We start from the raw sequence: 57,671 nt of genomic DNA, 5'->3' as shown, positions 1-57,671 counted from the left end.
CAGGGCGCCGGAGATCGTGGCGCTCATGCGACGCGCGACTCGTTCTGGTCGTCGTCGTTGTTGTCGTCACCGGGGAGGTGCACGTCGTTGACGTCGACGTTCACTTCGACGACCTCGAGACCGGCGAGGCGCGTGATGGCGGACGAGACGGCGGTGCGCACGTTCGCGGCGACCTGGTGGATCGGCTGCGGGTACTCCACCACGATGGTGAGGTCTGCGGCGGCCTGGGTCTCGCCGACCTCGACCTTGACGCCCTGCGTCAGGTCGGTCTGGTTGATGGCGTCGCGGATGGCGCCGAAGGCGCGGGCTCCGCCGCCGCCGAGGGCGAACACTCCGGGCACCTCGCGCGCGGCGATGCCGGCGATCTTCGCGACGACGCTCTCGGCGATGTGGGTGGTGCCGCCCGATTCGCTCGTGGCCTCGCCCGGGGTGGTGCCGACGCGGTCGACGCGGCTCACCGTGGCGGGGGTGGCGGAGGGGGTGGTCTTCTCTTCAGTAGCCATGCGATTTTCTCCTAGCTGTTTCGAGTATTGGACGCAACCACTGCCAGCCGACTGCGCTGCGCGTTAGCGTCGCTCATGAATAGGAGGCAGGGCGGGCCTCATTCGTCACAAAAAAGTTCGGCGGATTTTTCATGGCACCACGTTCGGGGGGTTCGGCCTCGTCGCTGAGCGGGTTGTCCGACCGCATCCTCGTCGAACGCGCCGGCGACGGCGACGAGCTGGCGTTCGGCGAGATCGTGCGCCGGCACAGCGGGATCATGCGCGCCTACACCTCTCGCATCGTGGGCTCGCTGTCGGAGGCCGACGACGTCGTGCAGGAGGCGTTCTCGATCGCCTGGAAGCAGCTGCCCACGCTCCGCGACGGCTCGGCCGTCAAGGCGTGGCTGATGAAGATCGCCAGCCGGGAGGCGTTCGCGCTGATCCGCCGGAGGGGGACGGATGCTGCGCTCGACGACGGGATCGACGTGCCCACCCGGGAGTCGATCAACCCCGAGGCCATCGCGGTGCACAACGCTAGACTCGCGGCACTCTCGAAAGCGCTCGCGACTCTCCCGGAGGCCCAACGCACCTCCTGGCTGCTCCGAGAGGTCGGGGGTTTCAGCTACGACGAGATCGCTGAACAGACGTCTCTTCCTGTGAGCACCGTTCGAGGAAACCTGTCCCGTGCGCGGGCGAGCATCATGATCCAGATGGAGGGATGGCGATGAACGAAGCCCACCCCGTCGCACTGGAATGCGGCAAGACCGTCGATGAGTTGAGCGACTATCTCGCCGCTGACCGGCTGCCCTACGACCCCGAGATCGAGAACTGCCCGGAGTGCCTGAACGCGCTCGACGCGCTGGAGCGTGTCGGCATGCTCTCGCGCAGCCTTCTCGAGCGCGAGGCGCGGGAGCTGCCCCCTCCCCCGGCGAACTGGTTCGACCGGATCATGGATGTCGTGCGCTCGGAGATGCGCGTCGGTCGCAGCCTTCCCGTGCAGCACCCCGACCCCCGGGTGCGGATCACGATCACCGAGGGCGCGGTGCGCGCGCTGGTGCGATCGGTCGGAGACGAGATCGAGGGCCTCTACGTCGGACGGGTGGACCTCGACGGCGACGCCGAGGTGCCGGGTGCGCCCGTCGAGGTGAACATCACCGGAACGATCGGGTGGGATCGGTCGGTGCTCGACGCGACCTCGCTGCTGCGCACCGCCGTCTACGACGCACTCGCGCAGCACACCGACCTGAACGTCGTCGCGGTGAACGTGACGATCGAAGACGTGCACGGCTTCGCGAACACGGAGGACGGGTCATGAGCGCGCTAGAGAGCAGCCGGATCACCGAGGTCATCCTCGGCGTCGAGGGCGTGGTCGACGCCTTCCCGCCGCCCTCGATCCCCCGGCTGATCGCCGCGGCGACGGGAGACGTGGAACGGGCCATCGTTCCCACGAACGACGGGCTCCTCGTCGATGCCCGCATCGCGACGAAGCGCGACGGCCGCAGCGCCGACAGCGCGCGCGCGGTGGCCGACGCGCTCCTCGCCGCGCACCCCGCGCCCGACGGGGAGATCCGCATCCAGATCGCGCGCATCCGCTGAGCCCCCGGTGCGTGACGGACGAAGCTCCCCGTCACGGGATGGAAACACCCGGTGTGGCAGGATGATCCCGTACTGAACCCCGGAAAGGTGCCATGGAGCTCAGCGACTACATTCGCATCCTGCGTAAGAACTGGCTCGTGATCGTGGTCACCACCCTGGTGGGCGTCGCGGTTGCTGCCGGCTTCTCCCTTACGCGGACGCCCCAGTTCGAGGCGACGAGCGGCGTGTTCGTCTCGACCGAGGGCGGATCGACGATCACCGAGCTGCAGCAGGGCTCCAACTTCACCCAGGCGCGCATCGCGACCTACGTCGAGCTGGTGGAAGAGCCGTTCGTGCTCAACCCCGTCATCACCGACCTCGGCCTGAACATGAACGCCGACGCGCTCGCGGGCCGCGTCACAGCATCCGCCCAACTCGACTCGACGATCGTGCAGATCACGGTGACCGACGCCGACCCCGCCAAGGCGGCGCTGATCGCGAACGCCCTCGGGGCGAGCCTGGCGAACGCGGTCGAGACGCTCGAGACCCGCGACGGACAGGAGGTGAGCCCGGTCAAGCTCACCCGCGTGCGCGACGCGCAGGCCCCCCGCGTCCCGGTCAGCCCGAACGTGCCGCTGAACCTCGCGCTGGGCGGTCTCGTCGGCCTCGCGCTCGGGGTCGGCATCGCGGTGCTGCGCGCCGTGCTCGACAACAAGGTCCGCAACACCCGCGACATCGAGAACCTCACCGACCGGCCGCTCATCGGCGCGATCCCCTTCGACCCGAAGGCGAAGGAGCGGCCCCTCATCCTCGAGGCCGACCCGCACAACCAGCGGTCGGAGGCCTTCCGCGCGCTGCGCACCAACCTGCAGTTCCTCGAGATGGACGGCGGCAACATCTTCGTCGTCACCTCCAGCCTCCCGAGCGAGGGCAAGTCGACCACCACGATCAACCTCGCCGTCGCCCTCGCCGACGCCGGCAAGCGCGTGGCGCTCCTCGACACCGACCTGCGCAAGCCGAAGGTGGCCGAGTACCTCAACATCGAGGGCGGCGCGGGCCTGACCGACGTGCTGATCGGCCGCGCGCGCGTCGCCGACGTGATGCTCCCCTGGGGCAAGCGTCCGCTCTACGTGCTGCCGGCCGGCAAGGTGCCGCCGAACCCGAGCGAGCTGCTCGGGTCCAAGCAGATGGGGCAGCTGCTCGAGGCGCTCGGCAACGAGTTCGACGTCGTCCTGTGCGACGCGCCGCCGCTGCTTCCGGTGACGGATGCTGCGGTCCTGTCGAAGTTCACGGCCGGGGCCCTCCTCATCGTCGCGGCGGGCAAGACCACGACCCACCAGCTCAGCGGTGCGCTCGACGCGCTCGAAACGGTCGGATCGAAGGTCGGCGGCGTCGTGCTGACGATGCTGCCCACGCGCGGACCCGACTCCTACGGCTATGGCTACGGGTACGGATACGGCGGATACGGCACGTACGGCGCCCCCGCCGAGAAGCCCACCCGTCGCGGCCGGAAGACCTCCGCGTCAGACTCGTCCGACGACCAGCTGCTGCCCTGACGCGGGGCACGATGGCCCGCAGAAGATGGCTCGACCCCGTCCCCGCTCGATGGCTCGCGGGGACGCTCGTCGCCCTGCTCATCGTGGCGACGATCGTTCTGGTGGTCCTCGCGCTGCAGAGCGTGCAGCCCACGACGGCCACCGACGCGACGCCGGTCGATCAGTCCTCCTCCGTCGAGGTCGACCCCACCACCTCGGCGAGCCCGACCGCGGCCGCCCCCTCGCCGTCGCCGTCCGCGACCGCCGCCGAGGCGCGGTTCTTCTCCATCGGTTCGGAAGGGTGGTGGCGCGCCACCGCCGGTGACTGCGGCACGACCGCCCCGCTCGTGGAGCACTCCGCCGACGGGGGCCGCACGTGGCAGGACGTCACCCCCGCCTACCGCGGGATCGGTCAGGTCGCCTCGCTCGACGCCTTCGCGGGTTCGGAGGCCGAGATGGTCGCCGCCATGGGCGCCACCTGCGAGGTGCAGGCCCTCCGCACCTTCACCCAGGGTGAGTTCTGGCAGCCCTACCCCGAGGTGCTCACCGCCTCGCGCTACCTCGACCTCTCCGATCCGTCCGTCGTCGTGCTGCCGGGCGACGATGTCGCCGCGCCGTGCGCCGAGCCGCGGTCGTTCCGCGCTGCCGGCACCGTGGTCGCGGTGGAGTGCGACGGCACCGTGTCGGTTCTCGGCTCCGACCGCGCGTGGCAGCCGCTCGGAGCGACGGATGCGGTCGCCCTCTCGATCGACGGCGGCACCGTGGTGACCGCCTCCCCCGCCGCCGACTGCGCCGGCGTCGCCGTGACCCGGTGGTCGGGCGCCGGCTTCGGCACGGCGACCCCGCTGGGCTGCGCCGCCGGGGTCGACCCCGCCGGTCCGCTCGCCGTCGCCGTATCCGACGGACGCGCTCTCGTCTGGTCGGGCGACGCGGTCGCCGCCGCCGAGTAGCACCCCGCGACGCGCCACCGCTCTCGTCCGCGCAGACCGGCTCGTCCATAGGGACCGCCGATAGAGTCTCGGCGCAGAGATGGGTGACGAAAGGATTGTCGGATGCCGCGCACACCGACGGTGAATGCGAACCAGGCCGGAGTGCTCGTGCTCCGGTGGTGCCGGGGACGGCCCGTGACGCTGCTGATCACGGCGGCGATCGTGGTGCTCAGCCTCACCGGTTTCATCCTGACCCCGTCGGGGTGGGGGTGGCAGGTGCTCGATCTGGAGGAGCCCGGCGTGCAGTTCCAGCGCCACTGGTGGGGGACGGTGACATCGCTGTTCGCCGTCGCCGACGTCGCCGCGCTGATCGCGATCGTTCCCGTGCTCCTGATCGTGCTGGGTGCCGCAGAGAAGACGATGGGAAGCATCCGCACTCTCGTCGCGTATGTGGTGGGCGGGGTGGCCGCGTCGTTCGTGGGCTTGGGCGTCGGTGTCGTCGAGGACCAATACCTCGGCTTCCTCCCGCTGAACGCCCCCGCCGTCGACACCCTGTCGCCGCTGGCCGCGGTGATCTGCACCGCGATGGCGGCGAGTTCGTTCGCCGGTGCACTGTGGCGGCGCCGTACGCGCCTGCTGGCCTCGCTCACGGCGGTCACGCTCTTCCTCTACGAGGGAGCCGCGAACGACCTGTTCGCGATCATCGCCCTACCCATCGGGCTCGGGCTCGGTTTCGCCCTCGGCGGGCGTCGTTCCGGCTTCCGGATCGTGCGGAGCTCGCATCACGAGACGCGCGTGCTGTTGGCGGCGCTGACGTTCGTGACCTCCGTCGGTCCGGTGATCGCCACGTTCTCGCAGACGGGCGCCGGCCTCCTATCGATCTACGGCTTCCTCTCCGACGACCCGGTGACCCTCATCGACGGGCAGACGTGCGCCTACGGGTCGACGGCCGCACCGTGCCCCGACACGTACGACGTGTTCAGTGAACTTCAGCCCGCGTCGGGGTTCATCGCGCTCCTGCCGATCCTCGTCGCCGTGCTGGCCGCCTGGGGCATCTTGAAGGGCCGCCGCGCCGCCCTGTGGCTGGCGGTCGTGTTCAACGTCATCGTGTTCGCGGGCATGCTCTACGTCTTCTCGGTCATCCAGCCCGAGACCGTCGCGGCGATCGCGCAGTTGCGCGACACCGAATCGCAGGAGTACGTGGCGCAGACGCTCTCGAGCAGCCTCATCGGTGCGCTCGTGCCGTTGATCGTCGCGATCGTGCTCGTCGTGTTCCGCCGCGACGTGCGGGCGGCGTCGACGCCTGCGGCGCTGCGTACCTTCGGCGTCACCGTGGGCGTCGCCGCCGCCGTGAACCTGCTGCTGGCGTTCGTGGGCAGCCTGGCCGCCGCCGATGGGTACACGCCGAACCTCGACGTCGGCAAGGTGCTGGTGGGGCTGCCGCTGCGGTTGCTGCCGCCCACGCTGCTGCCCTCCGACATCCTCACGTTCGTGCCCTCGAGCGGGTGGGCGCAGGCCTTCTGGTACCTCCCGCCGCTGCTGTTCTGGCTGGCGGCGTTCATCGCGACGGCGCGGCTCGTGCTCGATCCGGGCACCGTCAGCGGCGCGTCCGATCGCTCGCGCGCCCGCCTGACGCTGGAACGCGGAGGCGGCGACACCCTGTCGTTCATGACCACCTGGGAGGGCAACGCCTACTGGTTCTCGCCCGACGTCGACGCCGGGATCGCCTACCGGGTGCACGGCCCGGTGGCGGTGACCCTCGGCGGGGCGTTCGGCCCCGATGCGCGCAGGCCGGAAGTCGTCACCGGGTTCGTGGAGTTCTGCGGCGACAACGGGTGGACGCCCGTCTTCTACAGCGTCGAGGACGGCGACGATTCGCCCTACGCCCACCTCGGATGGCAGCGCATGCCGGTCGCCGAAGAGGCGCTGCTCGACCCGGCGACGTGGAACACCGCGGGCAAGAAGCGGCAGGACATCCGCACCGCGACGAACCGCGCCGCCCGCGAGGGCGTCACCGCGACGTGGACGAGCTGGCACGACCTGACGATCGCCGAGCATGCGCAGATCCGCGAGATCTCGGAGGCCTGGGTCGCCGACAAGAGCCTCCCCGAGATGGAGTTCACCCTCGGCGGGGTGGATCAGCTGAACGATCCCGCGGTACGACTGATGCTCGCCATGAACGAGGAGGGCCGCATCCAGGCGGTCACGAGCTGGCTGCCCCTGTTCGACGGGGGCGCGGTCCACGGCTACACCCTGGACTTCATGCGTCGGCGCGCCGACTCGATGAACGGCATCATGGAGTTCGTCATCGGCGCGGCCGCCGACCACATGAAGGCGGAGGGCCTCGAACGACTGAGCCTGTCGGGGTCGCCGCTGGCGTCGCGCCCGGGAGACGACGGCGAGCGCGCGGCCATCACACGGGTGCTCGACCGGTTCGGCGAGCTGCTCGAGCCCGCCTACGGCTTCCGCTCGCTGCTGAACTTCAAACGCAAGTTCCAGCCCGAGTTCGTCACGCTCTGGGCGGTGTACCCCGAGGCCACCGTGCTCCCCTCGCTCGCCGTGGCCCTCGCCCGCTCCTACCTGCCGCACCTCACGCTCACGCAGGCGGCACGCATGGCCGGCACGCTGCGCGAGCCCCGCGAGGCCGCCGCCGTGAAGTAGCCGCCGCGCCGTCGCCGCCGGTCCCCGGGTCGCTCGAGGACCGGCGGCTAGCGGTTCAGGCCCCAGTGGTCGGCGATGAGCGGGAGCCCGACGGAGAACACGTAGCTCCAGGCCGCCGCGTCGTGGGCGTTGCCCTCCGACTCGACGTAGGTCGCGGTCATCCCCGCGGCCTGCGCGGCGGCGTACACGTTCTTCACCCCGGGGAGGAACGCCGAGTCGGCGCTGCCCACGCCGAACACCGCGAACATGTCGGTGTACGGCGCCTTCGACGCCATGATCGCGGCGGGGTAGGCGGCGGCGTACTTCGCAGCGTCGCCCCCGAAGCCCTTCTCGATGGTCGTGGCGGGGTCGCCCAGCGTGGGGAACTCCTCCCCCGAGGCGTCGAGGATCGCACTGAAGAGCTCCGGATGCTGCGCGCCGAGCTGGATCGAGCAGGTGCCGCCCTGCGACAGTCCCCCCACACCCCACCCGCCGGGTGAGGGGAGCACGGGCAGATGCGCGGTGATCCAGTTCGGCACGTCGACCGTGATGTACGTCGCGGAGTTGCCGAGGGGCGAGTCGACGCACATCGGATTCGCGTCGGGGTCGCCCAGCTGATCGGGTGAGACGACGATCGGGGCGAGCCCCTGGTGCGCGGCGGCGTAGGCATCGAGGGTGTCGCGCAATCGCCCGACGGTGAAGACCTCGTCGGTCGAGCCCGGCTGCCCCGACATCATGATGAGCACCGGCAGCAGGGGAGCGTTCTGGGTCAGCGCGGCGGGCGGCAGGTAGACCGACGCGTCGCGCGCGACGAAGCCCGACGCGGTCGCGGGGATGACCACCGACGCCATGCTCCCCTTCGCGGGCATGCCGGCGGGGGGCGTCCATTCGGCGATGGTCGGACGATCGCCCGAGCCGACGTGGAGGTCGGGCAGCACATCCCCCGCGTAGGCGCTCAGTCCGAGGGCGCTGCGGATCGTCGGGTACTTGCCGAACGCGATGTTCACGCCCATCCCCGCGGTGCCGACGAACAGCACGACGGCCAGGGGTACGGCCACGATCCGCTTCCAGCTCGCGCGCCAGAGCGAGGCCAGGGCGACCGCGCTCCCGGCGAACGCCAGCGCGATCCACGCGCGCGACGCGAAGGTGAGATCGACGCCGAAGGCGTTCATCTCGTCGGCGATCACCCAGGTCAGCGCGGCGCCGATGAGGGCTCCGGCGAGGGCCGAGCCGACCGCGGTCACGAACCAGGTGCCGCGTCTCCATCTCCTGCTCGGTCGAACGAGCACGAGGAGGGCGGCGGCGATGCCTGCGACGACGATGACGGCGATGACAGCCGGTCCGGAGAGGATTCCGATGTCGAGCAGTGCGTTCACGCGTACCTCGGTTCAGACGGGATCTTCCAGCATCCTCTCCTCGGCTATGAGGTCGCTGCAACGCCGGGGTGGGCGTGTCGCCGGTCGGCGATCGCCAGGCGTGCGGCGATCCGCACGACCCAGGCCCAGGCCGGTCCGTCGGACGCGCGGTACTCGGGCGCTGTGCGCCACACCGTCGTGAAGACGTCGAGCATGATCTCCTCGGCGGGGGCGCGTCCGCGACCGATCTGGGTGATGAGGCCGAGCACCCGGCTCGACGAGAGGTCGTAGACCTCCGCGAAGGCCTCGGTGTCGCCCTGCGCGACCCGTGCCATCAGCTCGTCGAGATCGGGCGGGAAGACCCCGTCGTCGACCGGGGCGGGGAGAAGCGTTGTCACGTGATGATCGTCACATTCGGCGGGTCTCGGCACCGGGCCGTTGCTGAGGGCGGGTGCGGGATGGTAGGTGAACGAGACGACGCCCGCACCCCGTGCGGGAGTGCGGGCGTCGTCGACGGCGCGAGGGCGGCTCAGCGGTTGAGGAAGCTCAGGAGCGCGGTGTTGAACTGCTCCTTGTGGCTGACGTTGAGGCCGTGGGGCGCGCCCTCGACGAGCACGAGCTCGCTGCCGACGATCGCCTCGTGGGTGCGCTTTCCCGATCCCTCGAAGGGCACGGTGCCGTCGCTGTCGCCGTGGATGATGAGCGCCGGCACAGTGACGTTGGGCAGGTCGTCGCGGAAGTCGGTGGTGGCGAACGCTTCCATCGACTTCAGGGCGGCGTGGTGGTCGGCCTGGTTGGCGAGGCGCTCGGCGTCGGCCTGCTGCGCGTCGCTCACCGTGAGCTTGCCGTCGACCGAGAAGAAGTCGGTCGTGAACTGGTGGTAGAAGCTCGTCTCGTCCTCGCGCAGCCCCTTCTCCATGCCGCCGGCGGTCTCGTCGTCGAGCGGGCCCTCGGGGTTGTCGTCGCTCTTCTTGAGGTACGGCGGGACGGCGGCGGCGAACACGACGCTCTTCAGGCGATCGGTGCCGTGCTTCGTGACGTAGCGTGCGACCTCGCCGCCGCCCATCGAGAAGCCGACGAGCGTGACGTCGCGCAGGTCGAGAGCCGCGAGAACGGCCGCGAGGTCATCGGCGAACGTGTCGTAGTCGTAGCCGGTGCGGGGCTTGTCGCTGCGCCCGAAGCCGCGGCGGTCGTAGGTGATGACGCGGTAGCCGGCCTTCTCGAGGGCCGGAACCTGCTCCGACCACGACTCGCCCGAGAGCGGCCAGCCGTGGATCAGCACGACCGGGCGGCCCGATCCGCCGGTGTCGTCGACGTGCAGGTTGATGTCGGTCAGCAATCCGTGGTGTGCGGTGATCTCTGTCATGCCCGACATCGTGCGCCGCGAACCTTGCCCCGAGCCAAGCGTTGACGAATGCGCCCCGACTCGCTAGTGCCCTCCTTCACGGGCCTCACCCCGTCGGAGAAACGCACCGTCATCGAAGGATCGCCGCCGCATCCTCCGACGCGGCGATGATCCTCCGACGGTCGAGCACGGTGGAGAGACGGATGCTACGCCGAGGCCAGCATCCGGTCTGCGGTGCGCAGCGACATCGCCATGATGGTGGGCGCCGGGTTCGCGGCCAGGGCGCTGGGGAACACGGAGTTGTCGCTGATCCAGAGGTTCGGGATGTCGTGCGACCGCCCGTCGGCGTCGACCACGCCGTCGGCCGGGTCGGCCGACATACGGCACGTGCCCACCGTGTGCGCGGTACGTGCCAGCACGATGGTGTCGCTCGCCCCGGCGGCGCGCATGATGTTCTCCATCGTGCGGGTGGCGTGCGCGTCGAGCGCTTTCTCGTTCGCGCCGGCGGTGAAGTCGATGCGAGCGCGCGGGATGCCCCATTCGTCGAGCTCGTCGACCAGCTCGAGCCGGTTGTCGTCCGAGGGCAGGCAATCGGCGTTGATGCCGATTCCGGCATACATGCGCGCGTCGAGCGTGCGTTCGACGAGCTCCCGGCCCCACAGCCCGCCGCCGCGCGCGAGGGTCGTGGCGTAGGTGAGGGGCATGACGCCGAGGCTCTGCATGAGGTAACCGCCCGCGAAGTCGGCGTCGGCGGGCCTCAGCATGTCCTCGCTGATGAGTGAGGACGGGTACCCGCGGTGGCCGCGCACGGACTCGTCGAAGCGCCCCCACACCTGGGTGGCGCCGTGCGCGAGGAAGTTGCGTCCGACCTGGCCGCTCGAGTTCGCCAGCCCCGTGTGCAGCAGCAGGCGTGGGGTCTCGATGCCGCCCGCCGCGAGAACGAGCGTGCGGCAGCGCTGTCGGCGGTCGACACCGTCTCGGCGATAGAGCACCGCCGCGACCCGGCCGCGAGCGTCGAGCTCGATGCCGTGCACCATCGACTCCGCGCGGATCTCGGCGCCGTACGACACCGCCGCCGGAAGGTACGTGGTGGCCGTCGTGGCCTTGGCGCCGAACCGGCAGCCCTGGTGGCAGGCGCCGCACGACTGGCAGGCGCCGCGTTCGCCGAAGGAGGGCTGCAAACGTGCGCGCGTGAGCACGGCGGCGGGGGCGTCGGCGGTGCGGATGCCCAGAGCGCTCGCCCCGCGCGCCACGATGTCGGCCGAGCCGTTGCGACCCGGCGCCTTGTAGGCGTAGGCGCGGTCGGGGTCCCACGGGTAGGGCACGGGACCCGAGACGCCGATGTCGCTCTCGACGCGGGCGACGTAGCGCAGCAGCTCCTCCGGGTCGAGGGGCCAGTCGCGCCCCTCACCCGTCTCGGTGCGCAGGCGCAGGTCGCGCCGGTCGGGGCGAGGCGAGAACGCGCCCCAGTGCAGGGTGGAGCCGCCGACCCCGATGCCGCTGTTGTTCGGACCGAACGCGGTGGGGTCTTCTCCCCCGCTGAGGCGCTCCGACATCCAGTTGATGCGCACCGCCTCGGTCTCGTCGGGGGTGAAGTCGGTCAGCTCGAAGTTGCGGCCGGCCTCGAGGGCGACCGCGCTCAGGCCGCGACGGGCCATCTCGGCCAGGAGCGGGGCGCCGCCGGCACCGGTTCCGACGACGACGACGTCGACGATCTCGTCGTCGGCGAAGGTGCGCATGCTGTCGAGGTTCACGCGTTCACCCCCGCCGGTTCCCATGCTTCTCGTGTTGCGCTGCCGAGCTCGGTGAACCCGCGCAGAGGCAGCACGGTGCCGCCCGTGGCGAAGCCGTCGAATCCCGCCTTGGCCGCGGTGGCGGGGTGGGCGAGCCACTGGCGCACGAGATCGACCCGCACGTCTTCCAGCCACGCCATCAGCTGTGCGGCCGAGAACGGTCCGCCCGTCTCGAGCTCGCCCTCGATCGCGGAGCGGAGGGTCTCCTCCCCGGCCCAGCGATCGGCGAGCGCCGTGAGCCCCGTGCGGTAGGCGTCGGGGTCGGGCGGTAGCGCCGCGTTGCGCCACCCGTCGCCCTCGCCGCGTGCGAGCTGGGCGTCGACGCGAGCGGCGAGGTCGATCGCCGGGCCGTCCTGCGGCACGACGAGGTCGGCGATCTCGCGCAGCAGCGTCAACTGCGCCGCATCCATCTCTCGCGGGGCATACTCGGCGTCGTCGGGCAGAGCGCGACGGGACAGGATGCTGCGCACCTCGACGTCGACGCGATCCGAGGCGATGAGGCGTGCCCAGTCTTCGGGCACCGCCGGTGCCGGCGCGATCTCGCGCGCGATGAATTCGGCGAGCTCGCCGGCGCGGGCTCGCGGAAAGGTGCGGCGCACCGCTTCGGAGGCTTCGTCTGCCATGTGCTGCGCGCCGTCGGAGGCCGCGGATCGCAGAAGTCGCGTCGCGGCGTCGGGTATCACCAGCGTCGGAAGGTCGAACGATTCGGTCCCGAGGTCGCCCTCGGGCTCCGCCAGCACCACCCCGACGAGCCCGAAGACCGGGGCCTCGCCGCTGAGCAGCCGCTCCACGACCGCGGCGACGACCGCGGCCTCCGCGCCCCCGCCGGCCACCACGAAGCGCCGGCCGTCGCAGGAGGCCAGCTGCGCGATGACGTGGTCGAGATCGGCGAGCTCGACATGTCGCACGTCGACCTCGCCGTCGATCGGCCCCACGCGCTCCGCGAACCCCGGCAGGGCGCAGACGATGACGGGAGCAGACGTGTTCGAAACGAGCATGACGACAACATTCGGGCACCGCGCGGATTTTCGGGGCGGCTTGCGCTGCGCCCCGAGAATCCTCTACGCGTTCCGCCCGGGCGCCGGGCCTGTGACGTTCCGCCCGGGCGCCGGGCCTGTGACACTGTGACGATGCGATTGCACACCACCACGGTCGGCGATGGTTCACGGCATGTGGGCCTGGTTCACGGACTCGGCGGCGACGGCGACACGTGGCGGCCCCTCGTCGATCGGATGCTGCGGGCCGGCGAATACACGGTCACCACCCTCGATCTGCGGGGCCACGGCAGGAGTGAACGCGCGACGTCGTACCGTCTCGACGACTTCGCCGACGACGTCTCGACCGCCCTGCCCGTCGGCCTCGATGCCGTGATCGGTCATTCGCTCGGCGGGTCGGTGCTGGTGCGGGCGGTCGACCGGCTCACGCCGCGCCGCGCGATCTACCTCGACCCGGGCTTCGCCCTCGCCCTGCCCACGACGGGCGTTGCGGGCAGGTTCTTCTGGGCCGTTCCCGCGCTGTCGATGGGAGTGGCCGGAGCGCTGCAGGCTCGGAAGGGCGCGAAGGTCCGGGCCGGTTACGACCCCGACATCCGCAACCTTCTCTCCCGGGCTCGCGAACGCTTCGACACCCGTATGGCCGTCGGGGTGTTTCGCGACGTCGCGTTCCATCCGGTCGCGGTGGCCGCACCCGCCGTGCCGTCTACGGTCGTGCTCTCCGACGACTCGCCGGCGGTGCTGCCCGACGCCTTCGCTGCGCGTCTGGAGCACGCGGGCTGGCAGATCCGCCGTCTTCCGGGCCTCCATCACGACATGCATCTCGAAGATCCCGACCTCACCTTCCACGCGATCGCCGACCTCCTCTAGCGCCGCATCCGGCCTGCCGCGCCGCATCCGTCGCCGCGCGCATCCATTCAGATGCCAAGACACCCGGACTCGCTCCCGCGCCCGTCCGAATGTCGTGGCATCTCACCGAGCGCAGCCCGCGCGCATCCGGGTGTCGTGACATCTCGACGAGCGCAACCCGCGCGCTACGGCGTGACCATGCCGCCGTTGACGTTCAGCGTCTCGCCCGAGACGTAGCTCGACTCGGCCGAGGCGAGGAACACGAACGCGGGTGCGATCTCGGCGGGCTGCCCGGCGCGCTGGTAGGTGCTCTCGTCGTCGAAGGCCTTCATCTGCTCGTCCGAGACGCCGCCGCTGACCTGCAGCGCCGACCAGGTCGGGCCGGGCGCGACGATGTTGACGCGGATCCCGCGGGGTGCCAGCTGCTGAGCGAGCCCCTTCGACAGGTTGTTCACGGCGGCCTTGGTCGCGGCGTAGTCCAGCCGGTCGGGCGCGGGCTTGTAGGCCTCCAGCGACGCGGTGTTGATGATGCTCGCGCCGGCCGGAAGGTGCGCGAGAGCGGCCTTCGTGATCCAGAAGTTCGCGAACACGTTCGTGCGGAAGGTCTCCTCGAACTGCTCGTCGCTGAGGTCTTCCACGCGGTCGACGGCCACCTGCTTGCCGGCGTTGTTCACGAGGATGTCGAGCCCGCCGAGCGCCTCGGCGGCCTCGGCGACGAGCGCGCGGCAGGCCGCAGCATCCGAGATGTCGGTCGCGATCGAGACGCCGGTGCGTCCGGCCTCGCGCACGAGCTCGAGCACGTGGTCGGCGTCGGCCTGCTCGTCGGGCAGGTGCACGATCGCCACGTCGGCGCCCTCGCGCGCGAAGGCGATCGCCACGGCGCCGCCGATGCCGGAGTCGCCGCCGGTGATGAGGGCCTTCCGGCCGGTGAGGCGACCGCTACCGCGGTACGTCTTCTCGCCGAGGTCGGGGACGGGGGTCATCTCGCCCTGCACGCCCGGCTCGCTCTGGTGCTGCACGGGAGGCTCGACGCGGGCGTAGCGGGTGACGGGGTTGTCGAAGGTGTACTGATCAGCCATGCCCGGAACGTTAGGCGCTCGTCCCGGGCTCGGGCCGACCCTTGCGCTCAGCGGCGCGTGGTGCCAGGAGGCGGGGTCTGCGGGCCGTTCTTGGCCTGACGCGAGCGCCAGAGCTTTCGTGCGATCGGGTAGAGCACGGGGGCGAAGCGGAGGAGGAAGCGGAACATGGGTGACTCGTCTCTCGGGGGAAGCCTCACCGTAGGTCGCGATGATCCGGGTGATCCCGGGCTTGCGCTCGACCCGTCCCCCGCGTATCCCGCGAGGCCGGATGCTGCGAGGCCGGATGCTGCGCAGCCGCGGCCGGCACGCCGCATCCGCTCCCGGCATTCCCGGCACAGGAGAAGACGCGCACACAGTATGCAGCGCCGCGGATCGTCCTACGCCGGCACCATCTCCTACGCCCGCCCCGTCCCGAGACGCCGAAGGGCCGACCCCGCCCGGCGGCAGGATCGGCCCGAAGGTGGTGACGTGTCAGCCGCGCGGAAGCGGCGGACGCTGGGGCTGGCTGCGGGTCGCGGCCTGCGCCTGGTGCGCGGCCTGCGAGGCCTGGTCGGCGACCGAGGGGGCCTTCTGCGCTTCCTGCTGGATCTTCGGCGCCTCTTCCTCCGCCTTGGTCAGCAGGGCTTCCCAGCGCTGCTGCATCGGCTTGATGAGGCCGCCACCGGCACCGACGATGATGACGCCGGCGATGATCGCGAGCACCGCGATGAGGATCGGCGTCGTGACGGTCGTGGCCACCTCGACCTGGTTCAGCGCGGCCGTGATGCCGAGGAACAGGATGAAGATCGCGACGATGTTGCCGAGGATCTTTCCGTACGACAGACCGCCGAGGGTGTTCTGGATGAGCGCCTTCGCGCCGGCGGCGATGGCCGCGGCGATCACGACGATCACGATCGCGACGATGATCTTCGGCAGGAAGGCGATGATGCCCTCGAGCAGATCGCTGACCGGGTTGGGCCCGAAGACTCCGAACGCGAACTGCAGCACGAACAGCACCAGCGCGTAATAGACGATTTTGGCGACGATGTCGGACGCGTCGAGCTTCGATTTCGCGAGGGCCTTCTTGATGCCGCCGCGTTCGACGAGACGGTCGAATCCGACCTTCTCCAACAGTTTCTCGAGGCCCTTGGAGATCAGCTTCGCGACGACGAGGCCGACGATGAGGATGAGCAGGAACAGCAGAGCGAGCGGCACGAACGCGATGACGGCCGCAAGCCCCCCTTCCAGCGCTTGGGGAAAGTTCATGATTGTCCCTTCAGGACGACGATGCGAAAACTTACAGCGTAAGTCTCTCCTTTCGGCGGCTGCCTCGGTCTCGGTAGACAGCACTGGGCAAACGCGATAATGGGGCGAGCGCGAAGGAGGCGACCCTGTGGCACGTCACACCAAGAAGCCGGGGCGCCCCGCGGAGCCGAAGCTGCGCCGCGATCTGATCCTCGCGACCGCGCTGGACCAGATCGATCGCACGGGCGCCCAGGGGCTGTCCATGAGATCTCTCGCCCAGGAGCTCGACGTCGAGGCGATGTCGTTGTACCGCTACGTGCACGGGCGAGAGGATCTGCTCGAGGGCGTCGTCGCGTTGCTGATGGCCGACCTCAACGAGAACCTCGTCGGCGAGGTGACCGACCACTGGCAGGGGTTCTTGCAGACGGTCGCGCACCAGGTGCGCCGCATCGCGATCGAGCACCCGATGGCGTTCCCGCTCGTGGCCACCCGCCACCCCGCGGCCCCTTGGCTGCGGCCGCCGCTGCGCAGCGTCGAGATCGTGAACTCGTTCCTCAGCACGCTGATCGGGCACGGTTTCTCCGACCAGCAGGCCGTTGACGCCTATCGATCGTTCAGCAGCTTCCTGCTCGGGCAGCTGCTTCTCGAATCGGCCGTTCGCGGGGCCGAGACGGGCCCCGTCGAAGAGCCGCTCGACGAGGGCGACGCGACGATCCCCGAGGGCGACGGCGAGATGAACCTGGCCCACGCCCCGGAGGTGAGCCGACTGCGGGTGCTGCTCAGCGAAGACCGCAGCGACGAGGAGTTCGAGGTGTCGCTCGAGAACCTGCTCGACCGTCTGAGTCGCGACCTCTCGCAGTGATGCACCGACGCGAAACGGGGCCCATCGCGATGATGAGCCCCGTTTCGCGGTCACGTGGCGCCGCCGTCAGTCGGCGGAGCGTCGGCGACGACGAACGACCAGCAGTACGCCGCCGCCGAGAAGCAGCAGCACGCCGACATCGAAGATCCAGGGGGCGATCTGCCCGCCGGTGACGGCGAGGGGCGTGAGAACGCGGTGCACCGTCTCGCTCGCGGGCGGGGTGATCGTCTCGCCGCCCGGGGGTGTAGCCGTAGACACCGCGACGTTCTTCAGCGTCTGACCGGCGGCGTCGGCCTTCACGGTGACCGAGTACGTCACCGTGACGGTCTCGCCCTCGGCGAGGGCGCCGGTCCACGCGAGCTCCGCGCCCGTCCGCACCGGTGCGGCGACCGTGCGGTCACCGACCGTGGCAACGACGTCGTCGTTGAACACGGCGTGCGGCAGCACCTGACCGAGGTCGTCGGTGATGACGACCTCGTCGAGCGCGGTCTCCCCCGTGTTCGTGCCGGTGAGGGTGTACGTCACGACGCTGCCGGCGGCGACGACCGCACCGGATCCCGGGTTCGACGACTTCTCGAACGCGAAACCGGGCGTGCCGACGGGGTGCTCGGTGGTCGTCGGCGGCGGCGTGATCACGGCCCCTCCCGGGGGCGTGGCGACACCGTCGACCACGTTCGTGATCGTCGCGCCGCCCGCGTCGCCGTTCACCGTCACCGAGTAGGTGATCGTGACCCGCTCTCCGATGGCCAGCGTCCCGCGCCACGAGAGCGTGTCGCCGTGGACCGCGGGAGCCTCGACCGGCGATCCTCCCACCGACGCGACCGCGTCGTCGTTGTAGACGGCGTTCGCACGCACGGCCGAGAGGTCGTCGCTGATCACCACCGGGTCGAGCACGGTCTCACCGGTGTTGATGCCCGTCACCGTGTAGGTGATGACGCTGCCGGGGTCGACGCGGGTGCCCGAGGCGGGGTCGGCGGTCTTGACGAGCGCGAAGCCGGGTTCGTTGACCGGATGCTGCGTGGTCGCCGGCGGCGTCTCGATCGGCGGCACCCCGCCCGGGGGCGTCGCCGAGCCGCTCGCGACGTTCTCGAGAACCGCTCCCCCGGCGTCGGCATCGACCGTGACCGAGTAGGTGACCGTCACGGTCTGCCCCACGGCGAGCGCACCCGTCCACGACAGGCGTCCCTCGGCGACCGTGGGAGCCGTGCTCGCCGAGCCGCCGATGGTCGCGGTCGCATCGTCGTTGTACTCCGCGTGGTCGAGCACGCCCGACAGGTCGTCGACGATCGTCACCGGGTCGAGCGCGGTCTCACCGGTGTTGACGCCGGTCACCGTGTAGGTGATGACGCTGGCGGGGTCGACGGCGGTGCCGGTCGCGGGGTCGGCGCTCTTCGACACCGAGAACCCGGGCAGGTTCACGGGCGTCTTCGTGGTCACGGGCGGCGGGGTGATCTCCGCGCCTCCCGGCGGCGTGGCCTCGGCGCGGGCCGAGTTCGCCAGAACGGTGCCCGCAGCATCCGGCCCCACCGTCACCGTGTAGCGCACGGTGACGGCCTGGCCGACCTCGAGAGAACCGGTCCACGTGAGCTCGTCGCCCGCGACCAGCGGCGCCGCTGCGGGCTCTCCGTCGATCGTCGCGACGGCGTCGCCGTTGTACGACGAGTGCTCGAGCACGCCCGAGAGGTCGTCGACGATGTCGACGGGATCGAGCGCCGTCTCACCGGTGTTGGTGCCGGTGAGGGTGTAGGTGAGCACCTGGCCGGGGTCGACCGCGGTACCGGATGCCGGGTCGACCGTCTTCGCGAACGTGAAGCCGGGCTCGTTGATCGGGTGCTCGGTGGTCACGATCGGCGGCACGACGGGTACGCCGGGCGTCGTCGGGCTGTCGGGGTCGCTCGGGTCTTCGGGCATCAGCGGGGTCGCTTCGCCCGACACCGCGTTGTCGATCGATTCGCCGCCCGCGCCGGGGGCGACGGTCACCGAGTAGGTGATCACCACGGCGGCGCCCGGTGCGAGCGTTCCGTTCCAGGTGAGAATGTCGCCCGTCACCACCGCGTCGCCGCGGTCGGCCGAGATGTCGCCGTTGTAGGCGGCGTTCGCGAGCACGCCCGACAGGTCGTCGGTGAGCTTGACGGGATCGAGCGCGGTGTCGCCCGTGTTCGTGCCGGTCACCGTGTACCGGATCACGCTGCCGGGGTCGACGCGCGTGCCGCTGGCGGGGTCGGCCGACTTGGCGATCTCGAACCCGGGGTTCACGACGGGGTGCTCGGTGGTCGCCGGAGGCGGCGTCACGGGCTCACCCGGGGTCGTCGGGCTGTCGGGATCGGTCGGGTCGTCGGGGATGAGCGGCGTGCCCCCTCCCTCGACGGTGTTGCGCAGCAGCACGCCGGTCGCATCGTCGTTCACGGTCACCGTGTAGGTGAGGACGACCGCGTCTCCTGGGGCGAGGGTGCCGCGCCAGGTGAGGGTGTTCCCGTCTGCGCGAACCTCGCCGACCGTCGCCGAGGCGTCGTCGTTGTACCGAGCGCCCGCCAGAACGGCCGACAGGTCGTCGCTGATCGATGCCGCGTCGAGCACGGTGTTGCCCGTGTTCGTGCCGGTCACGGTGTACGTGATCGTGTCGCCGGCGCGCACGGCGGTGCCCGAGGCGGGGTCGGCCGCCTTGACGATCTCGAAGCCGTTGTCGACGACGGGATGCTGCGTCTCGGCCGGCGGCGGAGTGAGGGGCGCACCCGGGGTGGTCGGGCTCTCGGGGTCGGTCGGATCGACGGGGATCCGCGGTGTCGCGTCGCCCGTCGCGGTGTTGCGCAGCAGCGCGCTGCGCACCCCCTCGTCGACCGTCACCGAGTACGTGATGGTCGCCGACGCACCCGTCGGGAGCGAGCCGTTCCAGGTCAGCTCGTCGCCCGAGACGCTCGCGGTACCGCGGTCGGCCGCGACGTCGTCGTTGTAACGGGCGTTGTCGAGCACCGCCGAGAGGTCGTCGGCGATCTCGACGGGGTCGAGCTGGGTGTCACCGGTGTTGGTCGCCACGATCGTGTAGACGATCGTGTCGCCGGCTTCCACGGCCGTTCCCGAGACCGGGTCGGCCGTCTTGCTGATCGTGAAGCCCGACCCGATGACCGGATGCTGCGTGGTGACCGTCGGGGGCACGATCGGCTCGCCGGGGATCGGCGGACCGCTCGGGTCGTCGGGGTCGGGGGTGGTGGGGGTGGCCGATCCTGTGGCCGAGTTGTCGAGCACCTGCCCGGAGGCATCGTCGGCGACGGTCACCGAGTAGGTGATGGTCACGATGTCGCCGGCCTGCAGCGCGCCGGTCCACGTCAGGTCGTCCTCTGCGATGGCGGCGGCGCCCGAGGCCACCTCGACGCCGTTGACCGCGGTGACGATGTCGTCGTTGTAGGCGGCGTGTGCGAAGACGCCCGACAGGTCGTCGGTGATCGTCGCCGGGTCGAGCGCGGTGGCGCCCGTGTTGGTACCGGTCACCGTGTACTGGATGGTCTGCCCGGGCTCGACGACGGTGCCGGATGCGGGGTCGGCCGTCTTGGCGATCTCGAAGCCGCCCACGGGGTTCTCGGTCGTCACGACGGGCGGGATGACCGGCGGGAACGGACCGGGAGGGGTGCCGGACGCCGTGACCCTGTTCGCGATCGTCTGACCCGCGACATCGTCGTCGACGATGACCGAGTAGGTGATGGTGACGATCTGGCCGGGCTCGAGCGCGCCGGTCCAGGCGAGGTCGTCGCCGGTGATCGTCGCGGCGCCCGACGACACGGGGGTGCCGTCGACCGCGGTCGTCACGTCGCCCTGGTACTCGGCGTGCGCTCGCACACCCGAGAGGTCGTCCGCGACGGCGACCGGGTCGAGCATGGTGTTGCCGGTGTTCTCCGCCTCCACGGTGTAGGTGATCCGCTGACCCGCGGCGACGGGCGTGCCGCCGACCGGGTCGGAGGTCTTGCGCAGCTCGAGGTCGGGCACCAGGCGGTCGTTGACGAAGGTGCACACCACATCGGTGCCGAGGTTGCCCGCGGGCTGCACGACCCGGTTGCCCGACAGCACCGTGACGGGAAACGTGGTGCCGTCGGAGTTCGGCTGCACGCAGCTCAGTGACGAGGCGTATCGGTCGGGATCCGTGGTGCCGGCGGCCGATTCGGACAGGGTGAACGTGTCGCCCTGGTTGGTGAAGATGGGTCCGGCGTACTCGGCCTGCACGCCCGTCGCGCCACCGGTCGTGGTGATGCTCGTCCGCGGCACGAGATAGCCGCTCGGCGCGTCGACGGCGAGGGCGAACTGGTCGGTGGACGCGTGTCGTCCTCCGGGGACGTCTTTCTTGAGCGTGAGCGTGTTCGGGAACGTGCAGCTCGCCATGTCCGTCGGTGCGAAGCCGCCGAGGCTCGTGGTGTTGACCGTCACCCCTCGCCCGAGATCGACCTCGATGATGCGATTTCCGCCTCCGCTGACCGAGACGAAGATGTGGCCCAGGTTGCCGAAGGCGATGCCGTTGCCCTGGATGCCCGCGCCCATGTCGTGCACCTGCTTGGCGCTGATCGTGGCCGTGCTCGGGGTGAGGGCGAGTGGGAGGTCGGCGGAGTAGATGTGGCGGTCGGCGACGATGACGAGCTGGCCCGAGGCGCTGAACGCCATGTCGCCGTTCAGACCGAAGGCGCTGCTGCCGGCAGAGGGGCGCAACGTACCGACCTGGACGAAGGTCTGCGGCGAGACGCTCTCGTTCCACGCGTAGATGTTGATGGCGTTGTCGATGGTGCCGCTGGCGAAGTAGTAGACGCCGGTGGCCGGGTGCACGGCGCCGCGCAGCACGGAGGAGTTCAGGGTGAAGTTCGTGCGCGTCGTCGTGTCGGTGGCGCGGTCGTGCTTCGCCAGGGTCTTGCTCGCCGACGTGTTCGTCACGGTGTAGGCGTACCGGCCTCCCGCCGACACCCCGAGGCCGTTGTCGGAGTGGCCGGAGCCGAAGCTCGTGCCGCCGAGGGTGCCGCCGTTCGCGGTGACGTCGAACTCGCGCACCTCCGTCGAGCTCTGCACGAACACCGAACCGGGGGTGCACGAGAACGGGTCGGCGGCGACGGCGGGTGCTGCCGTGACCGCTCCCGCGACGACGAGCGACGAGGCGACGACGGCGGCGCCGGCCAGCAGGCCGACGGCCTTCCGCCACGCGCTCGGTCGACGAGCATCGGTCGAGCGGTGCGGATTCGCGAGGACGCGATGGCGCTTTCGGGCGCGACGAAATGACACGTGGCTACTCCCCCAGATCGTCGACGAGGAGCACGCGGGCGCGCGAAATCGAGCTTCGCCGCGCGAGTGGCCTCAGTCGGAGTGACTCGACGCACGCCTCAGCGGCATGCGCGTCTACTTCGGCCACCGTACCTGTTTACATGCGGTGCGCGCAACGTGAACCCCACGAAGCCCGCGCGCCCGGCGCTCTACGCGTCACCGGCGTAGGCGAAGACGCGCAGGCAGGACGATCCTCCGCGAATCGTGCTCCGTCGGCGCCGTCTCCCTACGCTCGCGACGCCGCGCGCGCGCCCACGCATGGTCGAACGCCGGCGCCGCCGGGCTACTGCGCGCGTGCCGCGCGCACGCGGAACCAGAGGCTCAGTTCGCGCACGGCGCGCAGCGTGGCCGTGGCGTCGTCGCCGACCTCGAGGTCGTCGAAGGTGTCGCGGAACGCCGGCGGCTTCTGTTCGCGGGGCTCCGAGATCGGTTCGTACCCCATCGTCCACCCGGCGAACTGGCGCTCGGTGATGGGCTCTTCGAACAGCATCCGCATATTCGTGTGCCGCGGGTCGCGTCCGATCTTCTCGACCAGCTCACGCACCGTCGACTCGGGGCCCTCCAGCACCTGCACGAAGCGGCCGCCGCGATACAGCAGCATCCCGGTGAGATCGTGGCGCTCGTTGTTCGCCCGGCTCTGCTGGAGCAGGGCGAGCAGCCGGTCATCGTCGAAAGGTTCGACGGCGGTGCTCGAATAGAGGATCGACAGCATCTGCGCGGTCATCGTCGGCGCGACCGCTCGGAGGCCTCGACCTCGGTCAGGGCCTTCATGGCCGCCGTCAGGTCGGCGAACAGCCCGACCTCCCGCGAGAAGAGATCGCACGCCAGCCAGCGGCCGTCGCGCTGTCGATCGATGTAGCCGAGGAATTCTCCACCCCTGCTGCCCACGTGGAAGCCGTCTTCCACGCGCGCCCAGACGACCCCCGCTCCGGGACGATCGACCTCAACCGTGCTCACTCGCTTCTCCCATGCTCGCGACCCTCTGATGAGGAGTCGTATCCGAACATAACCGCGACCCCCGACACCGATCCGGGCATACCGATCGAAAGGGGGTTTGTGCTAGGCGGTGTCGCGAACGGATGCTGCGCTCCCCACCGCCTTGCGCCGCCCCATGAACCGACTGAGCCGCCCCGGGAACGCGTCCCGGGGCGGCCCGCTCGGCGGTCAGGCGATCAAGCGCGGCTCCGGCGTCGCACGGTCGCGACCGCGGCCGCTCCTAGCGCGATCGTCAGCATCGCGAACAGCGCGACGGATCCGAGGCGCTCGGCGGTGAAGCCGGTCGCGGCGAGCGCCGCGACGATCGTCACACGCACGTCGGCCTCGTCGATCACGCTCGAACCGGTCGGCGGCGTGCCCGTTGCCTGGGCGACGTTCACGACGGCTCCGGTGGCGCGGTCGGCGTCGGTCACGACGTAGACCGCCAACGCGGTCACCGACTGTCCGGGGGCGAGCACGCCCTCCTCGCCCGGCCAGGCGCCGAACGAGATTGCCGAGAGCCCGGCGAGTTCGTCAGAGAGCGCGACCCCGTGGAGGGTGACGTCGCCTGTGTTCGTGATCGCGAACGAGAAGCGCACGAGCGCGCCGTCCTGCGAACCAGTCTTCTCCAGATCGATCGAGGGGTTCTGCGGCACGGGAACCTCGACCGAGTCGTCGTCGGTCACGTCGGTGCCGCCGGGCGGGGTACCGGTGACTTCGGCGACGTTGACGACCGAGCCCGCGTCGCGGTCGGCCTGCGCCAGGACGTAGCCCGCCGTGGCGGTGACCGACTGTCCGGGGGCGAGCTCACCCTCGGTCGCCCCCCAGTCACCGAACACGAGGTCGGAGAGCCCGTCGAGCTCGTCCTCGATCGTCACACCGCGCAGCGTCACGTCGCCGACGTTCGTGACCTCGAACGAGTAGCGGATACTGCTGCCCTCGAGCTCGCCCGACTTCACCAGCTGGATGCCGGGGGCCTGCGGTACCGGAACCTCGGCATCGTCCTCGTCGGTGACGTCGTCGCCCTGCGGCGGGGTGCCGATGGCGGTGGCGGTATTGAGCACCTCTCCGCGGTCGCGGTCGGGCTGGGTGAGCTCGTACGACGCGGTGGCCGTCACCGACTGCCCGGGGGCGAGCGTTCCCGGTGTCGCCGGCCAGGCGCCGAACAGAATGTCGGAGAGACCCGCGAGTTCGTCGCTCAGCTCGACGCCGCGCAGCGTGACGGTGCCGGTGTTGGTGACGGTGAAGGTGTAGCCGATCGTGTCGCCGTCGAGGGCTCCGACCTTGACCAGCCCGATGCCGGGTGCCGTCGGCACGGGCTGGTCAAAGCCGTCCTGGTCCGTGACGCGCGGTCCCGTGGGAGGGGTGCCGCCGGTGGTCGCCGTGTTGACGACCTCTCCGTTGTCACGGTCGTTCTGGGTGAGCGTGTAGGCCGCCGTCGCGGTGACCTTCTGTCCGGGCGCGAGCACGCCCGCCTGATCGGGCCACGCGCCGAAGGTGACGGCCGACAGCCCCGGGAGCGGGTCGGTGACGGTCACGCCCGAGAGGGTCACGTCGCCCGTGTTGGTGACGACGAACGTGTAGGCGATGGTGTCCCCCTCGAGCACGCCGGTCTTGACGATGTCGATCCCGGGGTTCGTCGCGAGGGGCTGGGTGAATTCGTCGGTGTCGGTGACGTTCCCGCCCTTCGGCGGGGTGCCGGTGGTGGTCGCGGTGTTCTCGACCTCGCCGCGGTCGCGGTCGGCCTGCGTGAGCGCGTACGACGCGGTCGCGGTGACCTTCTGCCCCGGCGCCAGGGTGCCGGTGGCTCCCGGCCAGGTGCCGAAGGTGATCGCCGATAGGCCCGGCAGCGCGTCGGCGAGGGTCACGCCGGAGAGGGTGACGTTGCCGGTGTTCGTGACGACGAACGAGTAGCGGATGCCGTCGCTCTCGAGCACGCCGGTCTTGTCGAGCGAGATGCCCGGAGCCTGGGGAACGGGCAGCTCGACGTCGTCCTCGTCGGTGACGGCGGGTCCGGTCGGCGGGGTACCCGTCGCCGTGGCCGTGTTGGCGATGGCGCCCCGGTCGCGGTCTGCCTGGGTGAGCGTGAACGACGCGGTGGCGGTGACCTTCTGCCCCGGCGCCAGGGTGCCGGTGGCTCCCGGCCAGGTGCCGAAGGTGATCGCGGAGAGGCCCGGCAGTTCATCGGCCAGCGTCACGCCCGACAGTGGCACGGTGCCGGTGTTGCTGACGACGAAGGTATAGGCGACGGTGTCTCCGGTGAGGACTCCGGTCTTGTCGAGGCCGATCGCGGGCACGGGGTCGGGCAGCACGACGAGCGCGGGCGATTCGTCGCTGACGCGGGAGCCTGCCGGGGGCAGACCGGTCGCCGTCGCCGTGTTGCCGACCTCGCCGGCGGCTACGTCGGCCGCGGTGAGGGTGTAGGCGGCCGTCGCCCTGACCGACTGACCGGGATCGAGGGTGCCGGTCGCGCCCGGCCAGGTGCCGAACGTGACCGCCGACAGACCGGGCTTGGGGTCGGAGAGCTGCACGTCGCGCAGCTGCACGGCGCCCGTGTTGGTCACGGTGAAGTCGTAGTCGACCGTGTCACCGACGTTGCCGAGACTGCCGACCGCGAGCGTGCCGGTCTTCTCGAGGTCGATCGTGGCGCAGTTCGCGTTGACGATGTCGAGCAGCGTCGACCGCAGGCCGCTGAAGCCGGCGAGGTAGTAGTCACTCCCCTGGGTCGGGCCCGACACCTGCGCGACGTGCTGGCGGAATTCCGCCAGCGGCTGCCCGCTGAGGTTGTCCTGCACGCCGATCGGGATGACGCGGACGCCCTCGGCCTTGAGCGCGTTGGCGCTGGTGACGGCGGCGTCGATCGTGGCCTGGTTGGTGGAGCTCCCGGGCCCCTGAGCGGGGCTGCCGTACTGCGTGGGGTTGCCGTCGGTCACGAGCAGCAGGGCGTCGTACGACTCGGTCGAGGAGGTGACCGCGGCGAGCGCGCGGTCCCAGTTCGTGCCGCCCTGGGCCTGGGCGGGGCGCTGCACACCCTTGACGTAGGAGTCGAAGGCCTGCACGCCCGTGTCGGTGCTGAGCGAGGTGAGGGGCAGGGGCGCATTGGATGCGGCGGAGGTCGCCGGCGCGTTCGAGGCGAACGTGTGCATGGCGAGCTTGACCGGGTAGCCCTCGAGTGCGGCGGCGAGGCCCGCCAGCTCGGAGCGCGCCTGCGCGAGCTGCGGGTCGGTGACCGAGTTCGACAGGTCGAGACTGATGGCGAGGTTGAGGTCGCAGTGGTCGGCGAGCGCCGGGTTCGGGGCGACGGGCACCGACGACTCGACCGCGTGCGCGGCGACTCCGCCGGCGAGGGTGAGCGCCGAGGCGACGACGGCGGCGACGAGGGCGCGCCCGGTGGTGCGCGCGGATCTCCCGCGCGATGGACGGGGAAGACGTGATGACGTCACGATTTCGGACTCCTTGAAGGGGCACCTGACAGAGAGGGGCCGACGCGGCAGGCGGGTTCCTGCCGCGCATGAGTCTGGAATCCCAGTGTCCCCCGTTCGGAGGACACCGGCGCTTTTCACCCCCGGTTTCACCCCGGGTTTCTCCGAGCCGGGCGAGTTCTGGCAGGATGCCGCGAGTGCCTCGCCGCCTCTTCTGGTCTCTCCTCGTGGCGAGCCTCGCGCTGAACGCGATGTACGGCGCCGTCGCCGGCATCCTCGTTCCGGCGCAGATCGCGACCGCCGACCCGGCGGGTAAGGAAGCCGCTCTCGCGGTGACGATGACGGCCTCTTCGGCGCTGACCGTGGTGCTGCGTCCGGTGTTCGGCATGGTGTCCGACCGCACGCGCTCGCGGTTCGGACGCCGCACTCCCTTCATCGCGGGCGGAGCGATCGGCGCGGCCGTCGCCCTCGTCGCGCTCGGCCAGGCCACGTCGGTCGTCGCGATCGCGATCGGCTGGATCATCGTGCAGCCGCTGCTGAACCTCGTCGAGGGGCCGCTCGATGCGGTGATGGCCGATCGGGTGCCGCCGGCGTCCCTCCCCCGGGCGTCCGCGTTCTACGGGGCGGGGATCGCCATCGGGGTCGCCGGCGGCACGGTCGTGGCCGGCGCGACTGTCTCCACCGTCGGGGCGGCCTACGCCGGCCTCGCCGTCGTGCTGGTCGTCGCGATGGTGGGCTTCGTGCTCGTCGAGCGCGACCGCCCGCGCGACCGCGCAGCATCCGTCACGCTGCCCTGGCGGCGCGCTTGGGCGAGCCGCGACCTCCGGCTCGTCTTCGCCGCGCGGTTCGTGCTCGTGCTCGGCCACCAGCTCGTGCTCGGATATCTGCTGTACGTCGTGATGGCGTTCACCTCGGCCTCTGTCGACGAGGCCGGCGGCATCTCGAGCCGGGTGATCGGGCTGCACATCGTCTGTCTCGTGGCCGGCGCGGCCCTCGGCGGGGTGGTCGTGAAGGGGCACCGCGTGCGTTGGATCATCGCGGCGTCGGTCGTCATCGGCGCCGCTCTCATCGTCCCGATCTTCTGGACCGACCTCGCCGGCCTGACCGTCTACGCGGCGATCGCGGGCGTGGCGCGGGGCGTCTACCTGACCGCCGACCTCGCCCTCATGATCGACCTGCTCCCGTCGCGTGCCGACAGCGGACGCGATCTCGGGGTGCTCGGGCTCGCTACGACACTGCCCCAGACCCTCGCCCCCACGATCGCGGGCATCGTTCTCGTCGCGACCGCGAACGACTACGTGGTTCTGTTCGCGCTCGCCTCGGTGCTGGTGTTCGCGTCGGCCGCCGTGATCTCGCGCGTGCGATCGTCGGTGCCGTCGAGCAGCCGGTGAGCGACGGCGACCGCGAGGGCGTCTTCGCGGCGAGTTACGCCGAGTTTTCGATACAGGGTGCGCCGCTGCGATTTCACCGTGTTGGGTGAGACGTGCAGGCGCGCGGCGACCTCGTCGACGTGGGCGGTGCGGGCGAGTTCGGCGAGCACGACGGCCTCTCGCGGGGTGAGCCGAGGCGGGGCCGTCGGCACGGATGCGGCGGCCGCCGCCGCGTACGGATGCACGAAGAGCTCGCGCTCCCCCGCCGCGACGAGAAGCAGCGGCGTGTGGAGTCCGAGCGCGCGTTGCATCGCGCCGACCTGCCGCACGAGGGCGTCGGACTCGTCGCGCCGATCGAGCCGGCGCAGCACGACCGCGCTCGTCGCGAGGTAGGCCATGCGCTGGTCGGGCGTGGCCGGCCGGGTGTCGGCGATCAGCCGCAGGGCCCGTTCGTGCTCGCCGTCGTGGAGCGCGACGCGCGCGACGGCGAGCCGCACCGCGGCGCCGTCCGACCGGTGCACCGTCAGCCGCCGCGCCGAGACGAGGTCGCCGGCCGCGAGGGCGAGCGCAGCCTCTGTGGCGTCGAGCATGCGCGCCGCCGGCCTGGACGAGCGCATCCTCGCGCCGCGGTGCGACCGCAGGCTGCGCAGTCGCGCGAGTCCTTCCTCGGGCCGGCCCGAGGCGTGGTCGGCCAGCGCGCGCACGGCCCCGAGAAGGGGCCAGTGCTCGATCGTGTCGATGATGGGCCATACGCGGTCGAGAAAGGCGACGGATGTGGCGGGGTCGCCGTCTTCGAGCGCCACGCGCGCCTGCGCGATGCGCAGCATGCTGCCGGGGTACTCGTCGAGGATGCCCTCCGCCCACGTGCGCTCCTCGGCGGTGGCGATCCAGCGACGCGCATCGGGGACGTCGCCCGCGAGCGCGTGGGTGAGGGCGACTCCGCCGATCGCCATGAGCTCCACGCTCGGGCGGACGGCTCCCGTGACCGCGCGCTCGAACTCGGTGCGGGCTTCGTCGGGGTGCCCGCCGTAGAGCAGGCTCACGCCGAGGTGCACGCGCAGGTCGCCGCGCAGGGCCTCGAGCTGCTCCGATTCGGCCGTGGGCAGCTCGCTCAGCTGGGCCGACGCGCTGCGCGCGGCGCGCACTCCGCCGTCGCCGACGCCGGTGAGGCGCCGGGCGATGCTCTCGAGCGCGCGCAGCAGGGCGCGGTCCGACGACGAGCGCGGCGCTGTCTGCATGCCGACCAGGGCGATCGCGAACATCTCGAGCGCGCGCAGCCGGTGCTGCCGACGCGCGTTGTACATGACGCCGAGCGAGAGCGCGATGACCGGATGCTGACGCAACCGCGCCGTCGGGATGCCCTGCAGCAGAGCGACCAGGGTCGGGCCGTGCGCCGACAGCAGAGCCAGTCCGCCGTTCTTGAGGGCGGTGTCGACGAGGTCGAGCCGCCCGACGTCGACCGCCTCGACGATCGCCGGCGCGAGTGACCCCTGTGCGAGCAGCGCCTCGGCAGCCCGCTCCCGCACGTCGCGGTGATCGGTAGCGTCGACCGCATGCCGGGCGAGCGTCGCGGCGCGCACCGGCGCCGTCAGGGCGAAGGCGAGACCCGAGGGGCCGCCGACCCACGCGCCGTCGCCCCGCCGCACGGCACGCTCGAAGAAGTCGGCGGGGCCGCCGAGTTCGGCCACGAGATCGGGGGTCAGGGTCACGGGGATCGCGAGGCGCGCTTCCTCCGTGGCGAGCGCTGCATCGGCCCACACCCGGGCGAGCAGCGCGTCGATGTCGCGCCGCGCGGTCGCCCCGATCTGCGTGACGAGACGCACGGCGTCGGGGAGTCCGCCGGTCGCCATGAGCACCGTCCGCGGGTCGGCCGTCGATCCGCGCTGGCCGAGGTAGTCGGCGAGTTCGGCGCGCGTGAATGCCAGGTCGTGGACGATCGTGGCGTCCCACTCGCTCATCGCGAGGAACGGGGCGCGAGCGCCGACGCGCAGGCGTGCACCCGGGGTCTCGACGAGCCAGCGGTCAAGCCGTCCCCAATCGTCCGCGGGCAGGTCGTCGACCGCGTCGATCACGAGCGTTCGAGCCGTCGGCAGCGCGTCGGGCAGGGGCCCGACGCCGAGCCACGCTGCATCCGTCCGGGTGGAGAACCACTCCGACAGCAGCACGGTCTTGCCGGCTCCGCGGGGTCCGATCACGACGACCACCGACGATTCCGACGACAGCACGTCGAGCAGCCGCGGCCGCGAGACCGAGGCTGAGACGGGGCGCGGGGGCAGAGTCATCCCCTCGTGCTGCGTCATTCCCGCAGGGTCCGCTCTCAGCGGGCGGCTCCGGCGAGGCTGCCGGTCGTGCGCACGTTGGGTTCGTAGATCACGCACTGCACGACGCGGTCGCCTCCCTCGGTCCAGCTGCCCTCGGTCGGCACGTACGGGTACCAGTCGAGCACCGACTGGTCGTAGGCGAGCCCGACGAAGGTGTCGAACTGCGGCAGGCATTGCTCGTCGGCCGCGGAGTAGATGGCCTCCTGGCCGGGGAACTCGCCGTCGGGCAGGGTGAACTCGAAGTAGATCTCGTCGTCGTGCGGGTCGCCGCAGGGCACCGCCTCGACCTGCGAGACCTCTTCGCTGGTCGCCTCCTGCAGGCAGTCGCCGACGTTGAGGGCGAAGACATCGGCCGTTCCGCCCTCGGTGACCTCCTGCGTGTCGGCGTCGCGCGCGACGGTCTCGCCGCCGCCGCTGATGAGCCCCTGGATGGCGGAGCATCCGCCGAGGGCGACGACCGACGCGAGGGCGATGGCAGCGAACGTGGAACGGGCGAGCGAGCGCATGTGAGTCTCCTGTGAGGTCGGCGCTCTCACCCTAGCGAATGTCTGCGGCCCGCCGCGGACGGGGCACAGCCGGCGGAACCCGGTTCAGAGCAGGCCTCCGAGTCCGGCACCGGCGAGAGCGGCGACGACGGCGAGGGCGACCATCCCGACGGTGTTGAGCAAAGCCGCACCGTACCGTCGCTGTTGGATGAGGCGCACGCTTTCGAAGCTGGCGGTACTGAACGTGGTGTACCCGCCGAGCAGCCCTGTTCCGATGATGAGGCGCGCCGCATCCGGCAGGATGCCGCGGAAGGCGATCTCGGTGACGAAGCCGAGGAGCAACGCACCGGTGATGTTGATGATCATCGTGCCGATGGGGAACGCGGTTCGGGTATGGGCCTTGACGGTGCCGTCGACGACGAGGCGCAGCGCCGCACCGACTCCGCCCGCGACCGACAACGCCAGGAAGAGCACCGGAGTCACGACACGCCCTCCCGTTCGGCGTTCGGGTGCCGTCGGCGATGATGCGCGGCGGCCAGCGAGATCCCCGCCACGGTGGCGAGCGCCCCGACGACGACGGTCGTGGCGGCGTATCCGAGCCCGACCCAGGTATCGCCGTCGATGAGGAGGAAGACGGTGTCGGACGCCAGTGCGCTGTAGGTGGTGAACCCGCCGGCGAATCCTGTGCCCAGCAGCAGCCGCAGGATCCGCCTGCGCCCCTCGTCTGCCCCGCGCCGGGCGAGCGCCTCGAGCAGCACACCGAGGAACAGGGCGCCGACGACGTTGATGAGCAGGATCGCGACCGGGATGCCGTTGATCGACGGGATCGCGAGGCTGAGAGCCTCGCGCGCGGCGGTTCCGGCGGTTCCGCCGATGAACACCAGGCCGATGTACCGCCACCGGAGGTGGATCGGCCGGGCCGGCCCCGACGGCCGCGTATCCGATACCTCGGTATCGCTGTCGAGGGGCAGCATGCTGCCGGGGTCATCCCTCCTGCGGGTGGCCGGGTCGTGGGGATCGCTCATCGCAGTGCGCACCGGAGGCCGTCGCTGTGCGCCGCGGTCTCGACGGAGCGATAGGAACTCGTGCGGGCCATTCCGTTCCCCTTTGCTGCGGCGATCGCGTCGAACGTGTCGGAGGTGGTGCCGATCGAGCTGGGTTCGATCGGCGCTTCGTTCGAGTATCCCTCGGTCGCCGCGCCTCCGATACGCGCCGGGGCGGTGAGGGGGGAGATCGCCGTCTCTCGGCCCGACGGGTGCGTCGGCCCGGACGGGAGGAGGCCGCCCGTCGCCGCCGACCGTGCCCGTCAGTCGCGCGTCAGCCGCGCCAGCACGTGCTCGGGGGCCATGCCGTAGTTGTAGGCGTCGACGCGGTCGGCCCCCGCAGCGATCGCGGCGGCGTCCTTCTCGCGCCAGTGCGAGGCCGAGGTCGTGTCGGGATGGCCGGGGCGCAGAATCACGCGCAACTCCCGCTCGCCGATCGCCGCCCGCACCGACGCGACGTCGTCGTGCAGTCGCGCGGGGTCCTGCGCGTACCCGAGCACGGCGTAGGCGTCCACCTCGGAGGCGACGGCCGCCGGATCGATCGCGAGCCGCCACGCCTGGTCGGCGGCGAGCGCGTCGCGCGGGCGTCCGTCGTCGTAGCCGAGCACGGCCCCCGTCAGGTCCATGAACACGAGCCGCTGTCCGCGGGAGCGCACGATCGCGGCCACCTCGCCGGCGAGGTCGGTCACCGCCCGCTCACGGGCGGTGAGAAAGGCGAGCAGATCGTCTCCGATCGCCTCGGCGAGGGCGTCTCGCGTGGCCGGCAGCGCCGCGGCACCGGCCCACGCCGCATCCACTCGCTCCCGGCAGCGTGCGGCGAGCGATGCGGTGTCGACATCGCCCGCGCGTTCGACGCATGCCCCGCAGAAACACAGGCTCATCAGGGTCTCATCGCCGGCGCCCACCGGAGCGAAGCTGCGTTCGTGGTGGTGGCCGTGGCCGAAGGTCTGCTGACTCAGGGCCTCGGCGACGACGTCGAGCCCGCGAGAGGAGACGTCGTCGGCGAGCGCCAGCGCGTAGGCGCGGGCGAGGGGTGCCGCCGGGCAGAGGTTCGACAGGATCCGGTCGCCGAAGCAGTTCTCGGTCGCGGCAGACGGATGCTGTTCGCCGAGGCCCGTGTTGTGCAGGAACACCGTCCACGACTCGACGGCGGGCCGGTCGGGCGCGGCGAGCAGCTCGGCCACCGCCGCCCGCTCCTGCGCGGACTGCACGGACGGTCGCATCGGAGAGTTCGCCCACTTCTCGACGTCGGGTTCGAAGAACACCCCGTCGCGCCGGTACCTCAGCCGCGGACCCCGCGGGTGGGGCACCACGTCACGGGCCTGGTGGTAGGCGAGGGCGACGGCGAGCGTGTCGAAGCCGCCCCTGCGGGCGTCGTCGATCACGCGGTCGACGCCGTCGTCGACGAGGTCGCTCGGAAAGGTGTAGAGGCTGGCGGAGCGGGTCTGGGGCGGCATCGTTGTGTCTCCTCGGCGTGTAAACGTTACGTTTCAGCACTTGACGGGTTGACCGGTCAAGTGCGAGTGTATGGCCACGCTCCACCCTCGCACCCACCCGACATCACCAACCCGAAGGGCAGCATGAACACCTTTACCTGGAAGCGCGCGACGACGCTCGCCGCGGTCGCCGCCGTGACCGCACTCACCCTCTCCGCCTGCACCGACGGCGCGAGCGAGACCCCGGCCGCCGACGGCACCTACGTCATCGGCTACGACTCGTACTTCGTCGGCAACACCTGGTCGGCCCAGCTCGAGGCGGAGTTCACGGCCGCCACGAAGCGCGACGCCGATCAGATCTCCGACGTGATCATGACGCAGTCCGACAACGACGCGCAGAAGCAGATCTCCAACGTGCAGTCGATGATCGCCCGCAACGTCGACGCCATCATCGTCACCCCCATCTCGCCCGAGGGCATCGTGCCGGTGCTGCAGCAGGCCTCCGCCGCGGGCATCGACGTCATCCTGAACGCCTCCGGCGCCGAGACCGACGACTACACCTCCTACGTGAACGTCGACGACGAGTCGTTCGGCGCGACCGGCGCCGAGTGGCTGGTCGACAAGCTCGGCGGCTCGGGCCGCATCATCGCCATCAACGGCATCGCCGGCATCCCCACGAGCGACCTGCGCTACGCGGGAGCCCAGGCCGTCTTCGACGAGAACCCCGGCATCGAGGTCGTCTCCACGATCGACGGCGGCTGGGACCAGGCCACGACCAAGACCGCGGTCGAGGCCGTGCTCGCGGCCAACCCCGACATCGACGGCGTGTGGTCGCAGGGCGGGTCGATGACGCTCGGCGCCATCGAGGCGTTCGAGGCCGCGGGCGTGCCGCTCGTGCCGATGACCGGTGAAGACAGCAACGGCCTGCTGAAGAAGTGGCAGTCGCTCGTCGCCGCCGGCGAGACCGGTTTCGACTGCATCGCGGTCGCCAAGCCCACCTGGATCTCGGCGCAGTCGCTCGAGAACGCCCTCGCCGCCCTCTCGGGCACCGAGGTCACGAAGGACGACATCCTCGACCCCGAGGTCATCACGTCCGAGAACCTCACCGAGTTCGTGCGCGACGACCTGCCCGACAGCCTGTGGGTCAACACCCGCATGACCGACGACGAGATCACCGCCCTGTTCGGCTGAGCCCCGCACTCCCCCACGAAACGAGGACCTCCCCCGTGTCTCAGCCCGCCCTGACGTGCCAACACGTGTCGAAGTCGTTCGGCGCCACCCGCGCCGTGGTCGATGTCGACGTGACGCTGAACCGCGGGGAGATCCTCGCCCTCGTCGGCGAGAACGGTGCCGGCAAGTCCACCCTCATGAACATGCTCTCGGGCCTGCTCTCCCCCGACACCGGATCGATCACGATCGCCGACCCTCCCGAGGGCGGCCGCGCGGTGTCGATGGTGCACCAGGAACTGAGCCTGTTCGCCAACCTCACCGTCGCCGAGAACCTGTCCCTCGGCGACGGTGACACCACCCACCGGTCGGAGCGGGCGAAGCGCGATGTCGCCCGCTCCACCCTGGCGGGCCTCGGCGTCGACATCGACGTGGACGCGACGGTGGGCGACCTCACCGTCGGCCAGCGCCAGCTGCTCGAGGTCGCCAAGGCCATCGCGGTGACGCCGACCCTCCTCATCCTCGACGAACCGACCTCGTCGCTCGAGAACCCGCAGGTCGAGCTGCTCTTCGCCGCCGTGCGGCGACTGAGCGCCGCGGGGACAGCCGTCGTGTTCGTCTCGCACCGCATGGACGAGCTGTTCGAGCTCTGCGATCGCGTGCTCGTCATGCGCGACGGCCGGCAGGTCGACGAAGGCCCTCTGGCCGACCGCACCCGTGATCAGCTGGTCGCGTCGATGGTGGGCCGTGAGGCGAGCGACCTCTACCCCTCGCGCGAGGCGCGCGGCGACGAGAAGGATGCTGCCGGGCCCGCGGCCGTCGAACTGGTCGACGTCTCGCTCGAGGGAAGCCTGTCCTCCGTCGACCTCCGCGTCACCGCGGGGTCGATCACCGCGATCGCCGGACTCGAGGGCCACGGCCAGTCGGAGGTCGCCGAGGTGGTCGCGGGCGTCCGCACCCCCACGAGCGGAACGCTCCGCCGCGCCGGACGCCCGGTGCGTCTGCGCTCCCCGCGCCACGCGGTGCGTTCCGGCATCGGGTACGTCGCCCCCGACCGCCGCCTCGACGGACTGCTGCTCGACCAGTCGATCTCGGCCAACGCCCTGCTGGCGGCCATGCCGCGACTCTTCCCCTCCGGCATCGTCGGCCCGCGCCGCGCACGTCAGATCGCCCAGCGGGTGGTCTCGCACCTCGCGGTGAAGCACGCCGCTCTCACCCAGCCGATCGTCGAGCTGTCGGGCGGCAACCAGCAGAAGGTGCTCATCGGCCGCTGGCTCGTCGACGACGGCCTCGAGGTTCTGGTCCTGAACGACCCCACGCGCGGCGTCGACGTCGGCTCGCGCGCCCAGATCTACCAGAGCATCCGTGAACTCACCGAGCGGGGCGTCGCCGTGCTGCTCGTCTCGACCGACCTGCAGGAGATCCTCGGGCTCAGCGACGAGGTGTACGTCATGTACTCCGGCCGCATCACCGGTCGCCTCGACTCCCGCACCGCCACCGAGACCGCCGTCATGCACCTCGCCACCGGAGGAACCGCCGTTGTCTAGCGCCACCAGAGCCTTCCGCCCCCAGGCCCTCTCGACCACGTCGCTGCGTGCGCTGTCACGCGCGAAGTTCCTGTGGATCCTCGCCCTCGCCGTGATCGTCATCGCCTCGATCGCCCTCCCCGCCTTCCGCAGCACCGTCAGCGTCAATTCGCTCCTGGCGTCGCTCGCCCCCATCGTGCTGATCGCGGTGGGTCAGGGCATCGTCGTCATGTGGGGCGGCATCGACCTCAGCGTCGGTGCCATCGCCGGACTCGCCACCGTGGTGCTCTCTCTGAGCCCGGTGCTTCCCGGCGGGGCCGCCGTCGCCGTCCCGCTCGTGCTGATCGCCGGGCTCGTGGTGGGTCTCGCGAACGGTTCCGGAGTCATCGCGGGCATCAACCCGCTGCTGATGACCTTCGCCGCCTCCGGCGTCGTGCAGGGTTTCGCCCTGCTCCTGCAGTCGACCCCGGGCGCCGGCATCCCCCTGCCGCTGCTGACCGTGCTCGGAACGAGCCTCGGCGCTGTCCCCCTGTTCGCACTCATCGCGCTCGTCGTGCTCGTCGCCGCCTGGGCGTGGATGGGTCAGAGCCGCGCCGGCCGCTACGTGCAGGCCGTGGGATACGACCAGCGCATCGCGACGCGCCTGGGCTTCCCGGTGCGCCGCTCGGCGCTGCTCGTCTACGGCCTCTCGGGGGTCTTCGCGTCCCTCGGCGGCATGGCGATCGCCTCGCGCACGTACACGGCCGATGCCCTCGTCGGCGCCAGTTCGGTGATCGATTCGATCGCCACGGTGCTCGTCGCCGGTATCGTCATCACCGGCGGCATCGGCTCGCTCCTCAGCATCCTCCCCGCCGCGGTCATCATCGCCGTGGTGGGTCAGGTGATCACGCTGACCGGCACCGACACGTACTACCAGACCATCTTCAAGGGCGTTCTGCTCATCGCCGCGATGGGCGTGTACGGCCTGGCCGATCGGGGGCTGAAGATCCCGTGGCGGTTGAGGCCGAAAGACAAGGATGCTGCCCCCGCCCAGACCCGATCGGAGCCCGCGCGATGACCGCCCTCGATTCGCCACCGCTTCGCACCGATCGGCCCCGTTCGGGGTTCGGCTCGGCCCTCGGGCGCGTTCCCACCTCGCTGTGGGTCGCGTACGGTCTCACTCTCGCCTGTCTGATCCTGCTGGGCGTCAGCACGTCCGACGGGTTCAACCCCGACCGCTTGCTGCGCATCCTCTCCAACGCCGCACCGCTGGGCGTCGTCGCCATCGCGCAGACCATCGTCATCATCAACCGGGGCCTCGATCTCTCGGTCGGCCCGGTCATGAACTCCGCCGCGATCCTGACCGCGGTGCTCTCCGCCGCTCCCGGCGCGAGCCTGGCGACGACCGTGCCGCTCGTCGTGCTGATGGGTGCCGCGATCGGCCTCGTCAACGGCGTGCTGCTCGCCTTCACCCGCATTCCCCCGCTCCTCGGCACGCTGGCGACGGCGACGATCATCGGCGGCGTGAATGCCCTGGTCACCCGCGGTCAGCCGCGCGGCATCGTTCCCGACGAGCTGCGCGTGCTGGCCGACGGGCGCCTCTTCGGCACCCCCTTCTCGGCCTCGCTCGTCATCTGGATCGTGCTGCTCGTGATCGTCGGACTCATCCTCACGGGCACCGTGGCCGGCCGGCGCTTCAAGGCCGTCGGGGCGAACCCCCGGGCGTCGTGGCTGTCGGGCGTGCCGGTGCGCCGGCACACCCTCGTCGCGTACACCGCCTCCGGAACGCTGGCGGCGATGGCCGGCATCCTGCTGATCGCCTACTCGGGGTCGCCGTCTCTCACCGCCGGCGACAGCTACGCGCTGAACTCCGTCGTCGCCGCGGTCATCGGGGGGGCCGCCCTCGCCGGTGGCACCGGCGGCATGGTCGGCACGTTCGCCGGCGTCGCGGCGCTGGCCTTCCTCACCACGGTGCTCAACTCGTTCAACATCCCCTCCCCCGTGCAGTTCATCGTCAACGGCGGCGTGCTGATCGGGATGCTGCTGATCAACGGGCGCCTGTCGGCTCGGCGAGGTGCACGATGACCCGGTGGGCCGACCTCACCTGGCCCGAGGTGGCCGGCGCCGTCGAGAAGCAGCCGTGGGCACTGCTGTGCCTCGGCGCGGTCGAAGAGCACGGTCCGCACCTGCCGTTGGGCACCGACGCGTTCGCCGCGGAGGCGTTCTCGGCGCGGCTCGCCGATGAGGCCGGTCTGATCGAGCTGCCCGTGCTGCCGTACGGGCAGGTGTGGTCGCTCGAGTACTTCGACGGCAGCCTCTCGATCAGCGACGACACGCTCGTCTCGCTCATCGTCGACCTGGCCGAGGGGCTCGCCCGCAACGGCGTGCGCGGGCTCGTCCTCTTCTCGGCGCACCTGGGCAACGCCGCCGCGATGAAGGCCGCCACGCGCGCCCTCGAGGAGCTCGGCGGCCTGCCGGCGATCTCGCTGACCTACCCGGGGCTGGCCGAGGTGGCCGCCGCGGTGGCCGAGAGCCCGCGCAGCCACCCCGCCATCATGCACGCCGACGAGCTCGAGACCTCGATCATGCTGGCGCTGCGCGACGACGTGGTGCGCGTGGCCGACGCGGTCAGCGAATACCCCGACTACCCGGCGCATTTCGACGTCGCGCCGGTGCGATGGGACACCATCAGCGAGAGCGGCGTGTTCGGCGACGCGACGGCCGCGACCGCCGAGAAGGGTCGGCGCATCGTCGACCACGTGGTGGCGACCGCCGTGCGTCTGATCACGGCATGGAAAGAGGCGCAGAAGTGAGAGACGACGAAGAGGCGCTCGGCGCCGACGTGCTGCGCGACCTCGACACCGACTCGCACGTGAGTCGCTACCGTCAGATCGCCGACCAGCTGGCGGCCGTCATCCTCGATCAGCGTCCGGGCGTGCGGTTGCCGTCGGAGTTCGAGATCGTGCAGCGACTGTCGGTGAGCCGGGCGACGGCCACCCAGGCCCTCCGCGACCTCGAGCAGCGCGGCCTCGTCATCCGCCGTCAGGGCCGGGGCACGTTCGTGGCCGATTCGAGCCGAGCCATCCGGTCCAACCGCGCGGGCATCCTCCCGTCCTTCAGCGAAGACCTCCGCGCCGCGGGCCGCCAGACCCGCGAGCAGGTCATCACGCTCGAGGTCGTCGGCGCACCCAGCGAGGTCGCCGCGACCCTCGGGCTCATCGCCGGCGACGACGTGTGGCGCGTCGAGCGCCTCATCGTCAGCGACGGCGATCCCGTCGTGCACCTCACCTCCTGGCTCCCCTGCGCGCTCGTGCCGACGCTCACCCGCTCGGCGATCGAGCAGGGGTCGCTCTACGAGCAGCTCGAGAGGATCGACGGCTCGCCCGGCCGCCCGTGCTCGGCCGACGAGCAGTGGACCGCCGCATCCGCCCTCACCGAGACCGCGACGCTCCTCGCCGTCCCGCGCCACACCCCCGTCATGCGGGTCTCCCGCACCGCCTACCTGCACGACCAGCGCGCGGTGGAGTACTCCATCTCCTACGTGCGGGGCGAGATCTTCGCGGTGTCGCTGCACATCGACGCCCACAGCCACCGCAGCCTCGCGCAGATCGCCGAGGCTCCGTGAGCGCGACGACCGCGCTCAGTCTGGGCATCGACCTCGGCACGACCAGCACGAAGGCGCTGCTTCTCGACGCCGAGGGAACCGTCGTCGCGGTGGCGAGCGCCCACCACGGTATCGACCCCGTCTCCGACGGCGTGCAGGTCGATCCGGCCGTATGGATCGCTTCGGCGCGGCGGGCGGTGGCCGAGCTCGGCGCCTCGGTCGACCTCGGCCGGGTCTCGGCGATCGGGCTGAGCGGCAACATGAGCGCCGTCGTGCTGGTCGACGGCGCCCTCGATCCGGTGGTGCCCGCCCTGCTGCTCGCCGACCGGCGGGGCGCCGACGAGCTGCGCGCGCTCGACGACGACATCACGGCGCGGATGCTGCACCAGTCGGGCAATCTGCCGAGTGCCGTGTTCTCCCTCTCGAGCCTGCTGTGGTGGCAGTCGCGCTACCCCGAGACGCTCACCCACGCCCGCGCCTATCTCTCGGCGAAGGACTACCTGCGCGCCACGCTCACCGGCGACATCGCCACCGACGCGACCGATGCGTGGAACGCCCTGCTGCTGCGCCCGGACGGCCAGTGGGACGACGACCTCATCGCCGCGGTGGGGCTCCCCCGTCACCTCTTCCCCGCCGTGCTCCCGAGCTCGTCGACGGCCGGCACCGTGCACGAGGGCGCCGCGGCCGCGTTCGGCCTGCCGCTCGGGGTGCCGGTCGCGATCGGTGCGGGCGATGTCGCCGCGACGCTCGAGGGGCTCGGGGGCATCGACGGCGACGAGGTGGCCGTGGCACTGGGCACCTCCGCCGTGATGATGGCCGCCATCGATCCGGCCTCGGGTTCGGGTTTCGCCGACGGCGCCTTCACGCAGCATCCGGCCGTCGACGGCACGCGATTCGCGCTGGCCTCGCTGCTGACCGGCGGGCTCGCGCTGAACTGGCTGCGAGCCACCGTCGGCGCCGCGGCGATCGCGGAGGCGCCGTCTGATCCCGACCCCGACGATCCGCTGTGCTTCCTCCCCTACCTCGCCGGCACGGGGAGCCCCGATTTCGACGAGCGCGCTACCGGGGCGGTCATCGGCCTCACACCGACGACGAGCGCACCGCGAATGGTGTCGGCGGCGCTCGAGGCGATCGCCTTCGACCTGGCCGATCTCATCGACAGGCTCGAGCACGACCGCGCCACCCCGTACCGTCACATCACCGCGTGCGGCGGGGGGACGAACGTCGCCGCGTGGCCGCAGATCATCGCCGACGTGACCGGCCTTCCGGTGCGCGTGGTCGCCCAGGCCGACCTCGCCGCGGTCGGCGCCGCCCAGCTCGGGTGGGCCGCCGTCGGCCACCGGGTGCACGCGCCCCGCGCCGAGCGCGCGGTGCTCCCCCGGCCTTCCTTCGCCGACGCCTGGCGTCGCCGCCACGACCGTTTCCGCACCGTGCGCCGCGCGCTCCTCGAGCTCGAGCGGCAGCCCCACACCCCCGATCCCCCGTCACAGAAAGCAGCAACATGATCCGCACCGTCACCGGAGACATCCACTCCGACGACCTCGGCTTCACCTACTCGCACGAGCACCTGCTCGGCGCACCTCCCGCGCACAAACGGGTCGACGAAGATCTCGTGATCCTCGACCCGGCCATGGCGAAGGTCGAGGCCCAGGCGGCCCTCGACGTCGGAGTGAAGAGCCTGTACGAGGCATCGGCGTGGGACTACTCGCGTCAGCCCGAAGACCTGCGCCGCATCTCGGAGGAGACCGGCCTGCAGATCATCGCGTGCGGCGGGTTCAACAAGGGCGAATGGTTCGACGACCTGCTCGCCGATCACTCGATCGAGCAGCTGCAGGCGCAGATCGTCGCCGACGTCACCACCGGCATGAACGGCACGACCGTGCGCGCCGGTGCCATCAAGTACGGCACGAGCTACAACCGGGTCACCCCCGCCGAAGACCGCGTGCTGCGCGCCGCCGCACGCGCCCACCGCCAGACCGGCGCCGTGCTGCACGGCCACACCGAGACGGGCACGATGGCGATCACCCAGCTCGACATGCTCGAGGAGGAGGGCGTCGACCTCAACCGGGTCGGCATCGTGCACCTCATGCGTAACCCCGACCCCTACGTGCACAAGCAGATCGCGAAGCGCGGCACCTACCTCTGCTACGACGGGTTCGCGAAGATCAAATACTTCCCCGAGAGCACGCGCATCCACGTGATCCTCGACGTCGTCGAAGCCGGGTACGCCGACCGCATCCTCATCGGTGGCGATCTCGCACGTCGCACCGACCTCACCGCCTACACCGGGGGCCCGGGCCTGCACTACATCGCCGGCGCCTGGCTGCCGCGCTTCCGCGACGAGCTCGCCCAGCGCCACTACTCGCAGGCCGACATCGACGAGCTGGTGCGCCTGTTCTTCGTCGAGAACCCGAAGCGCTACTTCACCTTCGGCGAGCCCTACTGAGCCGCGCTTCCGCCCGCACCCGCACCACCTCGAACGGAACCGTCATGCCCCACGCCCCCCTGCCCGCCATCTCCGACGCCGGTGTCATCGCGACCCTGCGCGCCCCGAGCGCCGACGCGGCCTACCGCGCCGTCGACGCCCTGGTCGAGGAGGGCCTCGTCGCGATCGAGGTCACGTACACGACTCCGGATGCGGGGGCGGTCATCGCCGGCGTCGCGGAGCGGTTCGGTGATCGCGTGCTGCTCGGTGCCGGCACCCTGACCACGGTCGCGCAGGTCGAGGAGGCACGCGCGGCCGGGGCGGTGTTCCTCGTCTCCCCCGGGTTCGACGACGAGGTGACCCCCGCGATCATGGCGTCGGGGGCGATGTCGATGATCGGCGGCTACACCCCCACCGAGGTGCAGCGCCTTCGCCGGATCGGCGTCGACGTGGTGAAGTTCTTCCCGGGCAGCATCGGCGGACCGGCAGCGCTCAAGGCGCTGCGCGGCCCGTTCCCCGACGTCACCTGCATCCCCACCGGGGGCGTGAACGCCGAGAACCTGGGCGACTGGCTCGCCGCCGGCGCCGTGGCCGTCGGCGCGGGCAGCGAGCTGCTGCCGGCGGCCGCGGTGCGCGACGGCGATGCCGAGACGATCCGGGCGAACGCTCGCCACTTCCTCCAGGCGCTGCGCACCGCCCGAGCCTGACCGACCCGGGCCGAGGCCCGGCACCCGACGGGGAGCGCCCCTGATGACCGAGTGGTCGTCAGGGGCGCTCGATCGTGTGCCACCGGGCCGTGACGTCGTCGTACGCCGCGCCCGCGTCGAAGGACGCATCGCCGAACGTCGCCGCCCGCGCCCGGGAAGCACCCGGCTCGAGCGGGGTCCATGACATCTCGTCGCGCACGAAGCGCCGGATCGCGTCGGTGATCTGCGCGTCGCGGGCCCGCTCGCCGGCATCGCTCGTCGGCAGGGTGCGCCCGAAGAGCCCCGGCACGTCGACGCCGTGCGGGGCGGGGCGACCGTCGACGCGCCCCACCATGCTGAGATGGGCGCTCCCGCCCGAGTCTGCGACGGCGCGGGCCAGCCGGGCGGTGGGCAGGCGATAGACCCAGTCGGTGATGATGCGGCGGCGTGTGTCGGCGAGCGGGTCTCCGTCGGCGAGGTACGCGTCGACGACGGCCGCGGCGCGCGGATCATTCGTCCACTCGACGACGTCGGCACGCAGCGCGTCGGCGGTCAGGTCGTCGGGCTGGGGGAAGAACGTCGCCTCGTCGCGCGTCGTACCCACGAGCAGCCGCTTGCCCGCCCAGATGCCCTCGCGTGCCGCCTGGAGCGGGTGACGCGTGAGCAATCCGTGCTCGACGGCGCTGTCGTCCACCACTCCCAGCGTGCGTGGCCGCGCCGAGTTGCGCGCGCCGATGTCTCTCGGGGTGGCGCGCCGCTGGGCATCGAGCCACGCTTCCGGTGACGCGCTCATCGGGTCGCCGTCGAGGGCTGACAAGATGTCTTCGCCCAGTCCGCGCGCCTGATCCATCGGCACGATGCGCGAGGCGCAGCCCGAGAAGGCGGCGAGCGAGGAGAACAGGGTCACCGCGTGCGGCACGCCGAGCAGCGCGCACGCGGCGAACGATCCGGCGCTCTCGCCCATCACCGTCACCCGCTGGGGGTCTCCGCCGAAGTCGGCGATGTGCGACTGCACCCACTGCAGTCCGGCGACGATGTCGCGCAGTCCGAGGTTCGACGCCTCGGCGAACGGGCCGCCGAGATGAGCGAGCTCGGCCCAGCCCAGGGCGCCGATGCGGTAGTTCACCGCGACGACGATCATGTCGCCCGCGGCGGCGAGCGCATCGCCCCGCGACAGCGGGGAGGCGTTCGAGCCCTGCTCGAAGCCCCCGCCGTAGATCCAGACCAGCACGGGCAGCGGACCGGTCATCTCCGCCGGCGCCCACACCACGACGTTCAGGCAGTCTTCCGCGAAGGGGGCGGCCGGGTCGTCGAACGCCGGCAACGGCTGCCAGGGCGCCGGTCCCCACTGCGTGGCGTCGAATACCCCGCCCCACTGTGCCGGCACCGCACGACGGAAGCGGTCGGGCACGTGCGCGAAGGGCACGCCGCTCCACCTGCGCACCCCGCCCTCGACGACCCCGCGCACGGCCCCCGACGGGGTGCGGACGATCGTGTCGCCGGTCACGACGCGCCGGCCTCGTCGAAGAGGGGCATGTCGAGCAGGCAGCCGCTGAGACTCTTCCCGTGGGGGTCGATCGTGGTGGCGCGGGTGACGCCGCCGTTCAGCTGCGCCCGCAGCACGATGGTCAGAGCCGACAGTCCGGGCGACGGCCTCACCGAGACCCTTCCCTCGACGGTTCCGAACTGCGCGGCGATGCGCGTCGGCGACAGTCGCGCGCAGAGCGCCGCGTAGTCGGCCCGGTCGTAGGGGGCGATCATCAGGATCGACGTGTCGCCTTTGTCGCCGGCGCGTGCGTGGGCGATGTCGCCGAGACAGGGAGTCTTCACGAGACCATCTCCACCTTCGTCTGTACTTCGTCGCGGTCGATGAACGTCGACACGATGCCGATCGTCTCGGTGATGCTGCCGGAGACGCCGCCCCCGCCCGCGGGGCCGTTGGTGTAGAGCGCTTCGATCTCGTGCACGAGGCTGCGGGCGACCTCGGCGCGCAGCGTCCGCGTGCTGAACCGCACCTGCACCTCGGTCGGCTCCGCCGACGGAGCCGCCCACGGGCTGAGGGCGTTGTGCCCCACGTACTCGCAATGGATCTCGTCGTCCCACCCGAGCACGTCCTGCCAGCGCTCGTGGATGATCTCGGCGGCCAGACGCGCGCGTGCGACGGCGCGGTACCCGCCGTAGTTGATCGACGCCACCGCGGCGAAGCCGTCGCGAACGCCCACCGATACCTTGAGGCGCTCGGGTCGTCCGTTCGCGCGGGCGCCCGATACCGACACACGGGAGGGCCCGACCTCGTCCACCGATACCGCGCTCAGGTCGACGATCGCGTCGGGCGTGAGGTACGCCTGCGGGTCGTCGATCTCGTAGAGCAGCTGCTCGAGCACCGTCATGCCGTCCAGGCGCCCTCCGGTGCCGTCGACCTTGCCGTAGACCGCGGCGCCGTCGCTGCGGACGTCGGCGTACGGGAAGCCGAGCGTCGCCAGATGCGGCACCGTCTTCGAGACGCCGTCGGCGAAGTAGCCGCCGGTGAGCTGACCGGCGCACTCGAGCAGGTGGCCCACGAGCGTACCCTCCGCGATGGAGCGCCAGTCGTCGGGAGCCCAGCCGAACCGGTGGGCGAGAGGACCGAGGAAGAGAGCGGCGTCGCTGACGCGACCGGTGATGATCGTGTTGGCGCCGAGATCGAGGGCGTCGACGATGCCGGCCATGCCGAGGTAGGCATTGGCCGACACGACTCGGTCACCGAGGTCGGCGAGGGTCTGGTCGGTTCCGTCGACGCGCGCCTGCGACCGGTCGATGCTGGCGAGGACGTCGTCGCCCGAGACCGCTGCCACCACGGAGCCGGGAGCGATGCCCTCCAGACGCGACGAGGTGAGGTGCGCCGCTCCTACCGGATCGGCCGCACCGCCGTTGGTGACGATGATGCCCCCGCGGCTGCGCATCGACTCGGCCACGCTGACGATGCGGTCCACGGTGCGGGCGTCGAAGCCCACGCCCCCCGACGAGCGACGCTGCTGCGCGAGCCCGACCGTGCGCTCCGCGAGACACTCGAACACGATCGCGTCCAGCGCTCCGTCTCGTGCGAGGAGCCGGGCGGGGTCGAGGCGATCGCCGGCGAATCCGGCGCCCGCGCCGATGCGGTACAGATCACTCATCCGTGCGATTCCATTCACTTCCGGCGGGCAGACGGGAGGTTTGCACGCATTGGCTACAGTGTACACAATGGACTGTCGGGGCCCTCCCGGCTGCGTTCGGAGAGGAACCGACCTTGAGTGTCAATGGCGATCGACCCATCGTGGAGACAACGTCCGGAACGGTGCGCGGCACCCGCCGGGCTGACGGTTCCGAGGCCTTTCTCGGCATCCCCTATGCCGAACCGCCCTACGGCGATCTGCGGTTCGCCGCCCCGCAGCCCCGCGCGGCGTGGAGCGGGGTCAGAGAGGCGGACTCCTTCGGGGCGACGCCCCAGCGACGCACCCTCTCCGAGATCACCACGATCCCCGAGCCCTCGATCCCGGGCGACGACGTCCTCAACCTGAACGTGTTCACCCCCGCGGCCGACGGCGGCGGAGCCCTCCCCGTGATGGTGTGGATCCACGGCGGCGGGTACGTCGCCGGCTCGCCCGCCAGCCCCTGGTACGACGGGCGCTCATTCGCGCGCGACGGCGTGGTGACGGTGGTGCCGTCCTACCGGCTCGGCTTCGACGGCTTCGGCTGGCTCCCCGACGCCCCGCTCAACCGCGGCGTGCTCGACCTGATCCTCGCCCTCGAGTGGGTGCAGCAGAACATCTCCCGCTTCGGCGGCGACCCCGAACGCGTCACGATCGCCGGCCAGTCCGCGGGCGGTGGGGCGGTGATGACGCTCCTGACCATGCCGCGCGCGCAGGCGCTCTTCCGCTCCGCCATCAGCGTCTCGGGGGTGCCCTCCGACGTCCCCCTCGAGGGAGCCCGCCAGACGGCGCTGCGCATGGCCGCGGAGCTGGGCGTGCCGGCCACCGCCGCCGGTTTCGCGAGCGTCGACGAGGCCGCCCTCATCGCCGCGCAGGGCTGGGGCGAAGACATGACCGACAACCCGGGGTCGCGCGGGATCCTGCGCGCCATGGCCAAGATGGACGGCACACTCCCGTTCGGCCCCATCGTCGACGGCGACCTGCACCCGACCGATGTCGACACCGCCCTGGCCGAGGGGCGCGGCGCGGACAAACCCCTCCTCGTCGGAGCGACCCTCGAGGAGTTCGGCTCGTTCTTCGCCTCGAACGTCGAGATGTTCCACGACGTCGAGGCCGCCGAGGCCCTCGACCTGCTGGGCGCCGACGCGCACACCGCCGAACGGTACGCACAGGCCCTGTCCGACCTTCCCACTGCCATCCTCGCCGGCCGCTGGGTCACCGACGTGATGTTCCGCGAGCGGATCGTGCGCTGGGTCGAGAGCCGCCGCTCCGCGCCCACCTGGGTGTACGACTTCACGTGGCGCTCCGGCACGTCGGGTGCGGCCGAGCACTGCCTCGACGTGCCCTTCGCGTTCGACGTGCTCGATGCGCCCGAGGTCGCGCGCGTCGCCGGCCCCGATGCGCCCCAGTCCCTGGCGGATGCGGTGCACGCGGCCTATGTCGCCTTCATCACCCACGGCGATCCCGGGTGGGAGAGGACGAGCTCGACCGAGGTGAATGTCGAGGTCTTCTCGGGCGGCGAGGAGCCCGCTGACGGCTACCTCTCGGCTCGGGTGCTCGCCCGTCGCGCACCGAGACCGACCCCCCACTCACCGGCGGCAGAGTCCGCCGCATCCACCGACACCGCTCAGAAAGCCTGATGATGACCGACACGAATCCGTCCCTGACCACCGAAGAGAAGGCGTCCCTCACGAGCGGGAGCGACTTCTGGCACACCGAGGCCGTCGAGCGTGCGGGGATCCCCTCCCTGATGCTGACCGACGGACCCCACGGCGTGCGCCGCCAGCGCGAGAGCAGCGAGCAGCTCGATCTGGCCGACAGCGTTCCCTCCACGTGCTTCCCGCCGGCGGCGGGGATGGCCTCCTCGTTCGACGTCGAGCTCGTCGAGCGGGTCGGAAGGGCACTGGGCGACGAGTCGGCGGCCGCCGACGTGGACGTGCTCCTCGGCCCCGGGGTCAACATCAAGCGCTCCCCGCTGTGCGGGCGCAACTTCGAGTACTTCTCCGAAGACCCGCTGGTCTCGGGCGAGTTGGGCGCGGCCTGGGTGCGGGGCGTGCAGTCGCGGGGCGTCGGCGCCTCTCTCAAGCACTTCGCGGCCAACAACCAGGAACACGATCGCATGCGCGTCTCGAGCGACGTCGATCCGCGAGCGCTGCGTGAGATCTACCTGCGCGGGTTCCAGCGCGTCGTCGAAGACGCGAAACCGTGGACCGTCATGTGCTCCTACAACCGGATCAACGGGGTGTTCGCGTCGCAGAACCGGTGGCTGCTCACCAGCGTGCTCCGCGATGAGTGGGGCTTCGACGGCATCGTCATGTCGGACTGGGGCGCGGTCGACGATCGCGTCGCGGCCCTCGCCGCGGGCCTCGACCTCGAGATGCCCGGCAACGACGGGCGCACCGACGCGCAGATCGTGTCGGCGGTCGAAGACGGCAGCCTCGACGCCGGCGTGCTCGACGTCGCCGTCGAGCGCCTGCGCACGCTGGCCGAGCGCACGCGAGCGACGCCGCGCACCGCGTCGACGGTCGACCACGACGCGCACCACGCGCTCGCCCGCGAGGCGGCGGGTCGCTCGCTGGTGCTGCTGAAGAACGAGGGCGACCTGCTGCCGCTGTCGCCGTCGGCGCGGGTGGCGGTGATCGGCGAGTTCGCCGAGCGCCCCCGCTTCCAGGGCGCCGGGTCGTCGCTGATCAACCCGACGCGGCTCGACATCGCGCGCGACGAGATCCAGCGCGCGACCGCCTCGGAGGTCACCTACGCGCGCGGCTTCGATCTCGACGGACGGGCGGATGCTGACGAGCTGGCGCGCCTGCGCTCGGAGGCCATCGATGCGGCCGCGGCCGCCGATGTCGCCGTGGTCTTCCTGGGCCTTCCCGCGAAGGACGAGACCGAGGGCGCCGACCGCGCGCACATCGATCTGCCCGCCGACCAGCTGGACCTTCTCGACGCGGTGCTCTCGGCGAACCCGCACACCGTGGTCGTGCTCTCGCACGGCGGGGTCGTCGCGCTGCCGTTCGCCGACCGCGTCCCGGCCATCCTCGACGGCTGGCTGCTCGGTCAGGCCGGCGGCGGGGCCACCGCCGATGTGCTGTTCGGCATCGTCAACCCGTCGGGCCGGCTGGCAGAGACCGTGCCGCTGCGCTTGAGCGACTCCCCCGCCTTCCTCGACTTCCCGGGAGAGTTCGGACACGTCCGCTACTCGGAGGGGCTGTTCGTCGGCTACCGCTGGTACGACGCCCGCGACGTCGAGGTGGCCTTCCCCTTCGGGCACGGCCTGAGCTACACCTCGTTCTCCTACTCCGACGCGTCGGCGACGGTGACCGCGAGCGGCGACGTCGAGGTGCAGGTCACCGTGACGAACACGGGTCTGCGCGCCGGCCGCGAGGTCGTGCAGGTGTACTCCGGACTCCCCCGCACCGAGGTGCAGCGCGCGCCGCGCGAACTGCGCGGATTCGCGAGCGTCGAGCTCGCCGCGGGCGCCTCGACGCGCGTCGAGATGACCGTGCGGCGCGCCGATCTGACCTACTGGGATCGACGCGTCGACCAGTGGATCCTCGAGTCCGGCACGTACCGCTTCGACATCGGCGCCTCGAGCCGCGACATCCGGCACACCATGGAGCTCGACCTCGAGGGCGACGTCGTCACGCTGCCTCTGAGCGAGTCGTCGTCGCTCGGCGAGATCGCCCGCGACCCGGCGGCGAGCGCCGTGATGCGCGAGATCGCCGCGTCGCGCGGGGAGCAGGGTGGCCTTCTCATGCAGCTGCTCGACCCCGAGACCGAGATGGGCGGTCTGAACGTGTCGTTCCCGGCCGGCCGGCTGCGCATGATGGGCCTCAGCGACGACGAGATCAGGCGCCTGGTCGGTTGAGGAGTCCTTCGGGGCTGAGCCTGACGACCTCAGCCCCGGAGGATCGCCAGCGGGTCGCTCTCCTCCGCGGGAGGGAGCGAGTCGAGCAGGCGCGTGCGCGCGTGGTTCAGGTGATCCGTGATCAGACGCGCGAGCTCATCGGCATCTCGCGTCTCGATGGCCGCGACCATCAGGGCGTGCTCGGAGGTCGCCTGCTCGCGCCCGCCGAGCTTGTCGATGTTGTGGCGGGAGTAGGGCTGCGACAGGCTGAGCAGGTTGGCGACCATCCCCGACGTGTGCGGCCTCCCGGCCATCTCGTACATCAGCTCGTGGAACGAGAAGTTCAGCCGCATCCACGCGCTCACCTCGGTCGCCGCCGCCATCTGGTCGTCGAGCCGGCGCAGCGCGTCGACCTCGGCGGCCGTCCCGCGGGCGACGATCGGCTTCGCCAGAGACGGCTCGATCAGCAGGCGGAGGTCGTAGATCTCGATCAGTTCGTCGCGGGTGAGCGTGCGCACGGTGGCGCCCTGACCGCCCGGCGGCATGATGATCAGCCCTTCGGCCGAGAGCATGCGCAGCGCTTCGCGGATGGGGCTCCGGCTGACGCGGAACCGGCTGGCCAGATCTTCCTGGATCAGCGAAGACCCCGGCGCGTAGAGGCCCTCTCGGATGGCCTGGGCGAGCAGGCGAGCGATCTGATCGGGTTTCACCGGCGGAACTCCTTAGGGGTGGCGAATGCTGCGTAGCCAGTTTGCACTTCGCAGGGGATGCTGAGTAGTGTATCCACTGCATCCAGGTAACCCACGGTATCCAATGGTCACAGTGGGTCCTTTCACAATGACGTAGAGGACACGCATGAGGAAGTTCGGCGAAGGCCTCCCCTCCCCGAAGAGTTCGCCCGCCACGCGCCTGCGGCAGCTCCGGAGCTCGACGGGCGCATCGTGCTGAAGTTCGTGCTCAAGCGGGTGGGCTCGGGGGTCGTGCTGCTGTTCGTCATCAGCTGCCTCACCTACTCGTTCCTGATGCTCTCGGGCCCCGGCATCGCGCGCACCATCCTCGGGCAGCGCGCCACCGAGGAGCAGGTGGCGCTCAAGGCCACCGAACTCGGACTCGACCGGCCGTTCTTCGAACGCTTCCTCGGCTGGCTCACCGATGCGCTGCAGGGCGACCTCGGACGCTCGTGGTTCAGCGGCGAGGTGGTCTCGAGCGCCATCGCCACGCGCCTGCCCGTCACCCTCTCGCTCGTCATCGGTACGACGATCGTCGCCGCCGTCGTGTCCGTCGTGCTCGGGGTGGCAGCCGCCGTACGCCGCGGCTGGCTCGACCGCGTTCTGCAGGTCGTGATCGTCCTGGGCTTCGCGCTCCCCGGCTTCTGGCTCGCGCTCATGCTGGTGCGCTTCTTCGCGATCGACCTCCGGCTCTTCCCCGCCACCGGGTTCGTGCCCATCACGACCTCGTTCCCGGGGTGGCTGTCCACCGTCACACTGCCCATCACCGCCCTGGTCATCGGCGGCATCGCCGGCATCGCCCAGCAGGTGCGCAGCTCGGTCATCGGCACGCTGCGCCAGGACTACGTGCGCACGCTCTACAGTCGAGGCCTCTCGCCCGTGCGGGTGATCGGCAAGCACGTGCTGCGCAACGCGAGCGGCCCGGCGCTGACGGTGCTCGCCCTCCAGTTCGTCGGTCTCCTCGGCGGCGCGGTCATCGTCGAGCAGATCTTCGCGCTCCCCGGCCTCGGGCTCCTCGCCGTCACCGCCACGACCCGCGGCGACATCCCGATCGTGATGGGGGTCGTCGTGGTCACGGCCGTCCTCGTCGTCATCGTCAACCTGACGATGGACATCCTCAACGGCTGGCTGAACCCGAAGGCGAGAATCGCATGAGCGCCTCGACACTCCCCCTGACCAAGACCCTCACCGTGCCCCGCGCGCAGATCGGCGTCTTCGGCCGTCTCGCCCGCGACCCGCTCGCGTGGATCTCGACCATCCTGTTCGGCGTCATCCTGCTCAGCGCCCTGCTGGCGCCGCTCCTGGCCCCGCAAGACCCGAACGCCTCGGCGCTCGAGAACGTCCTCGCCCCGATCGGACCCGACCACCTGCTCGGCGGCGACTCCGCCGGCCGCGACGTGTTCAGCCGTTTGCTGTTCGCCGGCCAGTTCAGCCTCGCGGGCGCGGCGATCGCTCTGCTCGTCGCCCTGGTCATCGGTGTGCCCACCGGTCTCATCGCCGGCTTCTACGGTCGCACGTTCGACACCGTGGCCAACTGGACCACCAACCTGCTCATGGCGCTGCCGGCCATCCTCGTGCTGCTCGCGGTGCGGGCCGTGGTCGGACCCTCGATGTGGCTGTCGATGGCGATCTTCGGCATCCTGCTTTCCCCCGGGTTCTTCCGCCTCGTGCGCAACTCGGTGGGCGCGGTGCGCAATGAGCTCTACGTCGACGCCGCACGCGTGTCGGGACTGAGCGACGCCCGCATCATCGGCCGCCACGTGCTGTTCGTCGTGCGCGCGCCCATCTTCATCCAGAGCGCGATGGTCGCCGGCGTGGCGATCGGCATCCAGGCGGGGCTGGAGTTCCTCGGCCTCGGCGACATCAGCATCCCCACGTGGGGCGGCATGCTCAACGAGGGCTTCGCGAAGATCTACCAGGCGCCGACCCTCATCCTCTGGCCCGGCCTCGTCATCGGTGTGACCTGTCTGTCGCTGGCCCTCCTGGCCAACTCGGTGCGCGATGCGCTCGACGACAGCCGCGGCGCGGCGGCCACGCCGGGCGAAGACGACGCGGTCGACGCCGTGAACGAGCCGGTGCCGCCGGTCACCTCGCCCGGTGCCGACACCCTTCTCTCCGTGTCGCACCTCCGGGTCGGTTACCCCCAGAACGGCGGCGGCGACCGGGTCGTCGTCAAGGACGTGTCGTTGCACGTCGAGCGCGGCGAGGTGCTCGGCCTGGTCGGCGAGTCGGGCTCGGGCAAGTCGCAGACGGCCTTCAGCATCATGGGCCTGCTTCCCACCCCCGGGCGGGTGATCTCGGGCGAGATCGTCGTCGACGGCCGCAACGTCGTCGATCTCTCGGCCCGCGAGCGCCGCGGTCTGCGGGGGCGTCGCATCGGCTACATCCCTCAGGAGCCGATGAGCAACCTCGACCCGTCGTTCACGATCGGGAGCCAGCTCGTCGAGCCGATGACCGCCGTGCTCGGGCTGTCGCGCGCCGCCGCGAAAGAGAAGGCGCTCGCGCTTCTGGAGCGGGTCGGCATCGCCGATCCCGCGCGGGTCTTCGCGGCGTACCCGCACGAGATCTCCGGCGGCATGGCGCAGCGCGTTCTCATCGCCGGGGCCGTCTCGTGCGATCCCGACCTGCTGATCGCCGACGAGCCGACGACGGCCCTCGACGTGACCGTGCAGGCCGAGGTGCTCGACCTGCTGCGCGACCTGCAGCGCGAGCGGCGCATGGCCGTCATCCTCGTCACCCACAACTTCGGCGTCGTCGCCGACATCTGCGATCGCGTCGCGGTGATGCGCGGCGGTCGCATCGTCGAGGAGAACAGCGTGACCGAGCTGTTCGCGCGCCCCCGCCACCCGTACACGCGGATGCTGCTGGACTCCACGCTCGACGACGTCGAGCCGCGTTCGCAGCGCGACCGCGCGCAGTCGAAGGGATCGAACGCATGAGCGCCGAGCCGTTGCTGTCCATCGCGAACATCGCCGTCGACTACCCCACGAAGGGCTTCCGTAAGCCCCCGTTCCGGGCTCTTGAGAACGTCACCCTCGATATCCACGAGGGTCAGACGATGGGTCTCGTGGGCGAGTCGGGGTCGGGGAAGACCACGCTGGGCCGGGCGGTGCTCGGGCTCGCCCCCGTCACCGAGGGCACGATCTCGTATCGCGGCCGCGACATCACGCACCTGAACCGCCGCGAGCGCCGCGAGATCAGCAGCGAGATCCAGGTCGTCTTCCAAGACCCCTACACGTCGCTGAACCCGGTCATGACGGTCGAGAGCATCCTCGCCGAACCGCTCATGGTGCAGGGGACGCCGGCTGCCGAGGCCCGTCGCCGGGTCGCCGAGCTGCTCGACCAGGTGGGCCTCCCCTCCGACGCGGGGCAGCGTCTGCCGCGCGACTTCTCGGGCGGCCAGCGGCAGCGCGTCGCCATCGCGCGGGCGCTGGCGCTTCGCCCACGACTGATCGTGTGCGACGAGCCCGTCTCGGGCCTCGACCTGTCGACGCAGTCGAGGGTGCTCGAGCTCTTCATCGACATCCAGCAGCGCACGGGCGTGGCCTACCTCTTCGTGACGCACGACATCTCGGTCGTGCGCTACATCAGCCACGAGGTCGCCGTCATGTACCGCGGCGGCATCGTCGAGCAGGGCGAGGCCGATGCGGTCACCAGCTCGCCGACGCACCCCTACACGCAGCAGCTCATGTTCGCCGCTCCCCTCGCCGACCCTGCGGCTCAAGCGGAGCGGCGCGCCGAACGCCGCCGTCTCGCCTCCCTGTCCCGCCCCTGACCCACCGACTGCAGTACCCCGCACCCGAAAGGACCATCATGAGATCACGCAAGAGGCTGGTCGGCATCGCAGCCGTCACGGCCGCCCTGGCGCTCGCACTCAGCGCGTGCGCCGGCGACACCGGCAGCACGCCGGACGGCGCAGCATCCACCACCCTGACCCTGGGCATGGCTCAGGAGCCCAACGGCGGTTGGGATGCTGCGACGGCGACCAACACCTGGGGCGCCCTGTACTACCAGGCCCCCTACGACACGCTCGTGCGCCGTATGCCCGACGGTTCGATCGAGCCGATGCTGGCCACCGAGTGGGAGTTCAGCGACGACAACCTCGTGCTGACGATGACGCTCCGCGACGACGTGACGTTCAGCGACGGCACGCCCTTCAACGCCGAGGCCGTGAAGCTCAACATCGAGCGCTTCAAGGAGGGCAACGGCCCCATCGCCTCGCGCAACGCCGGCTTCATCGACGGCGTCGACGTCGTCGACGACACCACCGTCGCGATCCGCATGAACCGCGCCGAGCCCGACGTGCTCTACTACCTGGGCGACGGCATCTACTTCGCCAGCCCCGCCGCCTTCGACACCGACCTGAAGTCGGTGCCGGTCGGCACGGGCCCGTACGTCATGGACGCCGCGGCCACCGTGTCGGGATCGAGCTGGACCTTCACGAAGAACCCCGACTACTGGGCTCCCGAGCTGCAGAAGTACGACAAGATCGTCTACAACTTCTTCTCTGACGAGACCGCCCAGCTGAACGCGCTGAAGTCGGGCCAGATCGACGCCGGGTATCTCGCTCAGAAGTCGAACGTCGCCGAGGCCGAGGGATCGGGGCTCGAGATCCTCACCAACCGGTACGACTGGCAGGGCATCATGATGTTCGACCGCGCCGGCGAGATCGTTCCCGAACTGGGTGACGTGCGGGTGCGCGAGGCCATCATGCTCGCCTTCGACACCGACCTCATGGTCGAGAAGCTGCAGCTGGGCTACGGCAGCTCGAACCGGCAGGTGTTCAACGAGAACTCCGCGTCGTACCAGCCCGAGCTGAACGAGGAGTACTCGTACGACCTCGACCGCGCCAAGCAGCTGATGGCCGATGCGGGCCTGGCCGACGGCTTCGTGCTCGACATGCCCCTGGCGACCGCGATCATGCAGCAGGACATCGTGCAGACGATCGAGCAGTCGCTCGGCGAGCTGAACATCCAGGTGCGCTTCACCGACGTGGGTGCCGAGTACTTCAACGAGCTGATCGCCGGCAAGTGGCCGATCGCCTTCACGCAGTTCGGTGCCGAGCAGGACTGGATGGTCATCCAGACGCTGATGGCTCCCGGTGCCGTCTTCAACCCGCTGAACAGCACCGACCCGACCCTGCAGGCGATGCTCGACTCCGTTCCCACGTCGACGCCCGAAGAGGCGGCGGCGACCTACAAGGAGATCAACACGTTCGCGGTCGAGAACGCGTGGTTCGCCCCGTGGTACTGGATCGACGGAACCTACGCCCACAAGAGCACGGTTCAGGTCGAGACGCAGGCCTACCAGACCGTGCCGTCGCTGTACAACTACCAGCCCGCGGGCTGATCATCACCGGGAGGGGATGAGCGGGCGCCTCGGCGCTCCGCTCATCCCCTCCCTTCTGTATGGGCGCGGGCCGTCGTCTCGTTAGCATGGGCGACGGGTCTGGTCTCGGGCCCCGGCACAGCCCGAGCGCGAAGGACCCCGTCATGCCAGCGAACACCGACGTCGTGCTGCTGTGCATCCACGGCATCGGACGCCAGCGCCAGGGCGAGACAGCGGCCGACGTGGCCCGCGCCGTGGCCCTCGGGGCCGAGTCGATCAAGGCGAGGTTCGAGTCTCTCGACGACGGCGACGACGATCACACCGGACCGCGGCTGCGGTTCACGCTCGACGACGGGCAGACCGTCACCCTCCGTTTCCACGACGGGTGGTGGGACGAACAGGTGGTCGCCCCGGCGATGCGCGTGCCGCTGTGGTGGGCGCTGCGCGTGACGCCGTTCGTCCTGTGGAACACCGCCGCGCTCTGGGCGTTCGACCTCGACGAGCTGCAGAGTCGCCGTTTCGGTGCGGGTCATGCCGCGCGCGTGCTGCTGCCGTTCCTCGCGATGGTCGCGTGCTTCTTCCTCGCGCCGCTCGCCATCGTGGTCGCGCTGGTGGCGCTCGTGCTCTCCTGGCCGGTGCCGGCGGTGCGCCGCGGCATCCGTCGCGTGCTCGTCGACTGGCTCGGCGATGCGTGGAGCTACCGGTCGAACCTGCTCGACGAGTCGGTGGTGCAGCGGTTGACGGATGCGGCGACCGACGCCGCCTCCGACGGAGCCACCGTCATGCTCGTCGGGCACTCCCAGGGCGGCGAGATCGGACGCCGCGTGGCCCTCGACGCCCCGGTCGCGTCGAGCGTGTGGGTCGGCTCGGGCGAGTCGCAGCTGAGCGCCCTGCGCGTTCTGCAGCGCAGCCGGTGGCTGCCGCCGGTGCTCGTGCTCGCCGCGGTGCTGTTCCCGCCCCTGTTCGCCCTGGTCGCCTCGCGCGGGTGGGATCTGGTGCGTGGCGCGGTGGGCCTTCCCTTCGTGCTCCTGTGCGCGACAGGGGCGGACGATCTCGACGGTGCCTGGGCGTTCGTCGGAACGGCGCTGGGCTCGGCCGCGCTCGATCTTCTCGTCGTCGGTGTGATCGTCGCGCTCGCGGCGCTGATCGCGCGCGCGGCACGGCCACCCGCCGACCTGCTGCAGCAGCCCGCGGGCCAGGTCATGGTGGTCAAGTCGCTCCTCGACCCGGTGTGCCTCGGACCGAACGCGGGCGAGGCCCTCGTGCGGTACGTTCCTCTCTCACGCCCGCGCGAATGGCTGCTCGAGCACGTGCGCTACTTCGACAAGAAGGAGACCGGGCTCGCCGTGCTCGAGGCGGTGTTCGGCTCGGCCGCCCTCCCGTCAGAGCCCTACGCCCCGCGCGTCGCACCGTGGGTGTACGCCGTCGCCGCCGTCGCTGCGATCGTGAGCGTCGCGGGGCAGTGGTGGCTGGGGTCGGCCATGCTCGCCGTCGTGTTCTGACGCGCGCACCGACACGATGAGCCCGACCACCGAGAGGCGGCCGGGCTCACGCGCGTCGGTGGTTCAGAATCCGTCGACGAACATCTGGGTCGCGGCGGGCACGTAGTCCGCGCTGGTCGCGGGGTCCCACCCGACGAGCGCGATCGCCGTGCCCTCGTGCACCGCGGTGATGCCGACGAGCCTGAACGGAGAGCCCGCGACCTCGCCGGTCGCCCGCCACGAGACCGACTCGTCGGTGCCGGTCACGGTCGTGGGGATGGTCTCGAGCTGCAGGTCGATGGGGAGTCCCGAGAGCTCGAACGATTGGCTGCCGTCGGCGCAGGTCGCGAGTGCTTCCTCGGCGTCGGCGAACAGTGTCTTCGCCTGCTCGGGGTCGGACGAGCTGACGACGACCGCGGTCATCGACCGGTCGTTGCTGGTCGCCATCTCTGCCGCGGCGTCGTCTGCGGTCGCCGCCGACTCCCACCCGGCGCCGAACGGCGCGAGGCACGAGGGGTCGGAGACCGTCAGACCCGGGTAGATCGAGCTGAGCAGCTCGGCGCTGGTTGCGTACTCCCCGGGCGGAAACTGCAGCTTGTCGAACAGAGCGGTCAGCTCTTCCGACGAGAGGTGCTCGACCGTGGCCGCCTCGCTCGTGGCCGGGGCGTCGGGTGTCGCGGGTGCCGCCGTATCCGGCGAAGCAGACGTCCCTTCCCCGGAACAGCCGGC

The 57,671-nt window shown here is 71.0% G+C and carries 48 protein-coding genes (2 of these 48 cut by a window edge); 25 read left to right on the top strand and 23 right to left on the bottom strand.

Features of this window, described 5'->3' with window-relative positions; translation table 11 throughout:
* Window positions 1–27: the beginning of a DUF2273 domain-containing protein gene (locus tag DEU34_RS03120; RefSeq protein WP_116648574.1), read on the bottom strand. The gene continues 162 nt to the left of window position 1, outside the view; the window shows 27 of its 189 coding nt (coding positions 1–27); it begins with the start codon at window positions 25–27; its stop codon lies beyond the left edge, outside the window.
* Window positions 24–503: an Asp23/Gls24 family envelope stress response protein gene (locus DEU34_RS03115; RefSeq protein WP_121148770.1), complete on the bottom strand. Its 480-nt coding sequence runs from the start codon at window positions 501–503 to the stop codon at window positions 24–26. Before DEU34_RS03115 ends, DEU34_RS03120 begins: the two co-directional genes overlap by 4 nt.
* 131 nt (window positions 504–634) lie before the next feature.
* Here DEU34_RS03115 and DEU34_RS03110 point away from each other — a divergent pair, with 131 nt between their 5' ends.
* The 6 genes from DEU34_RS03110 (at window position 635) to DEU34_RS03085 (ending at window position 7,182) form a co-directional block, all read left to right on the top strand.
* Window positions 635–1,210, top strand: coding sequence for an RNA polymerase sigma factor (locus tag DEU34_RS03110; protein ID WP_121148769.1), 576 nt, complete (start codon window positions 635–637; stop codon window positions 1,208–1,210).
* The gene (locus DEU34_RS03105) at window positions 1,207–1,797 is read left to right on the top strand and encodes an Asp23/Gls24 family envelope stress response protein (protein WP_259460011.1); all 591 of its coding nucleotides are present in this window, start codon (window positions 1,207–1,209) and stop codon (window positions 1,795–1,797) included. The genes DEU34_RS03110 and DEU34_RS03105 overlap by 4 nt, the downstream gene beginning before the upstream one ends.
* Entirely contained in the window at window positions 1,794–2,078 is a 285-nt protein-coding gene (locus DEU34_RS03100; RefSeq protein ID WP_121148767.1) for a hypothetical protein, read from the top strand. The genes DEU34_RS03105 and DEU34_RS03100 overlap by 4 nt, the downstream gene beginning before the upstream one ends.
* Window positions 2,079–2,170: 92 nt before the next feature.
* Window positions 2,171–3,613, top strand: a complete 1,443-nt coding sequence (locus tag DEU34_RS03095; RefSeq protein ID WP_121148766.1) for a polysaccharide biosynthesis tyrosine autokinase — start codon at window positions 2,171–2,173, stop codon at window positions 3,611–3,613.
* An 11-nt stretch (window positions 3,614–3,624) separates the two neighbouring features.
* A complete protein-coding gene (locus DEU34_RS03090) occupies window positions 3,625–4,542 on the top strand; it encodes a hypothetical protein (RefSeq protein WP_121148765.1) in 918 nt (305 codons plus the stop codon).
* Between the two features lie 102 nt (window positions 4,543–4,644).
* A complete protein-coding gene (locus tag DEU34_RS03085) occupies window positions 4,645–7,182 on the top strand; it encodes a phosphatidylglycerol lysyltransferase domain-containing protein (protein WP_121148764.1) in 2,538 nt (845 codons plus the stop codon).
* Between the two features lie 47 nt (window positions 7,183–7,229).
* On the opposite strand, the gene DEU34_RS03080 is transcribed toward DEU34_RS03085, so the two are convergent.
* The 5 genes from DEU34_RS03080 to DEU34_RS03060 form a co-directional block, all read right to left on the bottom strand.
* Window positions 7,230–8,537, bottom strand: a complete 1,308-nt coding sequence (locus DEU34_RS03080) for an esterase family protein (RefSeq protein WP_121148763.1) — start codon at window positions 8,535–8,537, stop codon at window positions 7,230–7,232.
* A gap of 44 nt (window positions 8,538–8,581) precedes the next feature.
* Window positions 8,582–8,914, bottom strand: a complete 333-nt coding sequence (locus tag DEU34_RS03075) for a sigma factor (protein WP_121148761.1) — start codon at window positions 8,912–8,914, stop codon at window positions 8,582–8,584.
* Between the two features lie 131 nt (window positions 8,915–9,045).
* On the bottom strand, window positions 9,046–9,882 hold the full coding sequence (locus DEU34_RS03070) for an alpha/beta fold hydrolase (protein ID WP_121148759.1): 837 nt from the start codon (window positions 9,880–9,882) through the stop codon (window positions 9,046–9,048).
* A gap of 185 nt (window positions 9,883–10,067) precedes the next feature.
* On the bottom strand, window positions 10,068–11,615 hold the full coding sequence (locus tag DEU34_RS03065) for a GMC oxidoreductase (protein ID WP_220659918.1): 1,548 nt from the start codon (window positions 11,613–11,615) through the stop codon (window positions 10,068–10,070).
* On the bottom strand, window positions 11,612–12,652 hold the full coding sequence (locus DEU34_RS03060) for a hypothetical protein (RefSeq protein ID WP_121148755.1): 1,041 nt from the start codon (window positions 12,650–12,652) through the stop codon (window positions 11,612–11,614). The genes DEU34_RS03065 and DEU34_RS03060 overlap by 4 nt, the downstream gene beginning before the upstream one ends.
* Window positions 12,653–12,784: 132 nt before the next feature.
* Between DEU34_RS03060 and DEU34_RS03055 the strand changes: the two genes are divergently transcribed.
* On the top strand, window positions 12,785–13,516 hold the full coding sequence (locus tag DEU34_RS03055; protein WP_121149689.1) for an alpha/beta fold hydrolase: 732 nt from the start codon (window positions 12,785–12,787) through the stop codon (window positions 13,514–13,516).
* A 164-nt stretch (window positions 13,517–13,680) separates the two neighbouring features.
* On the opposite strand, the gene DEU34_RS03050 is transcribed toward DEU34_RS03055, so the two are convergent.
* On the bottom strand, window positions 13,681–14,574 hold the full coding sequence (locus tag DEU34_RS03050) for an SDR family oxidoreductase (RefSeq protein ID WP_121148753.1): 894 nt from the start codon (window positions 14,572–14,574) through the stop codon (window positions 13,681–13,683).
* Between the two features lie 471 nt (window positions 14,575–15,045).
* Window positions 15,046–15,819 carry a mechanosensitive ion channel family protein gene (locus tag DEU34_RS03045; RefSeq protein ID WP_121148751.1) on the bottom strand — a complete coding sequence of 258 codons (774 nt, stop codon included), beginning with the start codon at window positions 15,817–15,819 and terminating at the stop codon, window positions 15,046–15,048.
* 127 nt (window positions 15,820–15,946) lie between these two features.
* On the opposite strand from DEU34_RS03045, the gene DEU34_RS03040 reads away from it, so the two are divergent.
* A complete protein-coding gene (locus tag DEU34_RS03040) occupies window positions 15,947–16,660 on the top strand; it encodes a TetR/AcrR family transcriptional regulator (protein WP_121148749.1) in 714 nt (237 codons plus the stop codon).
* 66 nt (window positions 16,661–16,726) lie between these two features.
* On the opposite strand, the gene DEU34_RS03035 is transcribed toward DEU34_RS03040, so the two are convergent.
* The 4 genes from DEU34_RS03035 to DEU34_RS03020 form a co-directional block, all read right to left on the bottom strand.
* The gene (locus DEU34_RS03035; protein WP_259460010.1) at window positions 16,727–21,910 is read right to left on the bottom strand and encodes an S-layer family protein; all 5,184 of its coding nucleotides are present in this window, start codon (window positions 21,908–21,910) and stop codon (window positions 16,727–16,729) included.
* A gap of 322 nt (window positions 21,911–22,232) precedes the next feature.
* Window positions 22,233–22,673, bottom strand: a complete 441-nt coding sequence (locus DEU34_RS03030; protein WP_121148747.1) for a BLUF domain-containing protein — start codon at window positions 22,671–22,673, stop codon at window positions 22,233–22,235.
* On the bottom strand, window positions 22,670–22,906 hold the full coding sequence (locus DEU34_RS03025; protein WP_121148745.1) for a hypothetical protein: 237 nt from the start codon (window positions 22,904–22,906) through the stop codon (window positions 22,670–22,672). The genes DEU34_RS03030 and DEU34_RS03025 overlap by 4 nt, the downstream gene beginning before the upstream one ends.
* 215 nt (window positions 22,907–23,121) lie before the next feature.
* Window positions 23,122–26,367 (bottom strand): VWA domain-containing protein, encoded by a 3,246-nt coding sequence (locus DEU34_RS03020; RefSeq protein WP_183042340.1) that lies wholly within the window; start codon window positions 26,365–26,367, stop codon window positions 23,122–23,124.
* A gap of 176 nt (window positions 26,368–26,543) precedes the next feature.
* On the opposite strand from DEU34_RS03020, the gene DEU34_RS03015 reads away from it, so the two are divergent.
* Window positions 26,544–27,737: an MFS transporter gene (locus DEU34_RS03015; RefSeq protein ID WP_183042339.1), complete on the top strand. Its 1,194-nt coding sequence runs from the start codon at window positions 26,544–26,546 to the stop codon at window positions 27,735–27,737.
* Here the strand turns inward: DEU34_RS03015 and DEU34_RS16410 are convergent.
* The 5 genes from DEU34_RS16410 to DEU34_RS02985 form a co-directional block, all read right to left on the bottom strand.
* On the bottom strand, window positions 27,641–30,016 hold the full coding sequence (locus DEU34_RS16410) for a LuxR family transcriptional regulator (protein WP_121148741.1): 2,376 nt from the start codon (window positions 30,014–30,016) through the stop codon (window positions 27,641–27,643). The genes DEU34_RS03015 and DEU34_RS16410 overlap by 97 nt on opposite strands.
* 17 nt (window positions 30,017–30,033) lie before the next feature.
* Complete coding sequence (locus tag DEU34_RS03005; protein ID WP_121148739.1) at window positions 30,034–30,543, bottom strand: septum formation family protein; 510 nt, start codon at window positions 30,541–30,543, stop codon at window positions 30,034–30,036.
* An 84-nt stretch (window positions 30,544–30,627) separates the two neighbouring features.
* The gene (gene crcB, locus DEU34_RS03000) at window positions 30,628–31,005 is read right to left on the bottom strand and encodes a fluoride efflux transporter CrcB (protein ID WP_121148737.1); all 378 of its coding nucleotides are present in this window, start codon (window positions 31,003–31,005) and stop codon (window positions 30,628–30,630) included.
* Window positions 31,002–31,547: a CrcB family protein gene (locus DEU34_RS02995; RefSeq protein WP_310793498.1), complete on the bottom strand. Its 546-nt coding sequence runs from the start codon at window positions 31,545–31,547 to the stop codon at window positions 31,002–31,004. Before DEU34_RS02995 ends, crcB begins: the two co-directional genes overlap by 4 nt.
* 281 nt (window positions 31,548–31,828) lie before the next feature.
* Complete coding sequence (locus DEU34_RS02985; protein ID WP_183042338.1) at window positions 31,829–33,022, bottom strand: hypothetical protein; 1,194 nt, start codon at window positions 33,020–33,022, stop codon at window positions 31,829–31,831.
* A 123-nt stretch (window positions 33,023–33,145) separates the two neighbouring features.
* On the opposite strand from DEU34_RS02985, the gene DEU34_RS02980 reads away from it, so the two are divergent.
* Genes DEU34_RS02980 through DEU34_RS02940 form a run of 9 tightly spaced genes read left to right on the top strand, consistent with a single transcriptional unit; the run spans window position 33,146 to window position 42,409 of the window.
* Entirely contained in the window at window positions 33,146–34,192 is a 1,047-nt protein-coding gene (locus tag DEU34_RS02980; protein ID WP_183042337.1) for an ABC transporter substrate-binding protein, read from the top strand.
* Between the two features lie 35 nt (window positions 34,193–34,227).
* Window positions 34,228–35,715 (top strand): sugar ABC transporter ATP-binding protein, encoded by a 1,488-nt coding sequence (locus DEU34_RS02975; RefSeq protein WP_183042336.1) that lies wholly within the window; start codon window positions 34,228–34,230, stop codon window positions 35,713–35,715.
* Window positions 35,708–36,751 (top strand): ABC transporter permease, encoded by a 1,044-nt coding sequence (locus tag DEU34_RS02970; protein WP_183042335.1) that lies wholly within the window; start codon window positions 35,708–35,710, stop codon window positions 36,749–36,751. The genes DEU34_RS02975 and DEU34_RS02970 overlap by 8 nt, the downstream gene beginning before the upstream one ends.
* Window positions 36,748–37,758 carry an ABC transporter permease gene (locus DEU34_RS02965; RefSeq protein WP_121148726.1) on the top strand — a complete coding sequence of 337 codons (1,011 nt, stop codon included), beginning with the start codon at window positions 36,748–36,750 and terminating at the stop codon, window positions 37,756–37,758. The genes DEU34_RS02970 and DEU34_RS02965 overlap by 4 nt, the downstream gene beginning before the upstream one ends.
* Window positions 37,755–38,486 (top strand): creatininase family protein, encoded by a 732-nt coding sequence (locus tag DEU34_RS02960; protein WP_121148724.1) that lies wholly within the window; start codon window positions 37,755–37,757, stop codon window positions 38,484–38,486. Before DEU34_RS02965 ends, DEU34_RS02960 begins: the two co-directional genes overlap by 4 nt.
* Entirely contained in the window at window positions 38,483–39,298 is an 816-nt protein-coding gene (locus DEU34_RS02955) for a GntR family transcriptional regulator (protein ID WP_183042334.1), read from the top strand. The genes DEU34_RS02960 and DEU34_RS02955 overlap by 4 nt, the downstream gene beginning before the upstream one ends.
* A complete protein-coding gene (locus DEU34_RS02950) occupies window positions 39,295–40,782 on the top strand; it encodes a xylulokinase (RefSeq protein ID WP_121148720.1) in 1,488 nt (495 codons plus the stop codon). The genes DEU34_RS02955 and DEU34_RS02950 overlap by 4 nt, the downstream gene beginning before the upstream one ends.
* Entirely contained in the window at window positions 40,779–41,723 is a 945-nt protein-coding gene (locus DEU34_RS02945) for a phosphotriesterase (protein WP_121148718.1), read from the top strand. Before DEU34_RS02950 ends, DEU34_RS02945 begins: the two co-directional genes overlap by 4 nt.
* 44 nt (window positions 41,724–41,767) lie before the next feature.
* On the top strand, window positions 41,768–42,409 hold the full coding sequence (locus tag DEU34_RS02940; RefSeq protein WP_121148716.1) for a bifunctional 4-hydroxy-2-oxoglutarate aldolase/2-dehydro-3-deoxy-phosphogluconate aldolase: 642 nt from the start codon (window positions 41,768–41,770) through the stop codon (window positions 42,407–42,409).
* A 58-nt stretch (window positions 42,410–42,467) separates the two neighbouring features.
* Here DEU34_RS02940 and DEU34_RS02935 read toward each other — a convergent pair whose 3' ends face one another.
* The 3 genes from DEU34_RS02935 to DEU34_RS02925 are packed head-to-tail and all read right to left on the bottom strand — an operon-like array spanning window position 42,468 to window position 45,543.
* A complete protein-coding gene (locus DEU34_RS02935) occupies window positions 42,468–43,895 on the bottom strand; it encodes a carboxylesterase family protein (RefSeq protein ID WP_183042333.1) in 1,428 nt (475 codons plus the stop codon).
* The gene (locus DEU34_RS02930) at window positions 43,892–44,218 is read right to left on the bottom strand and encodes a hypothetical protein (protein ID WP_220659917.1); all 327 of its coding nucleotides are present in this window, start codon (window positions 44,216–44,218) and stop codon (window positions 43,892–43,894) included. The genes DEU34_RS02935 and DEU34_RS02930 overlap by 4 nt, the downstream gene beginning before the upstream one ends.
* Window positions 44,215–45,543, bottom strand: a complete 1,329-nt coding sequence (locus DEU34_RS02925) for an acyclic terpene utilization AtuA family protein (protein ID WP_121148714.1) — start codon at window positions 45,541–45,543, stop codon at window positions 44,215–44,217. Before DEU34_RS02925 ends, DEU34_RS02930 begins: the two co-directional genes overlap by 4 nt.
* A gap of 140 nt (window positions 45,544–45,683) precedes the next feature.
* Here DEU34_RS02925 and DEU34_RS02920 point away from each other — a divergent pair, with 140 nt between their 5' ends.
* On the top strand, window positions 45,684–47,198 hold the full coding sequence (locus DEU34_RS02920) for a carboxylesterase/lipase family protein (protein WP_259460009.1): 1,515 nt from the start codon (window positions 45,684–45,686) through the stop codon (window positions 47,196–47,198).
* A 2-nt stretch (window positions 47,199–47,200) separates the two neighbouring features.
* On the top strand, window positions 47,201–49,426 hold the full coding sequence (locus DEU34_RS02915; protein ID WP_121149683.1) for a glycoside hydrolase family 3 C-terminal domain-containing protein: 2,226 nt from the start codon (window positions 47,201–47,203) through the stop codon (window positions 49,424–49,426).
* Window positions 49,427–49,455: 29 nt separating this feature from the next.
* Here the strand turns inward: DEU34_RS02915 and DEU34_RS02910 are convergent, their stop codons facing one another.
* On the bottom strand, window positions 49,456–50,115 hold the full coding sequence (locus DEU34_RS02910; protein WP_121148710.1) for a GntR family transcriptional regulator: 660 nt from the start codon (window positions 50,113–50,115) through the stop codon (window positions 49,456–49,458).
* A 231-nt stretch (window positions 50,116–50,346) separates the two neighbouring features.
* On the opposite strand from DEU34_RS02910, the gene DEU34_RS02905 reads away from it, so the two are divergent.
* The 5 genes from DEU34_RS02905 (at window position 50,347) to DEU34_RS02885 (ending at window position 56,963) form a co-directional block, all read left to right on the top strand.
* On the top strand, window positions 50,347–51,288 hold the full coding sequence (locus tag DEU34_RS02905) for an ABC transporter permease (RefSeq protein WP_121148708.1): 942 nt from the start codon (window positions 50,347–50,349) through the stop codon (window positions 51,286–51,288).
* Window positions 51,285–53,072: a dipeptide/oligopeptide/nickel ABC transporter permease/ATP-binding protein gene (locus tag DEU34_RS02900; RefSeq protein WP_121148706.1), complete on the top strand. Its 1,788-nt coding sequence runs from the start codon at window positions 51,285–51,287 to the stop codon at window positions 53,070–53,072. The genes DEU34_RS02905 and DEU34_RS02900 overlap by 4 nt, the downstream gene beginning before the upstream one ends.
* Window positions 53,069–53,908: an ATP-binding cassette domain-containing protein gene (locus DEU34_RS02895; protein ID WP_121148704.1), complete on the top strand. Its 840-nt coding sequence runs from the start codon at window positions 53,069–53,071 to the stop codon at window positions 53,906–53,908. The genes DEU34_RS02900 and DEU34_RS02895 overlap by 4 nt, the downstream gene beginning before the upstream one ends.
* A gap of 38 nt (window positions 53,909–53,946) precedes the next feature.
* Window positions 53,947–55,482: an ABC transporter substrate-binding protein gene (locus tag DEU34_RS02890; RefSeq protein WP_121148702.1), complete on the top strand. Its 1,536-nt coding sequence runs from the start codon at window positions 53,947–53,949 to the stop codon at window positions 55,480–55,482.
* 143 nt (window positions 55,483–55,625) lie between these two features.
* Complete coding sequence (locus DEU34_RS02885; RefSeq protein WP_121148700.1) at window positions 55,626–56,963, top strand: hypothetical protein; 1,338 nt, start codon at window positions 55,626–55,628, stop codon at window positions 56,961–56,963.
* Between the two features lie 63 nt (window positions 56,964–57,026).
* On the opposite strand, the gene DEU34_RS02880 is transcribed toward DEU34_RS02885, so the two are convergent.
* A protein-coding gene (locus tag DEU34_RS02880; protein WP_121148698.1) for a hypothetical protein crosses the window boundary here: on the bottom strand, window positions 57,027–57,671 show its 3' portion. Its footprint extends 75 nt past the window's final position; only the last 645 of its 720 coding nucleotides appear in the window; its start codon lies beyond the right edge, outside the window — the gene reads right to left on this strand; the stop codon is at window positions 57,027–57,029.

Origin of the sequence: Microbacterium sp. AG1240 (assembly GCF_003635115.1) — a bacterium.
Lineage (GTDB): Bacteria > Actinomycetota > Actinomycetes > Actinomycetales > Microbacteriaceae > Microbacterium.
This window is presented reverse-complemented; position numbering and strand designations above follow the sequence as displayed.

Coding starts and splice junctions, on each gene's coding strand:
- DEU34_RS03115 (WP_121148770.1), bottom strand. CDS start 503: ATGGCTACTGAAGAGAAGACCACCCCCTCCGCCACCCCCGCCACGGTG.
- DEU34_RS03110 (WP_121148769.1), top strand. CDS start 635: ATGGCACCACGTTCGGGGGGTTCGGCCTCGTCGCTGAGCGGGTTGTCC.
- DEU34_RS03105 (WP_259460011.1), top strand. CDS start 1,207: ATGAACGAAGCCCACCCCGTCGCACTGGAATGCGGCAAGACCGTCGAT.
- DEU34_RS03100 (WP_121148767.1), top strand. CDS start 1,794: ATGAGCGCGCTAGAGAGCAGCCGGATCACCGAGGTCATCCTCGGCGTC.
- DEU34_RS03095 (WP_121148766.1), top strand. CDS start 2,171: ATGGAGCTCAGCGACTACATTCGCATCCTGCGTAAGAACTGGCTCGTG.
- DEU34_RS03090 (WP_121148765.1), top strand. CDS start 3,625: ATGGCCCGCAGAAGATGGCTCGACCCCGTCCCCGCTCGATGGCTCGCG.
- DEU34_RS03085 (WP_121148764.1), top strand. CDS start 4,645: ATGCCGCGCACACCGACGGTGAATGCGAACCAGGCCGGAGTGCTCGTG.
- DEU34_RS03070 (WP_121148759.1), bottom strand. CDS start 9,882: ATGACAGAGATCACCGCACACCACGGATTGCTGACCGACATCAACCTG.
- DEU34_RS03060 (WP_121148755.1), bottom strand. CDS start 12,652: ATGCTCGTTTCGAACACGTCTGCTCCCGTCATCGTCTGCGCCCTGCCG.
- DEU34_RS03055 (WP_121149689.1), top strand. CDS start 12,785: ATGCGATTGCACACCACCACGGTCGGCGATGGTTCACGGCATGTGGGC.
- DEU34_RS03050 (WP_121148753.1), bottom strand. CDS start 14,574: ATGGCTGATCAGTACACCTTCGACAACCCCGTCACCCGCTACGCCCGC.
- DEU34_RS03045 (WP_121148751.1), bottom strand. CDS start 15,819: ATGAACTTTCCCCAAGCGCTGGAAGGGGGGCTTGCGGCCGTCATCGCG.
- DEU34_RS03030 (WP_121148747.1), bottom strand. CDS start 22,673: ATGACCGCGCAGATGCTGTCGATCCTCTATTCGAGCACCGCCGTCGAA.
- DEU34_RS16410 (WP_121148741.1), bottom strand. CDS start 30,016: ATGACGCAGCACGAGGGGATGACTCTGCCCCCGCGCCCCGTCTCAGCC.
- DEU34_RS03005 (WP_121148739.1), bottom strand. CDS start 30,543: ATGCGCTCGCTCGCCCGTTCCACGTTCGCTGCCATCGCCCTCGCGTCG.
- DEU34_RS02995 (WP_310793498.1), bottom strand. CDS start 31,547: ATGAGCGATCCCCACGACCCGGCCACCCGCAGGAGGGATGACCCCGGC.
- DEU34_RS02985 (WP_183042338.1), bottom strand. CDS start 33,022: ATGCCGCCCCAGACCCGCTCCGCCAGCCTCTACACCTTTCCGAGCGAC.
- DEU34_RS02980 (WP_183042337.1), top strand. CDS start 33,146: ATGAACACCTTTACCTGGAAGCGCGCGACGACGCTCGCCGCGGTCGCC.
- DEU34_RS02965 (WP_121148726.1), top strand. CDS start 36,748: ATGACCGCCCTCGATTCGCCACCGCTTCGCACCGATCGGCCCCGTTCG.
- DEU34_RS02960 (WP_121148724.1), top strand. CDS start 37,755: ATGACCCGGTGGGCCGACCTCACCTGGCCCGAGGTGGCCGGCGCCGTC.
- DEU34_RS02945 (WP_121148718.1), top strand. CDS start 40,779: ATGATCCGCACCGTCACCGGAGACATCCACTCCGACGACCTCGGCTTC.
- DEU34_RS02940 (WP_121148716.1), top strand. CDS start 41,768: ATGCCCCACGCCCCCCTGCCCGCCATCTCCGACGCCGGTGTCATCGCG.
- DEU34_RS02925 (WP_121148714.1), bottom strand. CDS start 45,543: ATGAGTGATCTGTACCGCATCGGCGCGGGCGCCGGATTCGCCGGCGAT.
- DEU34_RS02915 (WP_121149683.1), top strand. CDS start 47,201: ATGACCGACACGAATCCGTCCCTGACCACCGAAGAGAAGGCGTCCCTC.
- DEU34_RS02900 (WP_121148706.1), top strand. CDS start 51,285: ATGAGCGCCTCGACACTCCCCCTGACCAAGACCCTCACCGTGCCCCGC.
- DEU34_RS02895 (WP_121148704.1), top strand. CDS start 53,069: ATGAGCGCCGAGCCGTTGCTGTCCATCGCGAACATCGCCGTCGACTAC.
- DEU34_RS02890 (WP_121148702.1), top strand. CDS start 53,947: ATGAGATCACGCAAGAGGCTGGTCGGCATCGCAGCCGTCACGGCCGCC.
- DEU34_RS02885 (WP_121148700.1), top strand. CDS start 55,626: ATGCCAGCGAACACCGACGTCGTGCTGCTGTGCATCCACGGCATCGGA.